The sequence below is a fragment of the Vibrio sp. SG41-7 genome (assembly GCF_014164465.1).
GTDB classification, from domain to species: domain Bacteria; phylum Pseudomonadota; class Gammaproteobacteria; order Enterobacterales; family Vibrionaceae; genus Vibrio; species Vibrio splendidus.
The window spans coordinates 1-47,950 of sequence record NZ_JACJFF010000033.1 but is presented as its reverse complement, the minus strand read 5'-3'; the positions used below and the strand labels follow the sequence as shown (position 1 = coordinate 47,950).

The 47,950-nt window shown below is 45.1% G+C and carries 46 protein-coding genes; 13 read left to right on the top strand and 33 right to left on the bottom strand.

Going from position 1 to position 47,950, the window contains the following annotated elements; translation table 11 throughout:
- From H5300_RS11305 to fkpA, 9 genes are all read right to left on the bottom strand, one after another.
- On the bottom strand, positions 1-126 hold a 126-nt coding region (locus H5300_RS11305; protein WP_228842096.1), incomplete at its 3' end, for a GTP-binding protein.
- Positions 127-272: 146 nt separating this feature from the next.
- Positions 273-2,369, bottom strand: a complete 2,097-nt coding sequence (fusA, locus tag H5300_RS11300) for an elongation factor G (RefSeq protein WP_017083778.1) — start codon at positions 2,367-2,369, stop codon at positions 273-275.
- A 166-nt stretch (positions 2,370-2,535) separates the two neighbouring features.
- On the bottom strand, positions 2,536-3,006 hold the full coding sequence (gene rpsG, locus H5300_RS11295) for a 30S ribosomal protein S7 (RefSeq protein ID WP_017073678.1): 471 nt from the start codon (positions 3,004-3,006) through the stop codon (positions 2,536-2,538).
- A 103-nt stretch (positions 3,007-3,109) separates the two neighbouring features.
- Complete coding sequence (gene rpsL, locus H5300_RS11290) at positions 3,110-3,484, bottom strand: 30S ribosomal protein S12 (protein ID WP_012604917.1); 375 nt, start codon at positions 3,482-3,484, stop codon at positions 3,110-3,112.
- A gap of 181 nt (positions 3,485-3,665) precedes the next feature.
- Positions 3,666-3,941: a sulfurtransferase complex subunit TusB gene (tusB, locus tag H5300_RS11285; RefSeq protein WP_017083779.1), complete on the bottom strand. Its 276-nt coding sequence runs from the start codon at positions 3,939-3,941 to the stop codon at positions 3,666-3,668.
- An 8-nt stretch (positions 3,942-3,949) separates the two neighbouring features.
- Entirely contained in the window at positions 3,950-4,306 is a 357-nt protein-coding gene (tusC, locus tag H5300_RS11280) for a sulfurtransferase complex subunit TusC (RefSeq protein ID WP_017085994.1), read from the bottom strand.
- Entirely contained in the window at positions 4,303-4,692 is a 390-nt protein-coding gene (gene tusD, locus H5300_RS11275; protein WP_182795993.1) for a sulfurtransferase complex subunit TusD, read from the bottom strand. The genes tusC and tusD overlap by 4 nt, the downstream gene beginning before the upstream one ends.
- On the bottom strand, positions 4,686-5,411 hold the full coding sequence (locus tag H5300_RS11270; RefSeq protein WP_004729851.1) for a transcriptional regulator: 726 nt from the start codon (positions 5,409-5,411) through the stop codon (positions 4,686-4,688). Before H5300_RS11270 ends, tusD begins: the two co-directional genes overlap by 7 nt.
- Positions 5,412-5,616: 205 nt before the next feature.
- Positions 5,617-6,393: an FKBP-type peptidyl-prolyl cis-trans isomerase gene (gene fkpA / locus H5300_RS11265; RefSeq protein ID WP_004729852.1), complete on the bottom strand. Its 777-nt coding sequence runs from the start codon at positions 6,391-6,393 to the stop codon at positions 5,617-5,619.
- A gap of 131 nt (positions 6,394-6,524) precedes the next feature.
- Here fkpA and H5300_RS11260 point away from each other — a divergent pair, with 131 nt between their 5' ends.
- Positions 6,525-7,502 (top strand): WD40 repeat domain-containing protein, encoded by a 978-nt coding sequence (locus H5300_RS11260; RefSeq protein WP_026012360.1) that lies wholly within the window; start codon positions 6,525-6,527, stop codon positions 7,500-7,502.
- Between the two features lie 5 nt (positions 7,503-7,507).
- Complete coding sequence (locus H5300_RS11255) at positions 7,508-7,735, top strand: SlyX family protein (RefSeq protein ID WP_004729640.1); 228 nt, start codon at positions 7,508-7,510, stop codon at positions 7,733-7,735.
- 143 nt (positions 7,736-7,878) lie between these two features.
- Here H5300_RS11255 and H5300_RS11250 read toward each other — a convergent pair whose 3' ends face one another.
- The 5 genes from H5300_RS11250 to kefG form a co-directional block, all read right to left on the bottom strand.
- Positions 7,879-8,844, bottom strand: coding sequence for an isoaspartyl peptidase/L-asparaginase family protein (locus H5300_RS11250; protein ID WP_102445213.1), 966 nt, complete (start codon positions 8,842-8,844; stop codon positions 7,879-7,881).
- Between the two features lie 236 nt (positions 8,845-9,080).
- Positions 9,081-9,677 (bottom strand): peptidylprolyl isomerase, encoded by a 597-nt coding sequence (gene slyD / locus H5300_RS11245; protein ID WP_017083786.1) that lies wholly within the window; start codon positions 9,675-9,677, stop codon positions 9,081-9,083.
- A 94-nt stretch (positions 9,678-9,771) separates the two neighbouring features.
- Positions 9,772-9,972, bottom strand: a complete 201-nt coding sequence (locus H5300_RS11240; protein WP_086048637.1) for a YheV family putative zinc ribbon protein — start codon at positions 9,970-9,972, stop codon at positions 9,772-9,774.
- A 169-nt stretch (positions 9,973-10,141) separates the two neighbouring features.
- Entirely contained in the window at positions 10,142-11,938 is a 1,797-nt protein-coding gene (gene kefB / locus H5300_RS11235; RefSeq protein WP_029224575.1) for a glutathione-regulated potassium-efflux system protein KefB, read from the bottom strand.
- Entirely contained in the window at positions 11,925-12,509 is a 585-nt protein-coding gene (kefG, locus tag H5300_RS11230; RefSeq protein ID WP_004729645.1) for a glutathione-regulated potassium-efflux system ancillary protein KefG, read from the bottom strand. Before kefG ends, kefB begins: the two co-directional genes overlap by 14 nt.
- A 174-nt stretch (positions 12,510-12,683) precedes the next feature.
- Between kefG and H5300_RS11225 the strand changes: the two genes are divergently transcribed.
- From H5300_RS11225 to crp, 6 genes are all read left to right on the top strand, one after another.
- On the top strand, positions 12,684-14,606 hold the full coding sequence (locus H5300_RS11225) for an ABC transporter ATP-binding protein (protein WP_004729646.1): 1,923 nt from the start codon (positions 12,684-12,686) through the stop codon (positions 14,604-14,606).
- Positions 14,603-15,073, top strand: coding sequence for a TIGR02444 family protein (locus H5300_RS11220; protein WP_108108937.1), 471 nt, complete (start codon positions 14,603-14,605; stop codon positions 15,071-15,073). The genes H5300_RS11225 and H5300_RS11220 overlap by 4 nt, the downstream gene beginning before the upstream one ends.
- Positions 15,074-15,349: 276 nt before the next feature.
- Entirely contained in the window at positions 15,350-16,342 is a 993-nt protein-coding gene (locus tag H5300_RS11215) for a hydrolase (RefSeq protein WP_017095847.1), read from the top strand.
- Positions 16,343-16,441: 99 nt separating this feature from the next.
- A complete protein-coding gene (locus H5300_RS11210; RefSeq protein ID WP_004729649.1) occupies positions 16,442-16,654 on the top strand; it encodes a YheU family protein in 213 nt (70 codons plus the stop codon).
- A 77-nt stretch (positions 16,655-16,731) separates the two neighbouring features.
- Positions 16,732-17,601 (top strand): phosphoribulokinase, encoded by an 870-nt coding sequence (locus H5300_RS11205; RefSeq protein WP_004729650.1) that lies wholly within the window; start codon positions 16,732-16,734, stop codon positions 17,599-17,601.
- A gap of 239 nt (positions 17,602-17,840) precedes the next feature.
- The gene (gene crp, locus H5300_RS11200) at positions 17,841-18,473 is read left to right on the top strand and encodes a cAMP-activated global transcriptional regulator CRP (protein ID WP_004729651.1); all 633 of its coding nucleotides are present in this window, start codon (positions 17,841-17,843) and stop codon (positions 18,471-18,473) included.
- Positions 18,474-18,670: 197 nt separating this feature from the next.
- Here the strand turns inward: crp and H5300_RS11195 are convergent, their stop codons facing one another.
- The 18 genes from H5300_RS11195 to pilM form a co-directional block, all read right to left on the bottom strand.
- Positions 18,671-19,462 carry a DUF1338 domain-containing protein gene (locus H5300_RS11195; protein ID WP_004729652.1) on the bottom strand — a complete coding sequence of 264 codons (792 nt, stop codon included), beginning with the start codon at positions 19,460-19,462 and terminating at the stop codon, positions 18,671-18,673.
- Positions 19,463-19,719: 257 nt separating this feature from the next.
- Complete coding sequence (astD, locus tag H5300_RS11190) at positions 19,720-21,177, bottom strand: succinylglutamate-semialdehyde dehydrogenase (RefSeq protein ID WP_017085988.1); 1,458 nt, start codon at positions 21,175-21,177, stop codon at positions 19,720-19,722.
- 39 nt (positions 21,178-21,216) lie between these two features.
- The gene (gene astA / locus H5300_RS11185) at positions 21,217-22,236 is read right to left on the bottom strand and encodes an arginine N-succinyltransferase (RefSeq protein WP_004729654.1); all 1,020 of its coding nucleotides are present in this window, start codon (positions 22,234-22,236) and stop codon (positions 21,217-21,219) included.
- 107 nt (positions 22,237-22,343) lie between these two features.
- Complete coding sequence (locus H5300_RS11180) at positions 22,344-23,555, bottom strand: aspartate aminotransferase family protein (protein ID WP_065207400.1); 1,212 nt, start codon at positions 23,553-23,555, stop codon at positions 22,344-22,346.
- Between the two features lie 465 nt (positions 23,556-24,020).
- Positions 24,021-24,599, bottom strand: a complete 579-nt coding sequence (locus tag H5300_RS11175; protein ID WP_182795992.1) for an aminodeoxychorismate/anthranilate synthase component II — start codon at positions 24,597-24,599, stop codon at positions 24,021-24,023.
- Positions 24,600-24,774: 175 nt separating this feature from the next.
- A complete protein-coding gene (locus H5300_RS11170) occupies positions 24,775-27,828 on the bottom strand; it encodes an ExeM/NucH family extracellular endonuclease (RefSeq protein ID WP_182795991.1) in 3,054 nt (1,017 codons plus the stop codon).
- A gap of 471 nt (positions 27,829-28,299) precedes the next feature.
- On the bottom strand, positions 28,300-29,316 hold the full coding sequence (trpS, locus tag H5300_RS11165; protein ID WP_004729658.1) for a tryptophan--tRNA ligase: 1,017 nt from the start codon (positions 29,314-29,316) through the stop codon (positions 28,300-28,302).
- A gap of 175 nt (positions 29,317-29,491) precedes the next feature.
- Complete coding sequence (locus H5300_RS11160; protein WP_182795990.1) at positions 29,492-30,178, bottom strand: phosphoglycolate phosphatase; 687 nt, start codon at positions 30,176-30,178, stop codon at positions 29,492-29,494.
- Positions 30,179-30,280: 102 nt separating this feature from the next.
- Positions 30,281-30,955 (bottom strand): ribulose-phosphate 3-epimerase, encoded by a 675-nt coding sequence (gene rpe, locus H5300_RS11155; protein WP_029222055.1) that lies wholly within the window; start codon positions 30,953-30,955, stop codon positions 30,281-30,283.
- 188 nt (positions 30,956-31,143) lie between these two features.
- On the bottom strand, positions 31,144-32,004 hold the full coding sequence (locus H5300_RS11150) for a Dam family site-specific DNA-(adenine-N6)-methyltransferase (protein WP_102498690.1): 861 nt from the start codon (positions 32,002-32,004) through the stop codon (positions 31,144-31,146).
- A gap of 69 nt (positions 32,005-32,073) precedes the next feature.
- On the bottom strand, positions 32,074-33,591 hold the full coding sequence (locus H5300_RS11145) for an SPOR domain-containing protein (protein ID WP_182795989.1): 1,518 nt from the start codon (positions 33,589-33,591) through the stop codon (positions 32,074-32,076).
- A gap of 79 nt (positions 33,592-33,670) precedes the next feature.
- Complete coding sequence (gene aroB / locus H5300_RS11140) at positions 33,671-34,759, bottom strand: 3-dehydroquinate synthase (protein ID WP_004729663.1); 1,089 nt, start codon at positions 34,757-34,759, stop codon at positions 33,671-33,673.
- Positions 34,760-34,784: 25 nt separating this feature from the next.
- Positions 34,785-35,303, bottom strand: coding sequence for a shikimate kinase AroK (gene aroK / locus H5300_RS11135; protein ID WP_004729664.1), 519 nt, complete (start codon positions 35,301-35,303; stop codon positions 34,785-34,787).
- A gap of 176 nt (positions 35,304-35,479) precedes the next feature.
- Complete coding sequence (locus H5300_RS11130) at positions 35,480-37,198, bottom strand: type IV pilus secretin PilQ (protein WP_182795988.1); 1,719 nt, start codon at positions 37,196-37,198, stop codon at positions 35,480-35,482.
- A gap of 35 nt (positions 37,199-37,233) precedes the next feature.
- Complete coding sequence (locus tag H5300_RS11125) at positions 37,234-37,755, bottom strand: pilus assembly protein PilP (protein ID WP_017085981.1); 522 nt, start codon at positions 37,753-37,755, stop codon at positions 37,234-37,236.
- Positions 37,739-38,368: a type 4a pilus biogenesis protein PilO gene (locus H5300_RS11120; RefSeq protein ID WP_182795987.1), complete on the bottom strand. Its 630-nt coding sequence runs from the start codon at positions 38,366-38,368 to the stop codon at positions 37,739-37,741. The genes H5300_RS11125 and H5300_RS11120 overlap by 17 nt, the downstream gene beginning before the upstream one ends.
- Complete coding sequence (locus H5300_RS11115; protein ID WP_102481610.1) at positions 38,361-38,960, bottom strand: PilN domain-containing protein; 600 nt, start codon at positions 38,958-38,960, stop codon at positions 38,361-38,363. The genes H5300_RS11120 and H5300_RS11115 overlap by 8 nt, the downstream gene beginning before the upstream one ends.
- Positions 38,944-39,969 (bottom strand): type IV pilus assembly protein PilM, encoded by a 1,026-nt coding sequence (pilM, locus tag H5300_RS11110; protein WP_004729669.1) that lies wholly within the window; start codon positions 39,967-39,969, stop codon positions 38,944-38,946. The genes H5300_RS11115 and pilM overlap by 17 nt, the downstream gene beginning before the upstream one ends.
- A 151-nt stretch (positions 39,970-40,120) precedes the next feature.
- Between pilM and H5300_RS11105 the strand changes: the two genes are divergently transcribed.
- On the top strand, positions 40,121-42,682 hold the full coding sequence (locus H5300_RS11105) for a penicillin-binding protein 1A (protein WP_019350879.1): 2,562 nt from the start codon (positions 40,121-40,123) through the stop codon (positions 42,680-42,682).
- A gap of 112 nt (positions 42,683-42,794) precedes the next feature.
- Here H5300_RS11105 and oxyR read toward each other — a convergent pair whose 3' ends face one another.
- Positions 42,795-43,688 (bottom strand): DNA-binding transcriptional regulator OxyR, encoded by an 894-nt coding sequence (gene oxyR / locus H5300_RS11100; RefSeq protein WP_017080198.1) that lies wholly within the window; start codon positions 43,686-43,688, stop codon positions 42,795-42,797.
- Here oxyR and H5300_RS27910 point away from each other — a divergent pair.
- From H5300_RS27910 to H5300_RS11085, 4 genes are all read left to right on the top strand, one after another.
- A complete protein-coding gene (locus tag H5300_RS27910) occupies positions 43,687-43,866 on the top strand; it encodes a hypothetical protein (protein WP_017080197.1) in 180 nt (59 codons plus the stop codon). The two genes, oxyR and H5300_RS27910, sit on opposite strands and share 2 nt — an antisense overlap.
- 43 nt (positions 43,867-43,909) lie before the next feature.
- Positions 43,910-44,638, top strand: a complete 729-nt coding sequence (locus H5300_RS11095; RefSeq protein WP_004729672.1) for a glutathione peroxidase — start codon at positions 43,910-43,912, stop codon at positions 44,636-44,638.
- A gap of 325 nt (positions 44,639-44,963) precedes the next feature.
- Positions 44,964-46,430, top strand: coding sequence for a dihydrolipoyl dehydrogenase (locus H5300_RS11090; RefSeq protein ID WP_017080196.1), 1,467 nt, complete (start codon positions 44,964-44,966; stop codon positions 46,428-46,430).
- A 214-nt stretch (positions 46,431-46,644) separates the two neighbouring features.
- Positions 46,645-47,664 carry an IS110 family transposase gene (locus H5300_RS11085; protein ID WP_182795986.1) on the top strand — a complete coding sequence of 340 codons (1,020 nt, stop codon included), beginning with the start codon at positions 46,645-46,647 and terminating at the stop codon, positions 47,662-47,664.
- Positions 47,665-47,950 lie beyond the last annotated feature (286 nt).

Below are 47,950 nucleotides of genomic sequence, written 5' to 3'. Positions count from 1 at the left end.
ACCGCCGTACACTTTTGCAAGTGTAGTACAGATAGCAGCAGTTAGAGTTGTTTTACCGTGGTCAACGTGGCCGATAGTACCAACGTTTACGTGCGGTTTCGTACGTTCAAATTTTTCTTTAGACACAATCGTGTTCCTTCCTAGTTATGATTCGCCACGTTCATTATTGAGCGAGACGCGCCAGAAATTGCTATTTTATGCGCCAACTCTCGTTAGCGCAATATTTGGACGCATTGATCTTTCAAAAAATGAAAAAAATGCGTCCCTTTTGTTTAACCACGCTCTGCAATGATTGCTTTTGCAACATTGTTAGGCACTTCAGCGTACTCACTAAACTCCATAGAGTAAGAAGCACGGCCTTGTGTCGCAGAACGTAAATCAGTTGCGTAACCGAACATGACAGACAACGGAACTTGTGCACGAATTATCTTCAGGCCAGCTGTCCCCTCGTCCATACCTTCGATGATGCCGCGACGACGGTTAATATCGCCAACAACGTCACCCATCCAGTCTTCTGGAGTAGTTACTTCAACTTTCATCATAGGCTCAAGCAGAACCGGTTGCGCTTCAAGTGCACCCGATCTGAAAGCCATAGAGGCAGCGATTGTAAACGCCATCTCACTTGAATCTACTTCATGGTAAGAACCATCATATAGTGTAGCTTTGATATCCAAAACTGGATAGCCAGCAAGTACACCATTGTTCATCTGCTCTTCAACGCCTTTAGCGACCGAAGCGATAAACTCTTTAGGTACGATACCGTTGGCAATTTCATCAACGAAGACAAAGCCTTCGCCAGCTTCTGATGGTTCAAGTTTTAGCCACACGTGACCGTACTGACCTTTACCACCATGCTCACGGATAAATTTGCCTTCCGCTTTCGCAGTACCGCGAATCGTTTCACGATAAGCTACTTGCGGGTTACCAACGTTGCAGTTGACGTTAAATTCACGCTTCATACGGTCAACGATGATATCTAAGTGTAGTTCGCCCATACCAGAAATCAGTGTCTGGCCAGTTTCCGCATCCATATCAACGCGGAATGATGGGTCTTCTGCTGCTAGTTTACCTAAAGCGATAGTCATTTTATCTTGATCAGCTTGAGAGCGAGGCTCTACAACGATCTGAATAACTGGATCTGGGAATTCCATACGCTCAAGAACGATTTTATGGTTCTGATCACATAGAGTTTCACCAGTAGTAACATCTTTAAGGCCGATAATGGCTGCGATGTCACCTGCTCGTACTTCTTTTACTTCTTCACGTTTGTTTGAGTGCATTTGAACAATGCGCCCTAAACGTTCACGTTGTTTCTTCACAGAGTTGTAAGCTGTTTTACCGCTTTCAACAACTCCAGAGTAAACACGGATGAAAGTTAAAGTACCAACAAATGGGTCTGTTGCAATTTTAAATGCTAGCGCTGAGAACGGTTCTTTGTCGTCCGCGTGACGCTCAATTTCATTCTCGTCGTCATCAATACCTTTAATTGCCGGTACATCGACTGGAGAAGGAAGGAAGTCAACCACTGCATCTAGAACAGCTTGTACACCTTTGTTTTTGAATGCACTACCACAAGTGGCAAGTACGATTTCATTATTAAGGGTACGAATACGAAGACCTTGCTTGATTTCAGCTTCTGTTAATTCACCTTCTTCAAGGTACTTATCCATCAGCTCTTCATTTGCTTCTGCAGCAGCTTCAACAAGTTCAGTACGATATTCTTCAGCCATTTCTTGCATGTCTGCAGGAATATCTTCGTACGTGAAAGTCATGCCTTGGTCAGCTTCGTTCCAGTTGATTGCCTTCATCTTGAGAAGATCGACAACACCTTGGAAGTTTTCTTCAGCACCAATGTTCAGTTGAATTGGAACAGGGGTTGCGCCTAGGCGGTCCTTGATCTGTTCAACTACGCGCAAGAAATCTGCGCCTGTACGGTCCATTTTGTTAACGAAAACCATACGTGGAACTTGGTACTTATCAGCTTGACGCCATACTGTCTCTGACTGAGGTTCAACACCAGACGAGCCACAGAAAACAACAACTGCACCATCAAGTACACGCAGAGAACGTTCTACTTCGATTGTGAAGTCAACGTGTCCAGGAGTGTCGATGATGTTGATACGGTGGTCCGAGAACTGAGCTTCCATACCACGCCAAAACGTAGTGGTTGCTGCTGAAGTGATCGTAATACCGCGCTCTTGCTCTTGCTCCATCCAATCCATGGTTGCTGCACCATCGTGAACTTCGCCGATTTTGTGAGAAAGACCGGTATAGAACAGAATACGTTCACTTGTGGTTGTTTTACCTGCATCTACGTGAGCAACGATACCGATATTACGGTATTGCTCTATAGGAGTTTTACGAGCCACGGTTGAATCCTCTTATTAGAGACTTAGGGACTATTGCTATGTCTAGATTATGCGTTAAAAGCGATGCTTCGCTAAAAAGTGCTTGCCCTAGAAATAGCAATAGTTCCTAGCATAAGCATAGGAACTAAAGAAGTGCTGCAAGGAACCTTGCAGCACTAAAAAGGTATTACCAGCGGTAATGTGCGAACGCTTTGTTTGCGTCAGCCATGCGGTGAACGTCTTCACGTTTCTTAACCGCAGTACCTTTGTTCTCAGACGCGTCTAGCATTTCAGCAGCTAGGCGTTGAGCCATAGATTTTTCACCACGCTTACGCGCAGCTTCAACTACCCAACGCATAGCAAGAGCGTTACGGCGAACCGGACGAACTTCTACAGGTACTTGGTAAGTTGAACCACCCACACGGCGAGATTTAACTTCTACCGCTGGGCGAACATTTTCAAGAGCTTCTTCAAATACAGCTAAGTGATCTTTACCAGATTTCTCAGCCATAGTTTCTAGTGCAGTGTAAACAATCTTCTCTGCAGTAGATTTTTTTCCGTCAACCATAAGGATGTTAACGAATTTTGCCAGCAATTCAGATTTGAACTTAGGATCTGGAAGGATCTTACGCTGGCCTATTACGCGACGACGTGGCATGGAATTTCTCCGTTGTCTTCTTCAGGTTTTTTCCAAAACTTTTCAGAATAATAAATAAATAGTGTTTGGCCTTACTTAACGCTTTCTTTTTAAAAAAGACGCATTAAGACTTAGGACGTTTCACACCATACTTAGAACGACCTTTCTTACGGTCGTTAACGCCTGCACAGTCAAGTGCACCGCGAACAGTGTGGTAACGCACACCTGGTAAATCTTTAACACGACCACCACGGATAAGAACAACACTGTGTTCTTGAAGGTTATGACCTTCGCCGCCGATGTATGAAGTAACTTCAAAGCCGTTAGTTAGACGAACACGACATACTTTACGTAGTGCTGAGTTCGGTTTTTTTGGAGTAGTAGTATATACGCGAGTACATACACCACGTTTTTGTGGGCACGCTTCTAGTGCAGGCACGTTGCTTTTAACAACCTGCTTTACACGAGGAGTACGTACCAACTGGTTAATAGTTGCCATTAACTAGCTCCTGATTTACTTGAAAGTAAGCTTGATGAAAAATCTAGCCCTATTACACATAGTGTAAATAGGGACGCAAAATTCTATTCAGCAGTGGGATGTGTGTCAAGAAATATACAGATCTTTTTTAGCCGTCTAGAGCTCAGGATGGTCTTTTTTTAACCATACTGATAAAACACAGCTACCAAGTTACTGATTTGTCGTTCAAAACCGTTAGTTTGACGAATCCGTCGAAGTCCACTTGATCCAGAGTGCTTGAAGCAAGTTGTTGTAAACCTCGGCTATCGAGATCTGTTTTTAATACCGACACATGTTCAACGGTTGAGATTTGATTGAATAACTCATGATTTGGAAGGCAAACATACACCGCATCTTCAACCAAAAGGATGTGATCCTTTTGTTGCGAGTACGCCAATGCAAGCTTGAGTTTGTCTACTGATTTTACAATATGAAGCATAACGTTCCCTAGAAAGTCAGTATTTTTTGGCTCTGAGCTAACTTCTGCGTCAACTCATTCACTTCTAGCGCAGTCACATCGATCAGTAAGTTATCGGTCGAGAGACCAAACTGATTGAGGCTATGTTGACACACGTAAACTTGCTCGATGTCATAGAGGTCCATAAGCTTGAATGCAGAAATATAGTCACGTGATAGGGATTCATCAGGCTGTTGAGCCTTGAGAAGCTGTGTAACGCCATTACCGACAAAGAACACGGTAATGTCTTCACTATAGGCTGAAGCCGCTAGCAGTGCGTCTAGCCCTTCTCTGCCCGCTGCCGTCGTATGAGGAAAAGTGTTAAATACAAAAGCCAATTTACTCAAAACTGTACAACCCTATCTTGCGTCAAAAGTGCTTCAGATAAGCTCCCTAACCCAGCTTGGGTAAACCCAGCCGCCAAGTTAGATGCACTCAATTGATGTTGCGTTGCTTCATCCGTGCTGATCACTCCGCGTCTAAGCGCAGCAGCAACACACGTTTCAAGGCTAACATTGTGCTCATGCGCCAGTTTTTGCCAAGCGGAAGCCAGGTCGAATTCATCATTAGCAGGTACGGTAAGGTCAGAGCCATTACTGACGCCATCTTGATAGAAGAATACACTGTGAAGTTTGTGGCCCTGATTAATAAGAGCCACTGCAAACTGGTAAGCACTTCTTGCCGACTGTGAACCGTAGACCGGTCCATTCACTAAAAGTGTATAGCTTAACAACCCTCTTCATCCTCTGTTTTACGTTGTCGGATGTATAGGTATACGGTGTGCTTAGAGATGTTCAATCGCTCAGCAACACGGTTAATCGCGTCTTTAATATCGAAAATACCTTTGTCGTAAAGCTCCATCACGATTTGACGGTTCTTAGTATTGTTCGATACTGATTTGTCGGCATTGATTTCTTCAATGGTGCGTTCAACCGTCTGGTCGACAAGCTCTTCCACATCACTCGCAAAGTTTACTGATGATGCTGCTTCGTCCGCATCTTGCGTAGGCATGAAAGATTGCAGTACTTGTGAGAATGGCGCATCTAAGTTTACGTTAATACACAACAAACCAATCACTCGGTCTTCACCATTGCGGATAGCAACCGTGATCGACTTCATCAATACTCCGCCTTTAGCGCGAGTAAAGTATGAACGTGAGAAGTTACGCTTAGAACCTTCGATATCTTTCAGCATCTTCAATGCGAGATCAGTGATCGGCGAACCAACCTGACGACCTGTATTTTCGCCGTTGGCAATTTTAATCGCAGAAGTATTGAGGTCTTCTAAAGAGTGTAAAACGATTTCACAAAACGGACCGATAAGACTCGCAATACCGTCAACAACGGCCTCATAAGATCTTAGAATGATTTTATCGTGTTCACTGAATGGCATAACGTGGACTGATTCCATTTCAAGTAACACATCTGCATTGACTGTTTCTGTAGTAGTCACTTATTCCTTACCTTCGTGTGAAAAATCAACAAATTTATGTAAGTTTATCAGAAAATTTTAATTGCACACCTAGCTAACATTGCAACTAGTGATTTAGAACAAGTTTAAAAATCAAATACTCACCTTCAAATCATAAAAAAAGCCTAACTCAAAGTTAGGCTTTTTATTCAATCAACGTATTTTAGAATAAAACTTTTAGCTGATATTACTGAGCAGGAGCCGCTTCAGCGTTATCAATTTTAAGTAATTCAACTTCGAATACTAGCGTTGAGTTAGCTGGGATAGTCGGTGTGTCTTGCTCACCGTATGCTAGCTCTGGCGGGATAACGAACTTGTACTTAGAACCAACTTGCATCAGTTGTACGCCTTCAGTCCAGCCTGGGATTACGCGGTTTAGTGGGAATGTTGCTGGTTCGCCACGATCGTAAGAGCTGTCGAACTGAGTACCGTCTGTTAGCGTACCTTTGTAGTGTACTTGAACGGTATCAGTGTCTTTTGGAGAAGCACCTTCACCAGCCGTCATTACTTGGTAAAGTAGACCAGATTCAGTTTGCTTAACGCCTTCAGTTTTAGCGAACTCAGCACGGAAATCATCACCGGCTTTCTTCACTTCTGCAGATTTTTCTGCCGCTTGTGCTTGCATTGTTTCAGCAACACGCTTGTCTAGAGCTTCAAGAGCTGCGCGAGTTTCTTCTTCGTTAAGTGCTGTTTTCTCTGCGAATACGTCTTCGATACCTTGAAGAACCATATCTTTGTCTAGGTTAATGCCTAGCTCGCTTGGCTTATCAATGCTTGTGCTTAGGTAGTTCGCGAAAGATACACCGATTGCGTATGCCGCTTTGTCATCTTCTGTTTTAAAGTTTACTGCTGCAACTTTAGCTTCTTCTACCTGTGGAGCTTCTGCCTTTGGCTCTTCTTTCTGACAACCAACTGCTAGCATAACCGTTGCGGCAAGCAGTGATACTTTTAAAACTGATTTCATTGAATTCTCCAATTAATGGCCAAGCCATTGGTTATTGTGCACAAATCTAATGATTAGATTGGTGTGAATACGTTAGTTATAACAATATACTAGTCATATGTCTTTCGACACTAACCGGATTATTAGATGTGATGCGAATATTTTTCCACTCATTGCTATGTACGATTGTCATCACCTTGTTAAATGGTTGCTTTTTCTTTCAAGATGATGAGCAACGTTGGGAAATTGAACCCAATGGTGCCACCAGCTTTGCCCTAAGCAGAGATGGACGCTTCGCCCTGCTCTACTCTCAGCAAAAACAACTGTTACTCTGGGACCTCGTCCAAGATAAAGAACTCGCTCAACTCGGCCCACAAGATCAATCAGAAAACCAAGTATCGCGTATCCGCATCTCGGACAACGGCCGCTTTGCGATTACCGCCAGCCAGATGAATTTCGCCGTTTGGGACTTATCTTGGACTCAAGCTGAAGGGCTTTGGTCTATTTCCGATGGCTTAATTCGCGATGTCGACATATCCAGCAATGGTGAAAAAGTCTTACTTGGCCTGTCTAATGGCAAAGCTATCTATGTGGACTTAGTCACCGGACGCCGTCTTGAGTTCCTTGCTCACCGAGAAAAAGTTAATTCAGTCTCCCTCTCTTCTAATGGCCGCTACGCATTATCAGGCGGCAACGACTACAAAGCTTACCTTTGGGATACCGAATCAGGCTTGGTGTTACGTACCTTCGAGCATGAACAAAGAGTAGTACGAGTTGCACTACAACGGGATGGAGAATTGGCTTTTACTTCCGATGGCGGCAACCAAGCGATGATCTGGAATTTGGAAACAGGTGAACCTCAAGCGCAATTGCAGAGCTGGTCTCGGCAGCTGATATTCTCGAGTGCTCGCTTTTCTGACGACGGCAGTATGTTAGTGACAGGTACGCCATCAAGCCAAGTGAGTGTGTGGAATACTCAAGATGGAAAACGCATTTCTCGTCACGATGCCGAGCCATTAAAAGATGCTCGCCCTCCCCGTGCGGTAGTGTATGATGCAGCCTTTGATGAAAAGAACCGTGTGATATCGGGCACCTCTGCGGGCATCGCCCAAGCTTGGAATGTGGATTAAGAACGATGACAGAAAAGCGAATTGAACAACTAGAAAGCCGCGTGAATGACCTAGAATGTCAGTTGGCTTTCCAAGAACAAACCATTGAAGAACTCAATGAAGCGCTTAGCCAACAACAGATGCTGATCACGAGAATGCAAGATCAAATGAAGTTCGTGGTGGGTAAAGTGAAAAATATGGATGGCTCAAACCTTGCTGACGCATCAGAAGAGACGCCACCTCCACACTATTAAGTGCGGTTCCAAATGACGAATTGATTCTAGTGACGTGTATCGCTAGAAATCTGCAAACTAAAAGGGCGACAGATACTCATCTGCCGCCCTTTTGTTTATTTCACCTGAGTGAATAAGCTGAAGCCAATTAAGCCAATACAATCTTAGTCATCGGCATAAATCTTCACTTCCACGCAACCGTTCGTATCAACACTCGCACGATACATTCCTGAACTGTTCATACCGAAGTGGATATCACCTTGGCCATCAATCGCAATCAAGCCACCTTCTCCGCCCATGGTTTTCAATTCACCTTGAATGATCGTTTCACAAGCCGTGTGCACATCTTCTTTGAGATAACGCATTCGTGCTGCCACATCACTGGCAACCATTTTGCGTAGGAAGAACTCGCCCATTCCTGTCGTTGATACGGCCACGTTGCCATTTTCAGCAATAGTGCCTGCACCGATAATTGGAGAATCTCCCACACGACCATACTTCTTATTGGTCACCCCACCGGTGCTGGTTGCTGCAGCTAAGTTACCGGCTTGGTCTAATGCTACTGCGCCAACCGTGCCGTACTTTTTATCGTCTGGGTATTTTTGAGCTTGTTGCTCATCATATTTCGCTTCAGACAAAGCAAAGATACCTTTCTCTTTCATCGACTGAAGTTGGTCATAACGACGCTCAGTAAAGAAGTAATCTTGCTCGGTGAAGGTATACTCATGCTCAAACGCAAACTTCTCTGCGCCTTCACCCATCAGCAGCACATGATCGCTTTTAAGCATCACATCACGCGCCAGCTCAATGGGATTTTTGATATGGCGGACACCGGCAATAGCACCCGCATCCATTTCGCGACCGTGCATCACAGAAGCATCCATCTCAACAAATTCGTCATGAGTTAAAACCGAGCCTTTACCGGCATTAAAATGCGGGCTGTCTTCCATCACCTTGACTGACGCAACCACTGCATCCAACGCATCGCCACCCGATTGCAAAACTTGATAGCCAGCCAAAACCGACTTCTCCAAAGCCTCGGTAATACCCGTTTTTAATTCATCGCTCATTTGCTCTCGCAAGATAGTTCCTGCACCACCATGAATGGCAATTGAAAAAGGCTGTGACATGCGAACTCTCCACTGACGTCGTCTTAAAATGTTGTGCTATCAATACCACATTCATGGTTTGATGTCTGATAGCGAAAACCAAACTTTTTACGAATGCTTAGATTTGCGGACACTTAGATTTGCGGACACTGAGTTCGCTAGATTAAAAGTCAGCTCAAAAAGCGAGACTCCTTAAACGAAAAAAACCTCCACAAGGGAGGCTTTCAATATTCTTAAACTAAACCGTTAGTTCGGTATTAGTGAGAACCACAGCTACCGCCGCCGCAGCAGCCGTCTTTTTTCTCTTCAGCGTGGTCATGGCCTTCGCCACCACAACAACCGCCTTCATGGTCATGATCATGGTCGTGACCGTGGCTACCACAGCCGCCTTCTTGGTGTACGTGACCGTGTTGAACTTCTTCTTCAGTCGCTTCACGAACGGCTACAACTTCAACGTCAAACGTTAGAGTTTGGCCAGCTAGCATGTGGTTACCATCAACAACAACTTCGTCGCCATCTACTTCAGTAACTTCAACTGGGATTGGACCTTGGTCAGTATCCGCTAGGAAACGCATGCCAACTTCGATTTGCTCAACACCTTGGAATACGTCTGCAGGAACACGTTGAACTAAGTCATCGTTGTGCTCGCCGTAAGCGTCTTCTGGAGTAACCGTTGCTGAGAACTTGTCGCCAGCTACTTTGCCTTCAAGCTCTTTTTCAAGACCTGTAATTAGGTTGTTGTGACCGTGAAGGTAATCTAGTGGAGCTTCTGCAGTTGATTGGTCAACTACTACGCCATCTTCAAGTTTCACTTGATATGCAACACTAACTACTACGTTCTTTTCAATTTTCATGAGAGCTCCAAGGAGGTTTGGACTAAGCTCGAACAGTTGAGCTTAGGAAAAATTCTGTACCGGGATATTATGGGGATCAATTAACGAAACTCAATCATTCTGGCTTAAAAATACCGATCATTTCTTGATTCGCGTGTTCAGATTTCTCTACAGTTTTCGGTTTACGCTGCTCAGTGAAGTCACAATCGACGCATTCCACCAGCTCGATATTATTTTCAACCCACCAGCGGAGTGTGTCTTGAGTCTTGCAGCTTGGGCAGCTCGCCCCTGCGATAAAGCGTTTTTTCTGTTTCACGTTCATATCCTTTACTACTCTGGATTCGCAGTTCTTCCCACATGCTCTATTCGAGACTAAGCAGAGACCGCGTTTATTATTAGATTGGGTCTTTAAGTTACAGTTTTTAAGAACAACTATAGAGCTAAGCTCAAGCGATTAGCTCTAACTTCTAAGCTCTAAGCTCAGGCTATTGCCAATAGTTTCTAGATTGGTGATCATTTTCCATCTCATGTCCAAAGATCTCTTCAAGCTCTTTACGAGCCTCTTTCGCTCTCTGAGCTAACTCGGCATCTTCGCTATGCTGAGGAAGCAACTCTTTGAGCATACCATTATCCAATTTCCTAAAATGTGCTTCTGCTCGCTTCGCTTTATATGGATGCATACCAAGTTCAGTCAATGTTTGACGACCTAAATCTAGAGCCCCAAGGAAAGTTTCACGAGAATAATTGCTCACACCATGGTTAAGTAATTGATACGCTTCAACACGGCTTCGAGCACGCGCTAAGATCTTCAACTGCGGGAAATGCTGCTTACACAAATCCACGGTTTTCATGATTTCGTCCGGAGAGTCGGTACACAACACAATGGCTTCGGCCTTATCAGCACCCGCAGCTCGTAATAGTTCAAGGTGAGTTGAGTCACCGTAGAATACCTTGTAGCCGAATTTTCTAAGGATATGGATTTGGCTGGCATCACTTTCAAGAACGGTGATACGAATCTTGTTGGCATACATTAGACGCCCAATGATCTGACCGAAACGACCAAAGCCCGCAATAATCACTCGAGGGCTGCGATCAACCACATCCGAAGACATCGCGCTTTCACTGATTTGATTGAGTTGACGAGCAAAGAAGCGATCTTGCAGCTTAAGCATCAATGGCGTGGTCACCATAGAAAGGCTCACAACAACCAGCAAGAACGACACTTGGTCACCACTTAGGATGCCTTGTGCACTCGCCGCGGTAAAAATAACGAAAGCGAATTCACCACCTTGGCTGAGAATCATCGCCATACGGCTGCGCGCTTTAGTTTGAGTACCGAAGATACGAGCCAGCGCATACAACACCAAGCCTTTCAATACGACCAGAGACGACACCGCGATCAATATTGCGAATGGACTTTCTGCCAGTAAACCTAGGTTTACCGCCATACCCACCGAGATAAAGAACAGACCAAGCAGTAACCCTTTGAATGGGTCTATGGCGATTTCAAGCTCATGTCGATATTCACTTTCAGCCAGAAGTACGCCCGCTAAGAAAGTACCCAGTGCCATCGACAAACCAATCTGCTGCATGATGACGGCAATACCAATCACTAATAACAGCGCCGCGACCGTGAACAACTCACGTACGCCACTCATGACTACGTATCGGAACAGTGGTCTCAATAAGAAATGACCACCGACAAGCAAGCCAATGACACCACCTAGCATCCACAGCATGTCAGCCCAACTGCCGCCCGTATTACCCGCAAGTAGAGGCAACATCGCTAGCATTGGAATAACGGCAATATCTTGGAAAAGTAGTACTGCAAAGCCTGACTGCCCCGCTTCTTTACCGCCGAGTTCCCTCTCTTCAATAACACGTAAGGCAATGGCTGTCGAAGACAGCGCCAAGCCCATACCTATCACGAGGCTGGTTTGCCATGTTAATCCAAATAGACAGGCGATGGCGGTAATAATCAGAGTGGTGATCAGCACTTGTGCACCACCCAATCCGAGAATGGGGGCTCGCATCTGCCACAGTTTTTTCGGGTTAAGTTCGAGACCAATAAGGAAGAGCAGCAATACCACCCCGAATTCGGAGAAGTGCAGAATAGCCTCTACATCACTGATTAAGCCAAGTCCCCATGGGCCAATTGCCACGCCAGCTAATAGATAGCCGAGTACTGAACCTAAGCCAGCTCGCTGCGCGATAGGAACCGCAACCACAGCAGCCGCTAAAAATATAACGCTACTTTGTAGAAAATCATTAGTCAGAGCCATCATTCGCTCCTATATCTTGTAGCGGGTCTCGCAGCCAATTTCGATACGCTTCTGCGTGTTGGTAAAGCGTCATATCTGAAACATTTCTCGCCCAGTGTAAAACTAAGGGGGATATCCAGTGCATCTGACACAAAGCCGCAGTTAGCTCGAATGGTTGCAAGATCTCTTGTAATGGATATTTATTATAGCCTGCGGCGCCAAACGCCTCTTCTTTACCACCGGTAGTAATAACGCTGCGCCAGTGTTTGCCTTTAAGCGCACTCTGCTCACCGAATGCAAATCCTTTTCCTAACACACGATCAAACCACTCCTTCAATAACGAAGGACAGGAATACATAAACAGAGGATGCTGGAACACAATCACATCGTACTCTAGGAGTAAGTCATGCTCATAAGGCACATCGATAAAGAAGTCTGGGTAGATGGCGTAGAGATCGTGAATTTTGACATGACCGAGCGACTCGACCTTTTTAACCATCATTTGATTAGCAATAGAGGTGTGTGGCTCTGGGTGTGCGTAGATTATTAACACCTTTGGCACGGCTTTGTCTGTCGAGGGAGTATTACTCATTCCTTTGAAACATTCCTTTGAGGGCTAAACGGTGGCAAGGCCACAAGAATTTAAGCAAAAGTTATTAATATGTTATTGGCATCATAACGCAAATTGCATTGTGATCGACTTTTATCTGGTTTCAGCCTACTATGCAGGCGTCTGTTCACCTCTAATTTCTATGCTATTTCAATTATGATTACTTTCTCTGATATTCAATTGCTCCGCGGTGGTAAGCCACTCCTCGACCAAGCATCTGCGACTTTTCATCCTGGCGACAAGATCGGTTTGGTTGGTAAAAACGGCTGTGGTAAATCTACGCTGTTCGCCCTAATCAAGGACGAACTGTCTATTGATGCTGGCTCATTCAGTAAACCAGCTCATTGGGAAATGGCTTGGGTTGCTCAAGAAACACCAGCATTAGAAAGAACAGCCATTGAATACGTGATTGATGGCGACCGTGAATACCGTGGCCTTGAAGATCAACTAGAGAAAGCGGAACAAGCCGACAACGGTACATTAGTCGCAGAGATCCACGGCAAGATTGAAACCATTGGTGGTTACAGCATCAAAGCACGTGCTGCCGAGTTATTGGATGGCCTAGGCTTTCGCCAAGAACAAATGACATGGAACCTAACCCAATTCTCGGGTGGTTGGCGTATGCGTTTGAACTTAGCGCAAGCCCTTCTATGTCGCAGTGACCTACTGCTACTCGATGAGCCTACCAACCACTTAGATTTAGACGCAGTAATGTGGCTAGAACGTTGGTTACAAAACTACCCAGGCACACTCGTTCTTATCTCGCACGATAGAGACTTCTTAGACCCTATCGTCAACCGCATTGTGCATGTTGAAAACCAGCAGCTCAATGAATACACCGGTAACTACTCATCGTTTGAAACCCAACGAGCGCAAAAGTTAATCCTGCAGCAAGCAATGTTCCAAAAGCAGCAGAAACAAATGTCTCACATGCAGAGCTACATTGACCGTTTTCGCTACAAAGCATCAAAGGCTCGCCAAGCGCAAAGCCGTATTAAAGCACTAGAGAAAATGGAACAAGTGCTGCCCGCTCAGTTTGATAACCCATTCAGCTTTGAGTTTAGAGAGCCAGACGCGCTACCAAATCCAATCATGATGATGGATGAAGTATCAGCGGGCTATGATGACAATCTGATTCTAGAGAAGATTCGCCTAAATCTAGTACCCGGCAGCCGTATCGGTCTGCTTGGTCGAAATGGTGCCGGTAAATCAACGCTAATCAAGCTGCTTTCAGGTGAACTGAAACAGCAAGGCGGTGAGCTGAGCTATTCGCAAGGCGTTAAGATGGGTTACTTCGCTCAGCATCAATTGGAGACGCTGCACCCAGAAGAAACGCCACTTCAGCACATGATGCAAATTGCGCCGAAACACACCGAGCAACAACTGCGTGACTACTTAGGTAGCTTTGGCTTCCAAGGTGAGAAAGCACTCGACAAGGTGGCGCCATTCTCGGGTGGTGAAAAAGCGCGCTTGGTATTAGCGCTACTGGTATGGCAAAAACCAAACCTGTTGCTACTCGATGAACCAACTAACCACTTGGATCTCGACATGCGTCAGGCGTTGACCTTCGCCCTACAGACATTTGAAGGCGCAATGGTTATCGTATCGCACGACCGTTACCTACTTCGTGCGACTACTGATGATTTATACCTTGTGCACGACCGTCAAGTTGCACCGTTTGATGGTGACCTAAGCGATTACTACAAGTGGCTAACCGAACAACAGAAAGTTGAGCGCAAAGAAGCGCAAGCATTGGCACCAGCAAAAGACGGCGCCAACAGTGCAGCAGCGAAAAAAGAGCAGAAACGTAAAGAAGCAGAGTTCCGTAAACTGACGGCGCCACTTCGTAAAAAGCTGACTCAATTTGAAAAGCAGATGGATAAGTTAACGCTATCTCTCGAAGAAGCTGAGCAAGAATTATCCGACACTTCACTGTATGAAGCTGAAAATAAGGCTAAACTGAATAAAGTACTCGCTCTCCAAGCGAGCAGTAAGTCACAGCTAGAAGAAGTTGAAATGGATTGGATGTCCACTCAAGAAGAGCTTGAGCAGATGGAACAGGATATGGATAGCTTATGAGCCCAGAGCACGCCCCAATATCACTAACACTGGAACGACTATGGCAATTTAGCCTTCAGTATTACAGTGTGCGCGGTGTAAAGGATGCGTGCCTAGCTTTGCAAAACCAGTTCCACGGCAACGTCAATCTACTGCTGCTTCTCAAATGGCTTGATGAGCAGCAATTGTCTTTTGCTGAGGAAGATTGGCACAAGGTACAACAGTGCTTAAGCCGCTCTGAAACCCTGCTTCATAGCTATCGAGAGCTGCGTAAGCACCTCAAACCTCAAGTCGTCGATTCCCTCTACCGTGAAGCTCTCCAATTTGAACTGCAGTTAGAGAAGCAACAGCAATCTGATCTCGTCGACTGCATTAATTCTCTTCAGCTTACGGCTAACCAGCAATCACCACTCGCTTTTCAATACTGTCGTTTATTAGGGGCTGAAAACCTCTACGACGCTTTTTCTGAACCAGCACCTCAACCCTAACGCGTTTCCTTTCTCTTATCTTCAATCAAGACCCAAGCTTACCTTGGTAGTATCGCTCTTCGTTTTCACACGGGAGTGGCGCGCATGACTGGCAATATGTTTGAAGCTCAATCTCGACAATATTCAACTAGTTACCTACTCCTTGTTTTTGTAGCCCGTATCAGTGAAACCCTTGCGCTTATACCGAGAATCAACCAAGCTCAAATAAAAACGTGGGCGTTTCGCTAAAAGCTCAACACTTTATCAAAGCCCATAAAAGAAGCATGGACTGTTTTTATGACAATATTTACCGCAGCCGCTGGCCTATCGAATCCGCACTTACAAACCTTAGTGCCACGATTTATTAGAAAGCAGGCGTTGTTTGACCCTCAATGGCAAACCTTAGAAACACCCGACGGTGACTTTCTCGATCTTGCTTGGAGCGAATCGCCAGAGGGTGACACCCCAAGTAATGAGGCTCGAAGTAACAAGCCGATATTCGTTCTATTCCATGGCTTAGAGGGAAGCTTTGAAAGCCCTTATGCCAACGGACTGATGAATGCCTTTGCTAAAGATGGCTGGCTATCAGTGATGATGCACTTTCGAGGTTGCAGCGGAAAACCAAATCGCTTGGCTCGCGCTTATCATTCTGGTGAAGTCGAAGATGCGCGCTTTTTCCTAAGACATCTACACGCCCAGTTTCCCAATAACCCTAAGGTAGCGGTTGGTATCTCTTTGGGCGGTAATATGCTGGCGAACTATTTGGCTGAGTACGCGGACGACCCATTGCTGTCGGCGGCGACGATTGTCTCTGCACCTTTTGATCTGGCTTGTTGCTCAAGTCGTATTGAGCGAGGTTTCTCTAAGCTCTATAAAAAGTACCTGCTCAACTCTCTCAAATCGAATGCCTTGAAAAAGATTAAGCTGCTGCAAGAAAAGCTCGGTATCACCGCCGAAACCATTAAGAAGATAGACAAGCTGTATGAGTTTGATGAACGGATTACTGCGCCTCTGCACGGGTTCAAGAATGCTCAGGACTACTATGCTCAGTGCTCAGCGCTTCCTAAACTAAATAAGATTAAACTACCGACTCAGATCATCCATGCCAAAGACGATCCGTTTATGACAGACGACGTGATTCCAAAGTTCGTGTTGCCTGACAACATCGACTACCGCCTATTTCAAAAAGGCGGCCATGTGGGGTTCATTACCGGTAGCACGCTCAAACCAAGGTTTTGGTTAGAAGAAGCATTACCTGCTTACTATGAAAGTATTCAAGATTCGGCATAATGGCCGAGCCTTTTTTAAGGACTGAGTAGTAGACGTCACTAAACACAGTAATCAACACATCAATAAACCTATTTATGAACATAAAAGAGAGAAGTATTTATGATCATCCCATGGCAAGACATTGCGCCAGAAACACTGGAAAACCTCATTAAAGAATTCGTGCTGCGTGAAGGCACAGACTACGGTGACGTAGAGGTTTCACTGCAAAACAAGATTGATCAAGTGAAACATCAATTAGCCTCAAAGGAAGTCAGCATCGTATTTTCTGAGCTGCATGAAACCGTTGATATTCAAGTCACAAAACGCTTCTAGGCTGCGCTCATAAAGGAGCCGTGTTATAGTGGTAAACGATTGCTAACAAGTAAGTTACTCAAAAGACAAGGGTTGTCATGTCCGCTAAACATCCAATTATTGCGGTGACGGGTTCATCAGGAGCCGGCACCACCACCACCTCAGAAGCCTTCCGAAAAATGTTCAATATGATGGACGTGAAGGCCGCTTGGGTTGAAGGGGATAGTTTCCATCGCTTCACTCGACCAGAGATGGATGTCGAGATCCGTAAGGCTCGCGAGCAAGGTAAGCACATCAGCTACTTTGGTCCACAAGCCAACGATTTTGGCGCATTAGAAGAGTTCTTCCGTCAATACGGTAATGAAGGCACGGGTAAAGTCCGTAGTTACCTACATACCTTCGATGAAGCCGTGCCTTACAATCAAATGCCGGGCACCTTTACGCCATGGCAAGAGATCCCAGAAAATTCCGATGTGATGTTCTACGAAGGTCTTCATGGTGGCGTGGTAGATGGCGACATCAATGTCTCACAACACGTCGACTTGCTGATCGGCATGGTGCCAATCGTCAACCTTGAGTGGATCCAAAAATTCGTTCGTGACACACGCGATCGTGGCCACTCACGCGAAGCAGTAATGGATTCCATTGTTCGCTCAATGGATGATTACCTTAATTACATCACCCCACAATTTTCGCGTACTCACATCAACTTTCAGCGTGTTCCAACCGTAGATACATCGAACCCACTGAACGCCAAAGGGATTCCAAGTTTAGACGAAAGCTTCGTGGTTATACGTTTGCGTGGCATCAAAAACGTCGATTTCCCCTACCTTCTGGCTATGATAGATGGCTCATTTATGTCACGCCACAACACGCTTGTGGTGCCAGGCGGCAAGATGAGTTTTGCTATGGAGCTCATTGTAAGGCCCATCCTACAACAGCTCATCGAAACCGGAAAAATAGGTTAACAATACGCCATTCTGGTTGATTACTTTTCATACCGTGATCATGTGCACAATTTTGCGTAAAAAATCGTAGCTTGGTCACGATTAAAATCAAGAAATAGTACCTGAAAAAGGATACTATTCTTAAACGAAACACAAGATAGCTTGCAGCGCTCAACGAGTGCTCTTATCCTACAAGTCAATCCAGGCTTAGCTAAAATACGGAAAGCGGCAAGCATACCCTGCAGAGGAAGTAAGATATTATGGTTCTAGGTAAACCCCAAACCGATCCAACATTAGAGTGGTTCCTTTCACACTGTCATATTCATAAGTACCCTTCAAAAAGTACTTTGATTCATGCTGGTGAAAAGGCAGAAACCTTGTACTACATCGTTAAAGGTTCTGTGGCAGTTCTTATCAAAGACGAAGAAGGTAAGGAAATGATTCTTTCTTACCTAAACCAAGGTGACTTCATTGGTGAACTTGGCCTCTTCGAAGAAGACCAAGAGCGTACTGCATGGGTTCGTGCAAAATCTCCTTGTGAAGTAGCTGAAATTTCTTTCAAGAAATTCCGTCAACTTATCCAAGTGAACCCAGATATCCTAATGCGCCTTTCAGCGCAAATGGCAAATCGTCTACAAGTAACTAGCCAAAAGGTTGGTGACTTAGCGTTCCTTGACGTAACAGGTCGTATCGCTCAAACGCTACTTAACCTAGCGAAACAGCCAGATGCAATGACTCACCCTGACGGCATGCAAATCAAGATTACTCGTCAAGAGATTGGCCAGATTGTTGGTTGTTCTCGTGAGACAGTAGGTCGTATCTTGAAGATGCTAGAAGAGCAGAACCTAATTTCTGCACACGGTAAAACTATCGTGGTATACGGCACTCGTTAATCTCGATTAACTGAGCCAAAAATTTGAAAGCCACCAAATGCAAATTTGGTGGCTTTTTTGTTTTCTAAAGATCTAGAGAGCAGATACGAGATACGAGATACGAGATACGAGAAGAACTCACTGAATCCTATTTGTAAACTTCCTCGAAGCGAAGCGTACTCGCATCTTTAGGGTAAAGCCCGTGCTCATATCTTTCTTTAACCGTTGGTGCTCTCAAAGATCTTGTCAGCCGATGCTGCAACAAATCCTGTATAAAGCTCACCATTCGCCATCGCATAACGCTTAGCAAACTCGTAGAAGCCACCAGGAATCACCTCGTTGCCTTCAACAAATGAAACTGGGACTTTGTCTGCCATTGTAGATGATTGCTCTAATAAGACCTCTGGAGAGCCTTTAACCTGACCGCCAGATGCATTGATAGTGAAACCTGAATCACTCAAATAGTCATTCACAGTCTGTACTTCATCGAACTCATTAAGCTGGTTCACACTCACCGTAAAGTGGTTTGCACCGTAACCATGAGCCGCTAGCCAAGACGCGTATTCACTCTCTTTTGCTAGCACTTGGAAATCCGCGAAGCTCAGATCCCAAAGGCGACCACCAAACAAGAACTCATGACCTTGAAGCTTACTTGCGTCTACTTGCTCAACCAACTTCGCAACGATCTGTTGTAAGTCACTTGAACACTCTTCTACCTTCAACTCACTAATGAACACCTTCGGTTGGTTTGGGTCTGGGTGCTCGTAGTGCTTAGCCACTAACTTCTTGCTCTCAAACAAGTAGTCGCCACAAGCCTTGTAGCCTAATTCAAGGAAAGGCTTAGCCAGTGTTTCAATACCCAGCGGTGCAACATTGAAAGTTCGCAGTGCAATGTGATCATTAATCAGGGCTTCGTCTTCTTTCAGCAGATGATGAACTTTCTCAGCCGATGGGCAAAGCCTGTGAATGTAATCATCCCATAGTGATTTAAAGAGTAGATCGGGCGTCATGGTGACTCCTTGTCAGAGGTTCTAGCAAGCTAGTAATTTGGATTAGAGAGGGAGAGGCTGGACACAGAGTCAGCAGCCATCAGCCTGTGACATACTTGTTCTATTATTATCTACCGCCCAATCTAGGTGTCGGACGTGATGGAAAAAGGAAGCGATAACACCACTTCCTTATTACATAATTAACCAATGAACCTGTTATTCATGAACCTAGAGCTCATAAGCTTGTGATTCATCAAGTTATAGCTTAAAAGCCAAAACTACAGCTCAATACCTGGACTAAACGTAGCCGGCAGTTGAGTTTCACCACCTTCCATTGACGCCATAGGGTAAGCACAGTAGTCAGCGGCATAGTACGCACTTGGACGCAGGTTACCTGAAGCACCCGGACCACCAAATGGTGCATCACCACTTGCGCCTGTTAGCTGGCGGTTACGGTTAACAATACCCGCACGGATATGGTCAACGAAGTATTCCCATTCTGAATCGTCTGTTGAAACTAAGCCTGCAGACAAACCAAAACGTGTGTCATTAGCCAGTTCAACCGCTTGCTCTAGTGACTGATAACGAACCACTTGCAGTAATGGACCGAAATACTCTTCATCTGGCAGTTCAGCAATGTTGGTTGCATCGATAATACCCGGAGAAACAAACGCCGCTTGACCCGCTTTTGCTTCGACTAGGCTGACACCGCCTAACGATTGCAGATTCGCTTGCGCGTCCAGAATAAACTTAGCCGCAGCTTCAGAGATCTGTGGTCCCATGAAGGGTGCTGGCTCAGCGAATGGCTGATCGACACGAATCTTCAAGGTCGCAGCAACGAGCTTATCCAGCAGTTGATCGCCCTTCTCTCCAACAGGCACATACAAGCGACGCGCACATGTACAACGTTGGCCCGCACTGATGAAGGCCGACTGGATAATGGTATAAACCGTCGCGTCAGCATCACCAAATTGGTCAGTGATCACCATAGGGTTGTTGCCGCCCATCTCTAGCGCCAACATTTTGCCCGGTTGACCAGCAAACTGACGGTGAAGGATATGACCGGTATTAGCACTGCCCGTAAATAGCACGCCATCAAGACCTTTAGCATCAGCCAGTGCGATACCGGTTTCTTTAGCGCCTTGCACTAGGTTAATCACGCCAGCTGGAAGGCCTGCTTCTTGCCACAGTTTCATCGCAAACTCACCCGTCCAAGGTGTCTGCTCTGACGGCTTAAATACCACGGTATTACCCGATAGCAATGCCGGAACAATATGACCGTTAGGCAGATGACCAGGGAAGTTGTAAGGACCAAATACCGCCATAACGCCTAATGGACGATGACGCAGTACGATTTGGTTGCCTGCGGCTTCACGTGAAGCTTCACCCGTACGTTCGTGGTAAGCACGAATAGAGATAGCGATTTTACCCGCCATCGCACCCGCTTCAGTGCGAGTTTCCCAAATCGGTTTACCCGTCTCTTTTGCAATAATCTGTGCAATTTCTTCGCTGTTCTCTTTTACCTTCTCAGCAAAGTTCAACACGATCGCTTCACGCTCTGCAAAGCTCAATTTTTTCCAAACTAAGAAAGCGTCACGCGCCGCTGCTACTGCAGATTCAACCTGTGCTGGTGTTGCACTATCGCCTTGCCACACGACTTCATTATTGTATGGGCTTACTGATGTCATGGCGTCGCCTTGACCTGCCACCCACTGTCCTGCTATCCACTGAGTCATACTTCTATCCTTAAAATCTTCGACAGATAATCGCCGCTCTTATTGAGCCAACATGCGAACGAATTCGCCTTCTTTTACTTCAAGAGCGCTTGCTACTTCAGATGATAAAATCACTGTGTCGCTTGCTTGGTCATACGCGCCTTTCGCGGCTACTGCGCGGAAGTTCTCAAACGAGGTATTACCAATGAGGAAGTCTTTAGAGCTTGAATGCTCTGCAATTGTCACTTGAGCTCGAATCGCATGACGCACTGATTCGATATTTCTTAGATCACACTCAACCGTTGGGCCCCCATCAAAGATGTCGACATAGCCACGGTTGGTGAAACCTTCACGTTCCAGCAACTTAAGTGCAGGGCGCGTATTGTCATGAACCTCTCCAATCACCGCCTGAGCTTCTTTGCTCAGTAGGTTCACATAGATAGGTAACTTCGGCATTAGGTCAGCAATGAAGCCTTTCTTACCGATACCGGTTAGGTAATCTGCAAGCGTGAAATCAATTGAGAAGAAGTGCTCTTGCAGCCATTGCCAGAAAGGAGAGTTACCTTCCGCATCCGATACACCACGCATCTCAGCAAAAATCGTTTTCGAAAAACGCTCTGGGTGCTCAGACATGATCAAGAAGCGACACTTAGACATCAAACGACCATTCAATCCACCACGGAAAGCCGGGCGCAAGAACAGTGTGCAGATCTCACTGCATCCTGTGTAGTTATTGCCGAAAGTCAGTAGCTTCACGACGTTATTCACGCCAAGCTTTTGCGATGAGTGAACCACTTTGCTGATGTGGTAAGAGTAAAACGGAACATCCCAGCCAATTGAGGCTTCGATACCTGTCGTGCCTGCAACTTCTCCCGTTTCAGTGTCGAAGCCAACCATTAGGTAGCCTTCATCACCAGGTTCAGTCACGTCTTGTTTAGCAAAGCTGTATTCAGAATGAGTAATTCTGTTGGTTAACAGTTCTTCGTTAACCGGAAGAGATGTGAATCCGTGACCAGATTCAACCGCGCAGGTATGCAACGCATCGTAATCAGATAATTTTATTGGGCGAACAACTAGCATCAATATTCCCTCCAGATGCAAAACAGGCCCAAAACGAGAATCTTGGGCCTTTAGCAGTACGTCATGGGATCGCTCTAATGGCGATCATTCCTATGACGCCGCTCAGGCTAAACTAGCGTAGCGATTGCTTTGTCTAGTTTTGATAAACCTTCTTCAATTTCTTGTGTAGTGATAACCAGTGATGGAGTAAAACGAACCACGTTTGCACCCGCAACCAGTACCATCAAGCCTTGTTCGCCTGCTGCTACTAATACATCACGAGCACGACCTTGCCATGCTTCATTAAGTGCAGCACCTAGCAATAGGCCTTTACCGCGAACTTCACTGAATATTTGGTATTTGTCGTTAATCTTAGCTAAACCATCACGGAATAGTGCTTCGCGTTCTTTCACACCAGCCAACGTTTCAGGTTGGCTTACTACGTCAACAACTGCTTCAGCAACGGCACACGCCAGTGGGTTACCACCGTAAGTAGAACCGTGCGTACCGACTTTTAGGTGTGTCGCGAGTTCGGTGGTCGTTAGCATTGCGCCGATTGGGAAACCGCCACCTAGTGATTTCGCTGTACTTAGGATATCAGGAGTCACACCTAGGCCTTGGTAAGCGTAAAAGTTACCCGTACGGCCATTACCTGTTTGCACTTCATCAAAGATAAGCAGCGCATTGTGCTTGTCACACAATTCACGAACCGTGTTCACGAACTCAGATGTTGGAGAGATGATACCGCCCTCGCCTTGCAGAGGTTCCATCATGATTGCACATGTGCGATCTGATATGTGCGCTTCTAGCGCGGCAATATCGTTGTAAGGCAGGTGAGTTACATCGCCCGGTTTAGGACCGAAGCCATCAGAGTAAGCCTCTTGACCACCCACCGTTACGGTAAAGAAAGTACGACCGTGGAAACCTTGTTTGAATGCAATGATTTCAGACTTCTCAGGACCGTGAACATCCGCTGCCCAACGACGAGCTAGCTTCAATGCTGCTTCATTCGCTTCTGCACCAGAGTTGGCAAAGAATACTTTTTCTGCAAAACATACGTCGGTTAGCTTCTTCGCTAGACGCAATGCAGGTTCGTTGGTCATCACATTACTTAAATGCCAAATCTTGTTTGCTTGCTCAGTAACTGCGTTAACCATTGCTGGGTGACAGTGACCCAAACAGCTCACAGCGATACCACCAGCAAAGTCGATATATTCTCGGCCTTGTTGGTCCCAAACGCGTGCGCCTTCCCCTTTTACCGGGATCATTTCCATTGGGTTATAACAAGGCACCATCACCTCATTAAACAGACTACGTTCTACTTTTTTTTCCACTGTCATCGTACATTCCTTTTCGATACCGCAAGCTTCGCAAATAAGCGTACTGGTTCATAAGTGAGACAAAGATATTTTCTCTCGCCATAATCCCGCTGCAGCATTATATTTACATTTAATTAACGTTTTCAATAGTAGATTATTCTTTAGCTATCCCTAACAACCAGCTAAACGTCACTACCTATGACTATTTATGCATCAATTAATCTGTTTTATGAAGCTTTTTTTACCTAAACGTATAACCTGCAACGGCAAAGCCTTACTGGCATTGCGGTATATTGGGTTCGAGACGAAATAAGGCGAATAATTTTGCATAGGCTAAAAACTTAGCCTTAAGAGGGAGAAATGTTATAAAAAGTGATCAGCGTCAGAGGAGTAAGAGACGCGTAGCGCCCGAATTTAAACGCTTAACGAATGGACTAACAGGTTTAACTGGCTTATTTAGGCGGAGAAAGAGTCAAATTTAAACACTCAGCGCGCTAAGAAGTTAGCGAGAAGCTGGTGTCCTTGCTCTGTTTTAATCGACTCAGGGTGAAATTGCACGGCATCAATCGGCAAGGTTTTGTGTTGATAACCCATGATCTCGTCCATGCTGCCATCTTCAAATTCCGTCCAAGACGTCAGTTCAAAGCAGTCAGGTAGCGTACCATTTTTCACCACTAGGGAATGGTAACGTGTCACAGTTAGAGGGTTATTAAGCCCTTGAAAAACGCTCTTACCATTGTGGCGTATTGGAGAGGTTTTACCGTGCATCACTTGTCTGGCTCGCACTACTTGACCACCAAAGACTTGAGCAATGGCTTGATGACCAAGACACACACCTAAGATCGGCAGTTTACCCACGAAGTGTTCAATGACTTGCAGAGAGATTCCCGCATCATCAGGCGTACAAGGGCCTGGCGAGATAACAAGATGGCTAGGATTCAGCGCTTCAATACCGGCAATATCAATCTCATCGTTGCGAACAACTTTTACAGTGACCCCTAACTCACAGAAATACTGATACAAGTTATAGGTAAAAGAGTCGTAGTTATCGATGATAAGTAACATGGGTCGAAATCGTTTGCTAAATACTAAATGATTGGGAGATATAGGGGCGGTATTGTGCAATACCCATGGCGAAAGGCAAGTGGAAACTGCATTTCGCCAATAATTAAGGCCAACCTAAGTTGACCTTAATTGTTTACAGATAGCCTTAAGTTAGCTTGTATGACTTATGGCTAATCTATTTGTGAGTACGACGGCGTAGGAAGCCAAAGCCGAACAGAGCAAATAAACCGCTTAGACCAAATGATGCACCTGATTTCGAACTGCTTTCAACGTTTTCTGTAGCGGCTTCACTAATAGTGACGTCTGCAGAAACTGTTGATTTCACGGTACCCGCACTGTCAGCCAATTCTTGAGTCATAACATAACTGGCTTTTTCTGGCTCTTTATCAAAGCTAACTTGTACAACACCTGCATCAACATCTGGTTGAGTTAAAGTGGTTGAAGCTGTTAGATCATCAGAAGCAGCCATTGCTTTTAATGCCGCTTGGCTTTTCTTCGCTAAACGAACCGTCACAACATCTCCAACAACAGCCTCTTCAGGTAAGTAATACTCAACCTTCAGCTTTTCGCCTTTAGCAGGTAATGTGATCTTATTCGATTTCGCGTAATCAAGAGCAATGATCACTGGATCATGATCCGATGCCGAGAACACATCTGCGTACTTTGGCATCTTGCCCGTATACTTAGATGAATACTCAAACATTGTGCTTTCTGACGCATTGATATGCCAGTCTGTAATTGAGGTTACTTTGTTAGCCAGCGATGGATTTGCTAAAGCATGATCCAAGTTACCTTGCTCACCGCCGTACGTATAAGAGAACGTATCCGCTCCGTGGAACTTAGTATTCAAGTTAATGTAACCAAAACCTTTCGTTACGACACTACCCGCGGCTTCATAAGGTTTGTTTTCACCAGCGTCATCTTTACCTAATGTAGTAAATGAAGCTGTGCGGATCTCGCGATCATATTTCGCTTCAGAGTAGTCAGTTAGAGTAAGAACAGGATCTTCCATGCCATAAGCATTCAAATCACCAATAATCAGCACATCACCTTTAACTGATTTAAGGCTATCGCCTAGTACCTTAGTTGCTGAAGTACGGAAGCGATTACACTTACCTTGTAGATCTGCTGGATCAGATTTCTCTTCAAAACTCTGCCACTGCTCAATACAGTGAGAGCCTTTTGATTTTAAGTGGTTAACAACAACCGACAGCGGTACGGTACTACCTTTTGCAGTAAAGGTTTGTAGCAGGCTATGACGCTGATATTTAGAAAGCGCAGTATTTGACTCTTGCGTTCCGTCTTCTTTCGTTCGTGTTAACACATCCGCAGGGACATGCTGCTCAGGAGTAACAATAACTTTCGCTTTGCCTTTTGGTACTACTTTGTCAGCACGGTATAGCATGGCTACCATAATGGCGTCGCTACCAAAGAACTCACCCTTGGTCATGTCCGCTTTTTTGATTTCTACATAGCTGTAGTGCTTTTTAACGTCATCAATTGTCGCGTTTAGGCCATCGGTTAGATCTTTAAGTGCACTACCATCTCCAAAGCCATTGTTTTCAACTTCCATCAAGCCGATAATGTCAGAATCCATTGCAGCTAGTGCTTTTATAATTTTTGCTTTTTGAAGCAAAAACTCATCATTCACTTTAGCACCACGGTTACAACCTCTTGAGGCATCAGCATCTGCCTGATCACTACAAGATGCATTCAGCGGCCCACCAATACTGCTGTGGCTATTGAAGTAGTTCAGTACGTTGAAACTAGCAATGCGTATATCAGTATTCGTCAGTTCCGGTGCTGCTTTACGGGTCACATCAAAAATTGTGTTACCTTGAGCATCAACAGCTTTTGTTACAAAAGCATCTTTAGTTGCTGTATTAGTCGCGATTAGACGATATTGGCCATAGCTGTAATCTACAACCCCTTGTAGGCCTTCCACGCGAGAACCCAAACGAATGTGGTTTTCTGAACTGCCGTCTTGGTCTGTATCTTTAGCAAAATCAGGATAGTACGGTATTTCGCCAGAAGCGGCTTTATAATCCGACTCTAGGTAAACTTGGCTTACTGCATTTTTCTTTGCCAGATCGGTTGCTTGTGCGCTTTCAGCGGCGAAAACTTGAGTTGGCTTCATCAGTGGCTTCTCATGAGCCAATACCATGTTATTTCGACGACCTGCATAGTCGTAGCTAAAGTTTCGAGTGACGAACAACTTGGAGTCTGCTGACAGCTCTACATTCATGCCCTCGTAACGCTCTAACGCTTGATGCAATGTTTCACTATCGGCAACAACAAACTCTACCGCTGTTGGCGCAGCTTGCGAACTTTGCTTAACAAAGCTATTAGCATCTGATTTCAATTGCGTTCGGTTAAACAGCTCATGCGCCTTACCTTTCACACACACCACATCGCCAGGGGATAAGCCAGTATCTGAACTGCCTGTTTCTACAAAGAGACCTTCGGATGTTTTAGCGTTGTAGTCATCCTCTAGGGCTTGCAAGTAGAAGCCTTTAGTAATGCTTTTCGTAACAGCTGAAACGACACCAGTAACAAAGATATCTTGCTCTGATTCAAATTTCCCGTCAGGTATTAGTGGCGAACGATCACCATCCCCCTGAATGGCTTGAATAGAGGTAAACGTTGGAGCAGCACTATCATCGGTACAAGTAAAGGCTGGTGGCGGCTCTGGCGCATCATATCCTAAAGATCCAAGGCCTGTGATGTCATCTTTAACAAGTTCATTCCACTGTGCTTTATCATAAGAAGCATTTGACGTCATTGCTTCATCTTTACGGATAAAAGTTTTATCTTTAGCAAAATCAACATCGCCCATAACACCAAACATGTCATGTACTTCACCTTGCGCGTTTAGTAACGCAATCGGATCGTCACCATTAAAGTTAGCTACTGCTCCGTCTTGCTGATTTGCTAGTGCTTTAATTGCATCACTGGCTCTTGAGTTAGCTAACACCCAAACGCTTTTTGCGTTAAGTGTTTTACCAGTCAAGTCTATTTTCGTATCCCAAATACCACCACCATTACTTGATTTGGCAAGCGAGAAGCCGTCAAGAGAAACCGCGCTGTCACCAGTATTAGCGATCTCAATGGCTTTATTGTAGCTGCCGCCTTCTACGTATTGCGAAATGATGATTTCAGCCGATGCACTCGCGGCAAAAACACTACTCACAGCTAGGGCGATTGCGGTATGGGTAAGTTTGCGTTCCATGGTTATTTACCTTTAATAATGAACTTGATATCGAGAGCAAGCACAAATTCCACTGGTTTATTTGCACTTGCTCTACCAAAGATGGCCATTACTGAACTTTGCCAAACGTGGGACTAAAAATAGGGAAGTCTCTACACATTATGACTTATGGCAAAAATCAGCGTTATTATCTTATTCAGCCAATGTCTCTTTTTTATGAAACACACAAAAGTAATTCAGCATTTTAATGAGAGATTAATCGCTAGTGACTTTTCACTCTTTTGACTCACTGTCCAGTTCCAACAGAACTCGAGGCTAAGCAACATTTTTTTACATAACGCGGTAAAAATTAGAGCTATTACTCATTTTTTGTTTTCATTTTGCTTTAAGTGATTTGACATTAAATTAGTAATCACTAATAAAAAAGGCCACCCTATTAAAGGTGACCTTTTATTTATAATTAGTGATTTTTAAAGTGATTTACATGCCAATCTAAGGGCGAGTAACAAAACCAACTGCTTCGTATGCTTTTTTCAGTGTAACGGCAGCGCGCTCAGAGGCTTTTTCTGCACCCGCTTTCATTACTGCATCCATGTAAGCACGATCAGCACGGATACGGTGGTATTCAGCTTGGATCGGCTCAAGCATCTCAACCAATGCTGCGCCTACGTCTTTCTTGAACGGACCGTACATTTCAACGCCTTGGTATTGCGCTTCGATCTCTTCAAACGTTTTACCCGTCGCCGCAGAGTACAGACCCATTAGGTTAGAGATACCCGCTTTGTTTTCCCAATCGTGAGCAATACGTGGTGGCGTTTCTGCATCCGTTTGCGCTTTGTTGATCTTCTTGATGATCGACTTAGGCTCTTCTAACAGAGTAATCACGTTCTTACGGTTATCATCTGACTTAGACATCTTCTTAGTCGCATCTTGCAGGCTCATCACACGTGCATTCACTGTTGGAATGTAAGGTTCTGGTACTTGGAAGATTGGCGTTTCAGGGCCGTAGATGTTGTTAAAGCGATTTGCGATATCACGCGCTAGCTCTAAGTGTTGTTTCTGGTCGCTACCTACTGGCACTTGGTGAGCACCGTAAAGCAGGATATCTGCAGCCATCAACACTGGGTAATCGTATAGGCCTACGTTTACGTCATTTGAGTGACGTGCAGACTTATCTTTAAACTGAGTCATACGGCTCAGTTCACCCATTTGTGTGTAACAGTTAAGAAGCCAACCAAGTTGAGCATGCTCTGGTACGTGTGACTGAACAAATAGCGTGCTCTTCTTTGGATCAACACCGACAGCAAGACAGATTGCTAATGCGTCTAGAGTCGCTTCATGCAGGGCTTTCGGATCTTGGCGAACCGTAATTGCGTGAAGGTCTACAACACAGTATTGGCAATCGTAATCATCTTGCATCTGTTGCCATTGACGTAGAGCACCCAAGTAGTTACCGATACTTAGTTCACCAGATGGTTGAACACCACTCAATACGATGGGCTTGCTCATGCTTTTAATTCCTTTGCTTGTTCGCTAAGCTCGTTAACTTAGTTTCTTAACGTAGTATCTGAAAAACTTAGCTTCTTAACTTTAAAATAGAAAGCCGCACAGCTCTTCTGTACGGCTCATCCAGTGTACTCATTGATAAGTATTTTGCTAGTAGGTTAGCTAACTTTTGTCCGCTTTATGCTGAAACTAGAACGACATCTAGTAATTGTGCAATGTTGTCTGCGACATAGTCAGGGTTTGATACTGAAATCGGCTCACCGTGGTTATAGCCGTAAGTCAGACCAAACGAGTGGCAGCCTGCGTTCTTAGCCGCTTTGATGTCGTTGCTTGAATCGCCTACCATCAGCATATCTTCAGCCTTCACATTATGCTTTTCTAGCAACCAGTTCAGCGCTACTGGGTTCGGCTTTTTCTCTGGGAAAGAGTCGCCACCCAACACATCAACAAAGTACTTACCGATACCGTGCTGCGCCAGAACATCTGGTACAAATTTCGAAGGCTTGTTGGTGACAAGCGCCATGGTGAAGCCTGCTTTGTCTAGCTCTGCTAGCGTCTCTTTAACTGATGGATAAAGGTGGCTTAGCTTATGGCCGCCCTGCTCATAGAAATCATCAAACAGGATACGCGCTTTCTTCAAAAGATCAGGTTCAAGGCTTGGATCAACCGTAAGATTACGGCTCAATGAACGTCCGATAAGAACATCAGCACCATTACCCACATAGTCGCGAACTTGTTCTTCGCTTACTGAAGAAAAACCCAGTTCCTGACAAGCTTGGTCAGCGGCGACAGCCAAATCAGGCACGCTATCTAACAAGGTTCCATCCAAATCAAAGGCAATCAGTTTTATTGAGCTTAATGACATCTTACTTTCCTATTTATTATGTTCGTCTTATGAGTTGAGCTCCAAGACGTAAAAAAGGGGCCAATGAGCCCCTTAATATTCAATCTATCTGTAGTTTTACGATTATGCGTTAACTTTTGCAAGCTCTGCACGCATCTCATCAATCACTTCTTTGTAATCTGGTTGATTGAAGATAGCGGAACCTGCAACAAACATGTCTGCGCCCGCTTCTGCGATTTCACGGATATTATCTACCTTCACGCCGCCATCAATCTCAAGGCGGATATCACGGCCTGATTCATCAATAAGTTTACGAACAGCGCGCAGCTTATCGAGAGTGTGAGGAATGAAAGATTGACCGCCAAAGCCAGGGTTCACAGACATTAGTAGAATCATATCTACTTTATCTAAGATGTAATCAAGGCAAGAAAGTGGCGTTGCTGGGTTAAGTACGACACCCGCTTTACAGCCGTGTTCTTTGATTAGTTGTAGAGTACGGTCAACGTGCTCAGACGCTTCAACGTGGAAGGTAATCATTGATGCGCCGGCTTTAGCAAACTCAGGTACGATGCTGTCTACTGGCTTAACCATTAAGTGAACATCGATAGGAGCTGTGATGCCGTAGTCGCGCAACGCTTTACAGATCGGTGCACCAAAAGTCAGGTTAGGTACGTAGTGGTTATCCATCACATCGAAGTGCACAACGTCGGCACCGGCTGCGAGTACTTTCTCTACGTCTTCACCAAGACGAGCAAAATCTGCAGACAAAATCGATGGAGCGATTAGAAAATCTTTCATACCAAACCTCTTAAGAGTGAGTAAATTGCGAATATCACCGCCTTGTGACATCTCGTACACGAATACAAGACTCAATCCCAAGACTATTTGGTGTGCAATTCTACCTAAGCACCTAAGCAGATTCTAGCAGTTCGAAAGATTAGTTTATGAAAGTACCCGTTGGTCACTCAATTTAATGAGTTCGAGGGTTATGCTGACGACGGCAATTCTGTTGAAGCGTGTTGCTGGTTTTTCTCTTTATGAAAAAGTGCCAGTAACTCATCAACTTTATTACGCCCTGCGCCATTACGGCTAATGGTGCGCTTAACCTTGACCACGTTCAGTTCCGCACCATGGTATAAACGGCGCGTTAAGGTAGTGTCATGGTTTGAAATCAAGACAGGGATGCCTCGTTCCATTGCCGCTCTTTCTGCAACATCAGCCAAGGCCGCTTGATCATCTAAGCTGAAGCCATTACCCGCATAAGAGGTAAAGTTAGCAGTACTAGACAATGGCGCATAAGGAGGATCACAATAAACCACACAGCCTTTACGGGCGCGGCTAAAGGTCTCGCTATACCCTTCACAAACAAACGTCGCTTTCTTCGCTTTCTCAGCAAAAAACTCCAACTCAGCTTCTGGAAAGTAAGGTTTTTTATAAGAACCAAATGGAACGTTAAAACCGCCCTTCTTGTTGTAACGACACAAGCCATTGAAGCCAAATCGGTTCATATACAAGAAAGCTAACGAGCGATACATGACGTTATCTGTACCATTGAACTCAGCGCGAACATCTAAGAACACCTCTCTACGGTTATTCTCCGGACAGAACCAACGCTTCGCTTCAGTGATATAGGTTTCAGGATCGGTTTTAAGTAGATTGTATAGGTTGATAAGATCGGGATTGATATCTGCAAGCAGGTACTGTTCAAAATCAGTATTCAGAAATACTGAGCCGGCACCGACAAACGGTTCTACCAATTTACGAGCAGGTGGCAGGTGACGTTGGATGTCTTCAACTAGGCCATATTTACCACCAGCCCATTTTAGAAAGGCACGCTGCTTTTTCATTTACTGCTCTATCTATCAACTCAAAAATAAGGCTGCGGAATGTAACATATTTTGAGGCTAAGCTCAGGGTTATTTCGCACGTTCTATTTCTCGATGCACTTGATTCATCGATTTTGCCCAAGGTTCCAACTGCTGAAGTGGTTTTGATAACGCACTTACGGCATCTCGCGCGACTTGAATCGTTGGATAATCTTGATAAGTGATAATAAACCACTTGGTGTCGTTACGAAGTGTTGGATAAATACGAACCTTGTCTTCGACGTCATATTCTTCAATAAAAGACTGAACATCTTCTAATGACGTCATCGCGCTCAACTGTAAGGTATAAGCGCGTGGCGAGATAGCTTGTAACTCTTCGCGAGCAAATGAGAAGGTGATCTTTTTCGTCGGCGGTGTTGATTCCGTTAGGTCAGTATCTTCATCAACTGAAGCTTGTGACTCGTTTTTCGCCGCATCAGGTTGCGCGCTAACCGCGGCACCTGTGTTTTCTTCTACGGCAGCATCAATCGCACTGGTATCGGCATTTTTCGGCTTGTCATCAAGCAAGGCATCAACCACATCAGAAGTAATCACAACACGTTGCTGCTCTTGTTTCACCTCGCCAACACTGGCTGTACCTTCCACCACAACCGGTGGTAAAGATGAACTGTCATCGTCAGCACCTTGATAGCTCATGTCAGCTTCGGCTTGAGAATCTGAAGATCCGTCGACTCCGGCTTGCTCGGTACCACTTTCCACTTCAAACGTTGGGATAGCTGTTTGTTCAATGGGAGCGATAAGTGATTGCGCTTTATCGTCAGGGGTTGGTTGACTGAACATCCACCAATAGCCGCCACCAATTAAAACCAACAACAAGGCCACCACAATCGCGATATTGATGGGTGAGCCAATAATTGAGCGAATAATAATCCTTTTTTCCACTTTCAATTCTCCTAAAGCCATTAACTCACCGGGCAAAGGTTGTGCTTTATTAAACGCACGTCGCACGCGAGTTTCAGACTCATCATCAACATATCGAATCACTAGGGATTCAAAGAAATGTTCCGCTTCTGGTTGAGAAAGATCATCGATCTCGAGGTCGATAGGCTTGTGTGGTTGCCCGTAACTAAGACGTGTTAATAGCGTGTCTAGATGGCCAATTTCCGAGAAGAGAACGATATTGATCGTCCATTGAGGGTTTGATTGAGCTTCAAGTACCAACATCCATAATTCGGATACCAATAGCTCAGACAGTCGGTGGGCATCATCTACAACGATAACCACATTACACGACTCTCCATCCAGTAGCCTTGCGAGGCTATCTGATAAAGAATCATGTTGATTAAACAGGGGATCAGAAACAATTTGGCTAAGAATAAGCGCGCGACGTTGTTGATCGTCTTGGCTTGGGTGACAAAGCAGTAAACACTGATTTTTTTCTGTCGACCATGCTTCAAGGTAACGTTGAGCCAACCAAGATCGGCCAGAGCCAGCTTTGCCCGCAACCGTTACAAGGTTTGAACCAAAGTTAGTCAAAAGCTGTAAGCGCTCTAGCAGCTCAACTTGAGACTCTAACTCTAATACTCTTAATTCATGAGCCAAACTCATTGGGGATCCCTACTGATAAGATCGATCAGTAAAACGCTTCAGCTGCCTAGAGTTTAGCTAGGCAACCTCACAACCAAATTTAAAGAGTACGGCAGAAATCAATCGCTTGTTTAATGATGTCTTGAGGCACATCAGCGACCACTTCAGCGGTACCAATACTTGTTGGTAATACCAAACGTAACTGACCAGACAGCACTTTTTTATCACGCATCATGTGCTTCATAAAGTCTTCAAAAGACATGCTTTCTGGCGTATGGATTGGCAGTTTCGCATTCTTGAGTATAGAAATAATTCGCTCAAGTTGCTGCTGAGAGATCAGTCCCTGTAATTGAGCTGTTTTCGCTGCCATTACAGTGCCTGACGACACAGCTTCACCATGTAGCCAATTACCATAGCCTAGTTCTGCTTCGATCGCATGACCAAATGTATGACCTAGGTTCAATAACGCTCTGATTCCTGACTCTTTTTCATCTATAGCAACCACTTCAGCCTTAATTGCACAACAACGAGCAATCGCGGTAATCAGTGCATCTTCATCAAGTTGATAAAGTTTCTCTAGATTCTGTTCCAACCAATCAAAGAAGACTTCATCGTAAATGATGCCGTATTTGATCACCTCAGCAATGCCCGCTGCGAACTCACGCTCTGGAAGCGTTGATAAGCAGTTAGTATCGATGATGACAGATTTTGGTTGGTAAAAAGCGCCGATCATATTCTTGCCAAGGGGATGATTCACTGCAGTTTTACCGCCTACAGAGGAGTCCACTTGAGAAAGAAGGGTCGTCGGGATTTGAATGAAATCAATACCGCGCTGGTAGCAAGAGGCAGCAAAACCGACCAAATCACCGATAACACCACCACCCAAAGCAATCACCACCACATCGCGGCTGTAATTTCCTTCAAGCATGTAGCTCATCACTGAGTTGAACGTTTCAAGTGTTTTGTATTGCTCACCGTCTGGCAACTCTAAAAGAGAAGTTTGACAGCCTACTTGATCCAACAACGATAAAATTTTATCGGCATAAAGAGGCGCTACTGTCACATTACTGATAACAACAACTTTCTGTTTGCCTGATAAAAAAGAAAGGTACGCCGGGTCTTCAAATAACCCGGCGCCAATAGAGATAGGGTAGCTACGCTCAGCTAGATTGACCGTAATCCGTTCCATGGGTTTGCTCTCCGAAAAAATGAACTTAACGTTCTTCTAGCATTTTTACGATCTGGTTGGCTACCACTTTTGCACTTTGATCGTCGGTACGAACTGTGTAGTCCGCCACTTCGTCGTATAGTGCGTTGCGAGATACAGCTAGATCTTCTAGCACATCACGCGGGTTGTCTGTTTGAAGTAGAGGGCGTTTCTTGTCGCGGTTAGTGCGAGCAAGTTGCTTTTCAATTGTTGTTTCTAGGTATACAACAATGCCTCGTGCAGATAGACGGTTACGGTTTTCTTTGCTCAGCACTGAACCACCGCCTGTCGCAAGAACAATACCTTGTTCTTCTGTCAGATCGTTGATTACAGATTCTTCGCGCTTACGGAAACCATCTTCGCCCTCAACATCAAAAACCCATGCGATGTCTGCGCCAGTGCGCTCTTCGATCACAGTGTCAGAGTCTAGAAACTCCATATGAAGTTGGGAAGCTAGGTGTCTACCAATTGTACTTTTGCCGGCGCCCATTGGGCCAACAAGAAAAATATTGCGTTTCTCAGCCATGTTTTTAGCAGTAATTTACAACGTTAATTCAATGACATCGCCACAAGGTAGGTCAGTACAAGTACTGAAATTAAAAGGCCCGTGGCACCGATTCCTCACAGATAATTCGTGATAAGACCCGAAATTATCAAGGTTAGGTGCCACTAATGCAACTTTATTTTTAATCTAATTGTTCATTACTGAATCACAACTTTGGGTGTAACAAAAATAAGTAGTTCACTTTTACCCACATTTTCATAGCTACGACGGAATAATGCACCCAAAACTGGCAGGTCTCCTAACAGAGGAACTTTGTCCACTGTACTGCTCACACTGTGCTGAAATATCCCGCCAAGTACGACTGTTTCACCATTATTAACAAGCACTTGCGTCCCGATGCGTTGAGTATCAATGGCAACAGCCTCACCCGTTCCCGTTTTCACTACTTGCCCTGGCCTATCTTGAGTCACGCTTAAATCCAATACCAAACGATTGTCGGGCGTGATTTGTGGTGTCACCTTAAGACTCAACACCGCTTTCTTAAATGCGACCGAAGTAGCACCACTTGAAGACGACTCTAAATAAGGAATTTCAGTACCTTGCTCAATATAAGCGGGCTTTTTATTGGTGGTGATTAAACGAGGGCTGGAAATAATCTCAGCTTTTGACTCTTGTTGTAGTGCCGACAATTCAAGATCAAGCAAGGTATCTGAACCCAGTTTGGCCACCTGAAACGCAATGCTTGATGCATTAGGAGATGTCGCCCCTAGATTAACATTGAGGAAATCGTCAATCGCACTATTCCCACCATTATCGTCATACGGCGTAATTTGCGATGGGTGGTTGCCCTCTATCGAGCCGCCAACTTTGAAGCTACCGTTGGTGGAAGAAACACCCCAACGCACCCCTAACTCATCAAGGTTACCCTCGGTAACGGTTACGATGCGCGCCTCTATCTGGACTTGCTTCACAGGGATGTCCAAAGATTCAATGATGCCTCGTATCACGGCAATGTTTTCTTCCAGTTCACGAATCAATAGGGAATTGGTGCGTTCATCTATGGTGATCGAGCCACGATCGGACAACATGCTCACCGCACCTTCACCGCCAATCATGTCGGCAATGTCGGTGGCTTTAGCAAAATTAATCTTGATGATTTCCGACTTAAGCTCCCCTAACTCCTCTTCCAAGCGAGATTTCTCTAACGCTTGTTGCTCTCGAAGATCGAGTTCTGCTTTTGGCGCCACCAAAATAACATTGCCATCAACGCGCTTATCTAGTCCTTTAACTTGCAAGATAATGTCGAGAACTTGCTGCCAAGGTACGCCATCTAAACGTAAAGTGAGGTTACCCGCTACTGAGTCAGACACCACGAGATTGAAATCGTTGTAGTCAGCAATCAGCTGCAGGACATTTCGAACCGGGATATCTTGGAAGTTAATCGATATCAGTTTGCCCTCTTTTTCTAAAACGCTTTTCTCTTTGGTCGCTTCATTGATAACAGGCTTGCTGATCACCACCTCTATGAAACGACCTTTTAGGTTATATTCATACTGATAGTCACCAGCGATCGTCGCCAACAGTCGTGTGCTGGGCGTCTCTTTATAGACTTCAATACCTTCCACTAGGGTCGCGAAATCCTTCACATCCAAAAGATAAAGCTTATCGTCATTAACTTGAGTATTGAGTAATTCGATATTTAACCCTTCCTGAGCACGTTGAACATCCACCACAGCGGTGCTGGTTGCCAGCTCAATAATAATGACGGCGTCTTTATCTTTGTTTACCCTAAAATCAATATTCTCCAATTGATTAGGTAAGCTCTCGGCGTGACTGAGCACACTAAAGACCAACATCACAGACACAGCAAAACCTTGTAGAGCCTTGCTCACTAATCCACTTATTCCTTTAATCATATTTACATCTCATATCCACATCATGTGACATTGGTTTACTTCAGAGCCAGTCTAACGTTGCGCTTATGCCAACAACCTAAGCCATCTGGAAGAGTTTCATTAATCTGAACGTACTGGCTCGTCACTTTAGTAACTCGGCCATTGTTTAAGCCGATAAACTGGCCTTTTTTGACGTTTACCACGTTCCCTTTGGGTGTTTGCACTAACCCAAACACACTTGTTCCGCTTCCCATGACGCCTCTTAAACGAAGCTTACTCAACGGGTACTTTTCTAATTTCCCATTACGAGAACGCGCGCTAGGTTGCCAACAGTCTTTCTTAACTAAAGGCTGATTTTGCACGATGGCTTCTTTAGGCAGTTCAAACGGAGGACGAAAGGCTCGGCGCTGATAAGTAGCGGCCAAAAACTCAGTCGCAGGAACCAATTGTTCCACCTCTTTTCTCGCTTTGGCCTCAACTTGCACTACAAAGTCTTCTAACGAATCTTCATTCGCTTTACAGCCCGTGAGCACAAGCAATAGTAATGTTGAATAAAACACGCTATTGGGTTTCATCATTGACCTCCGATTTAAATTGGTAGGTATAAGCTCGAACCCTGAAGTGCAGCGTGCTACTTTCTTGACTGACTCGCTGCCAATTCACGTCATCAAAGCTGATGATGCGTGGCAGCTTAGCGATGGCCGCAGAGAAATCACCAATCTCGTGGTAGTCACCCGTCAGCTCGATGTTGAGCGGTAAACGATAGAGAAACTCTTTGTTCTGCTTCTGCCCCCAGTCAATTCGCGTAAATGTCAGCTTATTATCCAATCCAAGCTCGTTCACAGAGGCCAACATACTGGCGAGCTCTTTTTGAACGGGCAATTGCTCTAATAGATAGTCATAACGGCTAGTTAGCTCATCCAGCTGGCTCTGAAGCTTAGGTAAGGCCGCAACCTTATTGGCCTTTATTCTCAAGGTCGCTTTTAAGGTCTGCTCTTGTTGCTTCATCTGCTGTAGCTCATCACCCAAAGGCAGCACATAAAGCCAAGTGCCAACACCTTGGATTAACACTATCAAAACCAGAATCACGAGAAGCTGAGGCAACAATGGCCATTCGGTGATCTCATCAACATCGAGATCTTGCAAGCTCATCCTGTTTTGCCAACTAATCTTATTTTGAAGGTTAGCCATGATGCGCCCCCTTCTCTTTTCTGCTCGCGGTTGTGCTTTCTAAAGACACAGGGCTAAACACAAAAGAGACCTTGAAGGTCTGAAACTCTTTATTGAAGCGCTTGCGGTTATGAACGATAGAGTGCATCTCGACCCCTTTCAGAGAATCTGAACGCTCGAGGTTGTCCAACATCGTAGCGAGACGAGCAGTACTGTCGCTGATACCCGACATTTCAATCTCCTGACCATTCATCTTTATCTTGTCGACATACACACCCTCGGGAATCAGCTCCGGCATCAGGTTCATAAAGTCGGTGGTCTTGTTGCGACCAAGCTGCAACGATTCGACTACATCAAGCCTAGTCAGAATCGCTTTATGCTCCTGCTCTGCGACCTTTAATGACTGAATTTGTCGGTCGATCTCGGCAATATATCGATTGAGGTAACTAAGACGGGCTTGCTGCTTGGCTTGTTGGTCGTAAAAATAGTGACCAACCGCCCATTGCCCTGCAAGCGCGATGATGACACCAAGAATGATCAGATGAATAAAGCGCTTCTTGTGCTGAGCGCGAATCTCATCACGCCACGGCAGCAGGTTAATTTGATGCAACATGCTTTTCTCCCTGCCACTTGAGTCCACTCATCGCCATACCCGCCGCAATACCGAAATGTTGCCAATTCGTTGGTAATCGACGTCGCTTCGCCACCTTATTCTCAAATAGAGACAAAGGATTCAATGACTCGCAGCTCATCTGAAAATGACGTTCTAGCTCTTCGGTTACCATCGGAATGCTGGCGCCCTCGCCCATCAGCCAGATCCCTGAGATAGGTTGCTGCGCATTTCCCGAGGAATAGAGCTGCAATTGACGCTTGAGCTTCTCAATCAGGTTAACAATAAATTGATGTGTATCTTCAGTGGTGGCGAACACACTCTCGATATCACTTGCAGCACCATGGCTACGAAGATCTTTGGTACCAAAAGCGATATCTTTATAAAACGGTGCCAAACCTTGTGGAATAATGCCTAACGACGTTTGGTCGATTCCCACATCCACCAGCAGCCAATTTTTCTTTTCGGGGTACAGGCGCGATGCCATTTGCCAGATGTTAAGCAGCCCATGCGCCTGCGTGTCTACCACGACAGGTTTAAAACCAGCTTTGGTCAAAGCATCCGCTCGGCTATCCACCACTTCTTTACGAGTGGCGTATACCTGATAACTGCTTGTCGAACCTTTACCAAATCGTTTGTCTTCTAGCTTTACAAAATCTAAACTCAGCTCCTCTATCGGAAAGGGAGATTGATGAGCAAAGGTTTGATAGATCGAAAACTCTTTTTCTCTGTCTTCTAACTCACTCTCTATTTGCAGTACTTTGCTGATCACCGTGTTATCAGGTACTGAAATGGCGACGTTGCAACAGCCAAAAGGCAGCCCTTTCCTAAGTTCTTTAAGTTTCTTAACAGTTTTCTGATACTCCAAAGTATGGTTAGCTGTAAAAATGTCGTCCGAAATCGGCAGCTCTTTGTATCCCACTAGGGCATACAACTCCCCCACGGGTTTTAGTACCACGGCTTTGATGCTGTGATGATTTATATCTATACCTGTAATTAATGATGAACCCATGTGACCTAGCTCCTGAAGTGCCAAGCATTTCGTTGATTATCTAGGGGTTGTGATTATTAGTTAAATAAGCGTTAATAAACGAAAGCTAAGTTTTTAGCCTAGAGTACAAGGGTTTGCTGCTTATCAGCCTTAACTAATCAGGGATTATCCGGTGAAGTTCATAAAGCGATTATTCATATTTACATTGATTTGCATGATTCTTGGAGTCAGTACAATTTTTGGGTTTTATTATTACGTAAAACCAGAGTTGCCTGATGTTGCCACTTTGCGTGACGTGAAGCTCCAAACGCCAATGCAAGTCTTCAGTCAAGACGGTAAGTTGATCTCTCAATTTGGCGAAAAGCGTCGCAACCCAGTGACTTATGACGAGATTCCTCGCCACTTAGTTGAAGCTCTGATTGCCACCGAAGATAGCCGTTTTTACGAACACCCAGGTATTGATCCAATTGGTATCACCCGTGCAGCGCTCGTCGTTGCAATGTCGGGTTCAGCCAAACAAGGGGCGAGTACCATTACTCAGCAGCTTGCGCGTAACTTCTTCTTATCTAATGAGAAAAAGATCATGCGTAAGATCAAAGAGATCTTCATTGCGATCCATATCGAGCAACTGCTTAGCAAAGAAGAGATCATGGAGCTTTATGTAAATAAGATCTTCCTTGGTCACCGCTCGTACGGTTTTGGCGCGGCAGCGCGTGTTTATTTCGGTAAAGATCTCCCTGAGCTTACCCTGAGTGAAATTGCTACGCTGGCGGGTATGCCGAAAGCACCATCCACGATGAACCCTATCTATTCGATTGAGCGCGCGACTCACCGTCGTAACGTGGTATTACGTCGTATGTTGGACGAGAAATACATCACTCAAGCAGAGTTCGATGAAGCTCGTAGCGAAACATTGATATCGAAATACCACGGTGCAGAGATTGAACTGAGCGCGCCGTATGTTGCTGAAGTAGCACGTGCGTGGATGGTTGAACGCTATGGCGAAGCCGCTTACACATCAGGTATGAAGGTTTACACGACCGTTGATTCAAAACTGCAAAAGGCAGCGAACCAAGCGGCGATTAAGAACCTACTTGGTTACGATGAGCGTCACGGCTACCGTGGTGCAGAAAAAGTGTTGTGGCAAACGGCACAATCAGCTTGGGATCAAGAACAAATCGTTAAACACCTTAAGTCTCAACCAACCTATGGTGACTTAGTCCCTGCTGTTGTTACCGCGGTTGATTCGAAAAGCGCTCAAGTTTGGGTTAAAAACCAAGGCGAAGGCACTATTGAGTGGCAAGGCATGAACTGGGCGCGTAAATTCCTAACGGATAATCGCCAAGGACCAGCCCCTTCTCAAGCGAAAGAGATTCTTGCTGTTGGTGAGCAAGTTTGGGTTCGCCATGAAGCAATTACAGGAGACGAAGTATCTGAAGAGCCGACAGAAGAGTCAGCAGAGGCGAAGTCAGAAACACCTGTTGAATGGCGACTAAGCCAAGTACCCAATGCGAACACTGCTTTTGTTGCAATGAACCCGAACAACGGCGCGGTATTGTCGATGGTGGGTGGCTTTAACTTTGTTCACAACAAATTCAACCGTGCGACGCAATCTATTCGTCAGGTGGGTTCTGGTATCAAACCATTTATCTACTCAGCGGCGATTGATAAAGGCTTAACGTTAGCATCACTGATCAACGATGCGCCTATCAATCAATGGGATAAGAGCCAAGGTACCGCATGGCGACCAAAGAACTCACCACCGACCTACGTGGGTCCTACGCGTTTACGTATTGGCTTAGCTCAATCTAAAAACGTAATGGCTGTGCGTGTGCTGCGTGAAGTTGGTTTAGATGATACTCGTAATTACCTAACTCGTTTTGGTTTTGATATTGACGAAGTACCGCGCTCTGAAACCATTGCTCTAGGTGCGGGTAGCTTAACGCCAATGAAAGTAGCACAAGGTTATTCAGTATTCGCTAATGGCGGCTACTACGTTGAACCTTTCTACATCAGCCGCATTGAAACACCATTTGGTGAGACTGAATTCGAAGCGACACCAAAAGTGGTTTGTAAGGACAATTGCGATCATAAGGTTGCCACAGACCCAATGGCCGATGAGTTTGCAGAGCAAGATGTGGATGCCAAAGTGCAATACGCGCCTCAAGTCATCTCTGAGCAGAACGCATTCCTTGTTCGTGAAATGATGTACAGCAACATCTGGGGCGGCGGTGACTGGAGTGCTGGCACAGGTTGGAATGGTACAGGTTGGCGAGCGCAGCCGTTGAAGCGTCGTGACATTGGCGGTAAAACCGGTACCACCAATGACTCGAAAGATACATGGTACAGCGGCTACGGCCCTGGCATGGTGGCAACGGTATGGGTTGGTTTTGATAACCACAACCGTAACCTAGGTCGAACTAAAGCGAACTCTAACCTTGGCAAGAGCCAAATTACCGGTGCCGAAGCGGGCGCTAAAACAGCAGAACCTGCATGGGTTGATTTCATGGGTACGGCGTTAGCGGGCGTTCCTGCTGAACGTAAAGAGATTCCGGAGAACATCGTTCGTGTTCGTATCGACCGTGAAACTGGCTTACTGACTAATAAGTTCGATAGCTCATCAATGTTCGAGTACTTCGAGAAAGGCACAGAGCCAACTGAGTACATCACTGAACGTTTCAATGATGACATCTACTCAACGTCATCAGGCGAAGCAGTAGAAGAGCTATTCTAGCTAGGGTTTGTTGAACTTAGTAAGATGAACCAACAAAAAAGGGTTGATATGAATTCATATCAACCCTTTTTTTATATCTACATCTGAACGAACTCCACTCTAAACTCGAGTGCTAAGCCGTTTTTTCCAATTGAGTTCGGATAGCCTCAGCCAGTTGTTCAAAACGCCCCTTTAGCGGAGAGCCCGGTCGGTAGGCAACAACAATGCGACGTGAAGGTGTTGGATTCACCGCTGGCACGTAACACACACCATCTTTTTGTTTTTCCTTTGGAACCGATAACTGAGGTAACAAGGTAATGCCCGCCCCTGCCGCTACCATGTTACGCAGCGTTTCTAAGCTGGTCGCTTTAAAGCGCTCATCATCTTTTGCACCCGCAGCAAAACAGAAGCCCAAAGCTTGGTCTCGTAAGCAGTGACCATCGCCCAGTGCAAGCACGGTTTGTCCATTTAATTGCAACATATCGACAGCGTCCTGCTGTGCCCATTCATGATCACACGGTACGGCAACGCTTAATGGTTCGTCATAGACATCAATCTCTTTGAACGCAGCCGTTTCATCTACCGCAGCCAGCACCAAGCAATCAAGCTTGCCATCTTCTAACTGGCTCACTAACTGATGTGTCTGCGCTTCGTGCAGATAAAGCTCAAGGTCTGGGAAACTCTCTTTTAGATAAGGAATGATCTTAGGCAAAATGTACGGGCCAACGGTCGGGATAAAACCAATGTGCATCGGCCCCGTCATCGCTTCACCGTGTCCACTTGCCATATCTTTAAAAGTCTTTACCTCGTTGAGAATGCGCTTGGCTTGCTCAACAAGTTGTAAACCTGATTCTGTAAATATTACCTTCCTTGGGCTACGCTCGGTTAATTGAAGTCCAATTTCATCTTCCAGTTTGCGTATCTGACCGCTCAATGTCGGCTGACTTACAAAGCACGCTTCTGCTGCTTTTCGAAAATGTTTGTGCTCAGCGAGCGCCACCAAGTATTCAAAGTCACGAATGTTCATGCTCAGTCTCTTACCTCAGGTTTTAATAAGAACAAGGGTTTTAATAGAAACATTTAAAAGAAAAATGCTCTTGATAGAATTTACCTATCAAAACCATAACATCAAACGATTAGAGCTATCAAAGGATTTATCTAATAATGGGCTCAACGAAACGAAACAGAGCAAAGAAAAACGTTAAGCTCTGATAGAACAAAATTAAAATACTATTTAAGGAAATCAATATGTTTGCATCTAAAGAAGGTCAATCAATCCCTCAAGTAACATTCCCAACTCGCCAAGGCGATGCATGGGTTAACGTAACGACGGAAGAGCTATTCAAAGACAAGACAGTTATCGTATTCAGCCTACCAGGTGCGTTTACACCAACATGTTCTTCAAGCCACCTACCTCGTTACAACGAGCTGCACTCTGTATTCAAAGAAAACGGCGTTGATGACATCCTTTGTGTTTCTGTAAACGACACGTTCGTAATGAACGCATGGAAAGCAGACCAAGAAGCTGAAAAAATCACATTCATCCCAGATGGCAACGGCGACTTCACAGACGGCATGGGTATGCTAGTTGAGAAAAACGACATCGGCTTTGGCAAACGTTCATGGCGCTACAGCATGCTGGTTAAAAACGGCGTGGTAGAAAAAATGTTCATCGAAGAAGACGTACCAGGCGACCCGTTCAAGGTTTCTGATGCTGATACTATGCTTAACTACCTTGCTCCTGAACACAAAGAGCAAGAGTCAATCACAGTATTCACTAAGCCAGGCTGTCCTTTCTGTATGAAAGCAAAACAGAACCTAATCGACAAAGGTCTAAACTACGAAGAAGTGGTTCTAGGTAAAGACGCAACAACAGTAAGCCTACGTGCAATCTCTGGTCGCACTACCGTTCCTCAAGTATTCATCGGTGGCAAACACATCGGTGGTAGCGAAGAACTAGAAACTTTCCTAGGTTAATCACTTAGTCGCTAATAAACGCTTAGCAATTAAATAACCTAAGTAATTAAATAGCTTGGTAATACCAGCTAACCCACCCTCTTGTGGGTTAGCTATTCCAAACCACTCTTATCTGAGCTTTGGAAAAAGATACAGCTTCTGACTCGCCAACTTTTAACTAACCTATAGTTAGTAACAAGAAGCAGTGAGTAACAAAAAGCTGAATCACAAGCTAAACCTAATAAAACAGAATCACAAAACTGAACCGCAATCCTGACTCTCAACAAAATCACCAGAGTTGGAGGGGTTCGTTCACACTAAATTTAGCCATTGCGAGAAAATTATTATGAAACAAGTCAATGTAGATGTAGCAGTTATCGGGGGCGGTACGGCAGGTCTAGGTTCTTACCGCGCTGCAAAAGCACACACTGACAGTGTCGTGATGATTGAAGGCGGCCCTTACGGTACAACCTGTGCTCGTGTTGGTTGTATGCCATCTAAACTGCTTATTGCAGCTGCAGAAAGTGTACATCACATCGAGAAAGCTCCGGCTTTTGGCGTTCACCCACAAGGTGATATCGTGATTAACGGCCGTGAAGTGATGGACCGAGTGAAATTTGAACGTGACCGTTTTGTTGGTTTTGTTTTAGAAGGTGTTGATGAAATCCCAGAGCAAGACAAGATCTCTGGCTACGCAAAGTTCTTAGACGACAACACGCTACAAATCGATGACCACACGGTTGTCAGCGCTAAGCGTATTGTTATCGCGACCGGTTCTCGCCCTGCATACCCTGCAGTTTGGAATGAACTTGGTGACCGCCTGATCATTAACGATGACGTGTTCAGCTGGGATGATTTACCAGAGTCGGTTGCGGTATTTGGCCCGGGCGTTATTGGCCTAGAGCTTGGTCAGTCATTACACCGCCTAGGAGTAAAAACAAAACTGTTCGGTTTGGGTGGTCAAGTTGGCCCAGTAACCGACCCAGAAATCATGGCGTATGCAGATAAAGCCTTCAATGAAGAGTTCTACCTAGATGCTGACGTAAAAATCGAAAGCATGAAGCGCATTACCACTGAATCAGGTGAAGATCGAGTCGAAATCCAGTTCATCAATAAGCAAGGTGAGCTAGAAACTAACGTCGTTGAGTATGTGCTGGCAGCAACAGGCCGTCGTCCAAACACTGATAAGCTTGGCCTAGAGAATACCTCTCTAGAACTTGATGAACGTGGTGTGCCAATCGCCGACCACTACACGCTACAAACATCGTTACCATCGGTATTTATTGCCGGTGATGCAAGCAACCAACTGCCTCTACTGCATGAAGCAGCAGACCAAGCACGTATTGCGGGGGATAACGCAGGTCGCTTCCCAGAGATTCGCGCAGGCTTACGCCGCTCTAAAATCTCTGCGGTATTCTCTGACCCACAAATCGCGATGGTGGGTGAAACATACAAAGAGATCATAACCCGCTTAGGCACATGTGGTTGTTTCGCAACAGGTGAAGTGTCTTTCGAGAACCAAGGTCGTTCACGAGTGATGCTACGCAACAAAGGTATTCTGCACGTTTACGGCGAGCAAGGTACAGGCCGTTTCCTTGGTGCTGAGATGATGGGACCAAACGCAGAACATTTGGCTCACTTACTCGCATGGGCACACCAGAAAAAGATGACGGTTTCTGAAATGTTGGATATGCCATTTTACCACCCAGTAATTGAAGAAGGTGTACGAACAGCGCTACGTGACCTGAATGCGAAACTGCACCTTGGTCCAGAGATGGTGAAACACTGTCTAGATTGTGGCCCTGGTTGTTAATCTCAGGCTATCGTTAGCAATGAGCAAACGCTAGATACTAAAAAGGAAAGCCATTGGCTTTCCTTTTTGTTTTTGGCAACGAGCAAATAACAGATTCCCGATTACGCTCCTTCGTCGCTTTCGGGAATAATGAAATGGACCCACCCTTCTAAACGGCGTCGCAATGCGCCAAGATGAATATTAAACACAATCATCTAACTGAGGGCAGGTCCATATGAAAACTATAACGATCGGATTAGATATAGCCAAGAACATTTTCCATGCTGTACATATGACATCACATGGAAAAATCCTTAAAAAAAAGAAACTCAATCGTACAGCAGTTCTTTCTTATTTTGCTCAGATAGAGCTGAGTTGTATCGTTATGGAGTCATGTGGCAGCTCAAACTATTGGGCAAGAGAACTGGTTAATTTAGGTCACACGGTAAAGCTCATCGCCCCTCAACACGTCGTGGCTTACCGTCGAAAAAATAAGAATGATTATAATGATGCGGAAGCGATAGCTGAAGCCTCTCAACGAGATAGCATGACTTTTGTGCCTATCAAAACAAGAGAGCAGCAAGATGCTCAAATTGTTTTACGAATTAGAGAGCGACTAATTAGACAACGTACTCAGCTCAGTAACCAGGCTCGTGGAATGTTACTTGAACAAGGTATTAGTATAAATCGAGGTTGGTCAGCTTTTAGAAAGGTATTACCTGAGGTTTTAGAGGATGCCAATAATAACTTAACCTCTATATCTAGAGAGCTCTTTAATGATTTATACGAAGAATTTAAAGCATTGTGTGAACGAATCGAGCGAGTAGAGCAGAGAATCAAAAGCTTTACAGAAACAAATGATGTTTGCCAACAAGCCCAAACTGTTGTCGGAATCGGCCCTATTACAGCCATTGCGCTTTATGCTGCTATTGGTCAAGGGAAGCACTTTCAAAATGGTCGGCATTTTGCAGCTTGGTGTGGTCTTGTTCCTCGTCAACATTCAACGGGTGGTAATCAGACAATGCTGGGTATCACTAAGAAAGGTAATATACAGTTACGCACATTATTGGTTGCGGGAGCCAGAAGTGCGTTATCTCGGATGGATAAGAAAGAAGATAAGCTAAGTCAGTGGGCAATTAAGCTTAAAGCGACCAAGTCGTTTAATATTGCCTGCGTCGCTTTGGCCAATAAACTGGCTCGTATTGTCTGGTCGGTTATCTGTAATGACAAAGCTTACGAGCTAAAAGGCGCCTAATCACTAAAAGCACGAACAACTAGCAGCACAAATAAAGGATACTCATCAACAGTTGCGATAAATTTTACATCGATGGTATGCGGTCAAACCGCCCCGAAGAAACTCTGGCACCGTCATAGGCTCATTAAGAAGCCGTGGGAATGATAAAGAGCTTCGGGTGCTGATTACATCAGGGCCATGAACACAATAATAATGTGCTCAATAAATAGGCCGAATATATGAAGGCAATGACTCTATTACCAAACGTGTAAAATTACTTGCAAACTGGGTGGGTCCATATATGACG

Excerpts from the sequence above, each read along its gene's own strand:
- rpsG (WP_017073678.1), bottom strand. The coding sequence starts at position 3,006 with ATGCCACGTCGTCGCGTAATAGGCCAGCGTAAGATCCTTCCAGATCCT.
- rpsL (WP_012604917.1), bottom strand. The coding sequence starts at position 3,484 with ATGGCAACTATTAACCAGTTGGTACGTACTCCTCGTGTAAAGCAGGTT.
- tusB (WP_017083779.1), bottom strand. The coding sequence starts at position 3,941 with ATGCTTCATATTGTAAAATCAGTAGACAAACTCAAGCTTGCATTGGCG.
- fkpA (WP_004729852.1), bottom strand. The coding sequence starts at position 6,393 with ATGAAATCAGTTTTAAAAGTATCACTGCTTGCCGCAACGGTTATGCTA.
- H5300_RS11260 (WP_026012360.1), top strand. The coding sequence starts at position 6,525 with ATGCGAATATTTTTCCACTCATTGCTATGTACGATTGTCATCACCTTG.
- H5300_RS11255 (WP_004729640.1), top strand. The coding sequence starts at position 7,508 with ATGACAGAAAAGCGAATTGAACAACTAGAAAGCCGCGTGAATGACCTA.
- H5300_RS11250 (WP_102445213.1), bottom strand. The coding sequence starts at position 8,844 with ATGTCACAGCCTTTTTCAATTGCCATTCATGGTGGTGCAGGAACTATC.
- slyD (WP_017083786.1), bottom strand. The coding sequence starts at position 9,677 with ATGAAAATTGAAAAGAACGTAGTAGTTAGTGTTGCATATCAAGTGAAA.
- kefB (WP_029224575.1), bottom strand. The coding sequence starts at position 11,938 with ATGGCTCTGACTAATGATTTTCTACAAAGTAGCGTTATATTTTTAGCG.
- kefG (WP_004729645.1), bottom strand. The coding sequence starts at position 12,509 with ATGAGTAATACTCCCTCGACAGACAAAGCCGTGCCAAAGGTGTTAATA.
- H5300_RS11225 (WP_004729646.1), top strand. The coding sequence starts at position 12,684 with ATGATTACTTTCTCTGATATTCAATTGCTCCGCGGTGGTAAGCCACTC.
- H5300_RS11220 (WP_108108937.1), top strand. The coding sequence starts at position 14,603 with ATGAGCCCAGAGCACGCCCCAATATCACTAACACTGGAACGACTATGG.
- H5300_RS11215 (WP_017095847.1), top strand. The coding sequence starts at position 15,350 with ATGACAATATTTACCGCAGCCGCTGGCCTATCGAATCCGCACTTACAA.
- H5300_RS11210 (WP_004729649.1), top strand. The coding sequence starts at position 16,442 with ATGATCATCCCATGGCAAGACATTGCGCCAGAAACACTGGAAAACCTC.
- H5300_RS11205 (WP_004729650.1), top strand. The coding sequence starts at position 16,732 with ATGTCCGCTAAACATCCAATTATTGCGGTGACGGGTTCATCAGGAGCC.
- crp (WP_004729651.1), top strand. The coding sequence starts at position 17,841 with ATGGTTCTAGGTAAACCCCAAACCGATCCAACATTAGAGTGGTTCCTT.
- H5300_RS11195 (WP_004729652.1), bottom strand. The coding sequence starts at position 19,462 with ATGACGCCCGATCTACTCTTTAAATCACTATGGGATGATTACATTCAC.
- astD (WP_017085988.1), bottom strand. The coding sequence starts at position 21,177 with ATGACTCAGTGGATAGCAGGACAGTGGGTGGCAGGTCAAGGCGACGCC.
- astA (WP_004729654.1), bottom strand. The coding sequence starts at position 22,236 with ATGCTAGTTGTTCGCCCAATAAAATTATCTGATTACGATGCGTTGCAT.
- H5300_RS11180 (WP_065207400.1), bottom strand. The coding sequence starts at position 23,555 with ATGACAGTGGAAAAAAAAGTAGAACGTAGTCTGTTTAATGAGGTGATG.
- H5300_RS11175 (WP_182795992.1), bottom strand. The coding sequence starts at position 24,599 with ATGTTACTTATCATCGATAACTACGACTCTTTTACCTATAACTTGTAT.
- H5300_RS11170 (WP_182795991.1), bottom strand. The coding sequence starts at position 27,828 with ATGGAACGCAAACTTACCCATACCGCAATCGCCCTAGCTGTGAGTAGT.
- trpS (WP_004729658.1), bottom strand. The coding sequence starts at position 29,316 with ATGAGCAAGCCCATCGTATTGAGTGGTGTTCAACCATCTGGTGAACTA.
- H5300_RS11160 (WP_182795990.1), bottom strand. The coding sequence starts at position 30,178 with ATGTCATTAAGCTCAATAAAACTGATTGCCTTTGATTTGGATGGAACC.
- rpe (WP_029222055.1), bottom strand. The coding sequence starts at position 30,955 with ATGAAAGATTTTCTAATCGCTCCATCGATTTTGTCTGCAGATTTTGCT.
- H5300_RS11150 (WP_102498690.1), bottom strand. The coding sequence starts at position 32,004 with ATGAAAAAGCAGCGTGCCTTTCTAAAATGGGCTGGTGGTAAATATGGC.
- H5300_RS11145 (WP_182795989.1), bottom strand. The coding sequence starts at position 33,591 with ATGAGTTTGGCTCATGAATTAAGAGTATTAGAGTTAGAGTCTCAAGTT.
- aroB (WP_004729663.1), bottom strand. The coding sequence starts at position 34,759 with ATGGAACGGATTACGGTCAATCTAGCTGAGCGTAGCTACCCTATCTCT.
- aroK (WP_004729664.1), bottom strand. The coding sequence starts at position 35,303 with ATGGCTGAGAAACGCAATATTTTTCTTGTTGGCCCAATGGGCGCCGGC.
- H5300_RS11130 (WP_182795988.1), bottom strand. The coding sequence starts at position 37,198 with ATGATTAAAGGAATAAGTGGATTAGTGAGCAAGGCTCTACAAGGTTTT.
- H5300_RS11125 (WP_017085981.1), bottom strand. The coding sequence starts at position 37,755 with ATGATGAAACCCAATAGCGTGTTTTATTCAACATTACTATTGCTTGTG.
- H5300_RS11120 (WP_182795987.1), bottom strand. The coding sequence starts at position 38,368 with ATGGCTAACCTTCAAAATAAGATTAGTTGGCAAAACAGGATGAGCTTG.
- H5300_RS11115 (WP_102481610.1), bottom strand. The coding sequence starts at position 38,960 with ATGTTGCATCAAATTAACCTGCTGCCGTGGCGTGATGAGATTCGCGCT.
- pilM (WP_004729669.1), bottom strand. The coding sequence starts at position 39,969 with ATGGGTTCATCATTAATTACAGGTATAGATATAAATCATCACAGCATC.
- H5300_RS27910 (WP_017080197.1), top strand. The coding sequence starts at position 43,687 with ATGCTCAGTCTCTTACCTCAGGTTTTAATAAGAACAAGGGTTTTAATA.
- oxyR (WP_017080198.1), bottom strand. The coding sequence starts at position 43,688 with ATGAACATTCGTGACTTTGAATACTTGGTGGCGCTCGCTGAGCACAAA.
- H5300_RS11095 (WP_004729672.1), top strand. The coding sequence starts at position 43,910 with ATGTTTGCATCTAAAGAAGGTCAATCAATCCCTCAAGTAACATTCCCA.
- H5300_RS11090 (WP_017080196.1), top strand. The coding sequence starts at position 44,964 with ATGAAACAAGTCAATGTAGATGTAGCAGTTATCGGGGGCGGTACGGCA.
- H5300_RS11085 (WP_182795986.1), top strand. The coding sequence starts at position 46,645 with ATGAAAACTATAACGATCGGATTAGATATAGCCAAGAACATTTTCCAT.